At 66.7% G+C, this 57,671-nt stretch carries 47 protein-coding genes and 2 pseudogenes (1 of these 49 running past the window's edge); 27 read left to right on the top strand and 22 right to left on the bottom strand.

The window, feature by feature from the left end:
* Together DM816_RS02680 and DM816_RS02675 are read left to right on the top strand one after the other, a co-directional pair.
* On the top strand, positions 1-461 hold the 3' portion of the coding sequence (locus tag DM816_RS02680; protein WP_117208433.1) for a PaaX family transcriptional regulator C-terminal domain-containing protein. The gene continues 361 nt to the left of window position 1, outside the view; 461 of the gene's 822 nt are visible here — the last part of the coding sequence; its start codon lies beyond the left edge, outside the window; the stop codon is at positions 459-461.
* A 386-nt stretch (positions 462-847) separates the two neighbouring features.
* Positions 848-2,209 (top strand): GH39 family glycosyl hydrolase, encoded by a 1,362-nt coding sequence (locus DM816_RS02675; protein WP_162907028.1) that lies wholly within the window; start codon positions 848-850, stop codon positions 2,207-2,209.
* Between the two features lie 201 nt (positions 2,210-2,410).
* On the opposite strand, the gene DM816_RS02670 is transcribed toward DM816_RS02675, so the two are convergent.
* A complete protein-coding gene (locus DM816_RS02670) occupies positions 2,411-3,439 on the bottom strand; it encodes a LacI family DNA-binding transcriptional regulator (RefSeq protein WP_117208431.1) in 1,029 nt (342 codons plus the stop codon).
* A 202-nt stretch (positions 3,440-3,641) separates the two neighbouring features.
* Between DM816_RS02670 and DM816_RS02665 the strand changes: the two genes are divergently transcribed.
* The 6 genes from DM816_RS02665 (at position 3,642) to DM816_RS02640 (ending at position 11,511) form a co-directional block, all read left to right on the top strand.
* Complete coding sequence (locus DM816_RS02665) at positions 3,642-4,883, top strand: extracellular solute-binding protein (RefSeq protein WP_117208430.1); 1,242 nt, start codon at positions 3,642-3,644, stop codon at positions 4,881-4,883.
* A gap of 7 nt (positions 4,884-4,890) precedes the next feature.
* Complete coding sequence (locus tag DM816_RS02660) at positions 4,891-5,784, top strand: carbohydrate ABC transporter permease (RefSeq protein ID WP_117208429.1); 894 nt, start codon at positions 4,891-4,893, stop codon at positions 5,782-5,784.
* Positions 5,781-6,599: a carbohydrate ABC transporter permease gene (locus tag DM816_RS02655; protein ID WP_117208428.1), complete on the top strand. Its 819-nt coding sequence runs from the start codon at positions 5,781-5,783 to the stop codon at positions 6,597-6,599. Before DM816_RS02660 ends, DM816_RS02655 begins: the two co-directional genes overlap by 4 nt.
* A 40-nt stretch (positions 6,600-6,639) precedes the next feature.
* Positions 6,640-8,403: an amylo-alpha-1,6-glucosidase gene (locus DM816_RS02650; RefSeq protein WP_117208427.1), complete on the top strand. Its 1,764-nt coding sequence runs from the start codon at positions 6,640-6,642 to the stop codon at positions 8,401-8,403.
* Positions 8,404-8,685: 282 nt separating this feature from the next.
* On the top strand, positions 8,686-10,521 hold the full coding sequence (locus DM816_RS02645; RefSeq protein ID WP_246001463.1) for an RICIN domain-containing protein: 1,836 nt from the start codon (positions 8,686-8,688) through the stop codon (positions 10,519-10,521).
* Between the two features lie 687 nt (positions 10,522-11,208).
* Positions 11,209-11,511, top strand: a complete 303-nt coding sequence (locus tag DM816_RS02640; protein ID WP_170318767.1) for a MerR family transcriptional regulator — start codon at positions 11,209-11,211, stop codon at positions 11,509-11,511.
* 68 nt (positions 11,512-11,579) lie between these two features.
* Here DM816_RS02640 and DM816_RS02635 read toward each other — a convergent pair.
* From DM816_RS02635 to DM816_RS02615, 5 genes and pseudogenes are all read right to left on the bottom strand, one after another.
* Positions 11,580-12,268, bottom strand: a pseudogene (locus DM816_RS02635) (flavin reductase family protein).
* Positions 12,269-12,346: 78 nt separating this feature from the next.
* Positions 12,347-13,432 (bottom strand): ABC transporter permease, encoded by a 1,086-nt coding sequence (locus tag DM816_RS02630; protein ID WP_117208425.1) that lies wholly within the window; start codon positions 13,430-13,432, stop codon positions 12,347-12,349.
* Complete coding sequence (locus tag DM816_RS02625; protein WP_117208424.1) at positions 13,432-14,313, bottom strand: ABC transporter ATP-binding protein; 882 nt, start codon at positions 14,311-14,313, stop codon at positions 13,432-13,434. Before DM816_RS02625 ends, DM816_RS02630 begins: the two co-directional genes overlap by 1 nt.
* 56 nt (positions 14,314-14,369) lie before the next feature.
* Positions 14,370-15,041, bottom strand: a complete 672-nt coding sequence (locus tag DM816_RS02620) for a response regulator (RefSeq protein ID WP_117208445.1) — start codon at positions 15,039-15,041, stop codon at positions 14,370-14,372.
* Positions 15,042-15,049: 8 nt separating this feature from the next.
* Positions 15,050-15,289 (bottom strand): annotated as a pseudogene (locus tag DM816_RS02615) (ATP-binding protein); the annotation flags it as partial.
* 50 nt (positions 15,290-15,339) lie between these two features.
* Between DM816_RS02615 and DM816_RS02610 the strand changes: the two are divergent.
* The gene (locus DM816_RS02610) at positions 15,340-15,648 is read left to right on the top strand and encodes a YdeI/OmpD-associated family protein (RefSeq protein ID WP_117208422.1); all 309 of its coding nucleotides are present in this window, start codon (positions 15,340-15,342) and stop codon (positions 15,646-15,648) included.
* Between the two features lie 265 nt (positions 15,649-15,913).
* Here DM816_RS02610 and DM816_RS02600 read toward each other — a convergent pair whose 3' ends face one another.
* The 3 genes from DM816_RS02600 to DM816_RS02590 form a co-directional block, all read right to left on the bottom strand.
* Entirely contained in the window at positions 15,914-17,506 is a 1,593-nt protein-coding gene (locus tag DM816_RS02600; protein ID WP_117208421.1) for an RICIN domain-containing protein, read from the bottom strand.
* A gap of 200 nt (positions 17,507-17,706) precedes the next feature.
* Positions 17,707-19,725: an NHL repeat-containing protein gene (locus DM816_RS02595; RefSeq protein ID WP_117208420.1), complete on the bottom strand. Its 2,019-nt coding sequence runs from the start codon at positions 19,723-19,725 to the stop codon at positions 17,707-17,709.
* A 72-nt stretch (positions 19,726-19,797) separates the two neighbouring features.
* Complete coding sequence (locus DM816_RS02590; RefSeq protein ID WP_162907027.1) at positions 19,798-20,874, bottom strand: hypothetical protein; 1,077 nt, start codon at positions 20,872-20,874, stop codon at positions 19,798-19,800.
* 78 nt (positions 20,875-20,952) lie between these two features.
* Here DM816_RS02590 and DM816_RS02585 point away from each other — a divergent pair, with 78 nt between their 5' ends.
* A complete protein-coding gene (locus tag DM816_RS02585) occupies positions 20,953-23,226 on the top strand; it encodes a ligand-binding sensor domain-containing protein (protein ID WP_211588517.1) in 2,274 nt (757 codons plus the stop codon).
* Here DM816_RS02585 and DM816_RS02580 read toward each other — a convergent pair.
* Both DM816_RS02580 and DM816_RS02575 read right to left on the bottom strand, forming a co-directional pair.
* Positions 23,198-24,385, bottom strand: coding sequence for a DegT/DnrJ/EryC1/StrS family aminotransferase (locus DM816_RS02580; protein ID WP_117208418.1), 1,188 nt, complete (start codon positions 24,383-24,385; stop codon positions 23,198-23,200). The genes DM816_RS02585 and DM816_RS02580 overlap by 29 nt on opposite strands.
* Positions 24,382-25,944 carry an amidohydrolase family protein gene (locus DM816_RS02575; RefSeq protein ID WP_162907026.1) on the bottom strand — a complete coding sequence of 521 codons (1,563 nt, stop codon included), beginning with the start codon at positions 25,942-25,944 and terminating at the stop codon, positions 24,382-24,384. Before DM816_RS02575 ends, DM816_RS02580 begins: the two co-directional genes overlap by 4 nt.
* A gap of 187 nt (positions 25,945-26,131) precedes the next feature.
* On the opposite strand from DM816_RS02575, the gene DM816_RS02570 reads away from it, so the two are divergent.
* From DM816_RS02570 to DM816_RS02560, 3 genes are read left to right on the top strand one after another with little or no spacing between them, the layout of a single operon-like run.
* Positions 26,132-27,373: an ABC transporter substrate-binding protein gene (locus tag DM816_RS02570; RefSeq protein WP_162907025.1), complete on the top strand. Its 1,242-nt coding sequence runs from the start codon at positions 26,132-26,134 to the stop codon at positions 27,371-27,373.
* A gap of 2 nt (positions 27,374-27,375) precedes the next feature.
* Complete coding sequence (locus DM816_RS02565) at positions 27,376-28,344, top strand: carbohydrate ABC transporter permease (protein ID WP_211588516.1); 969 nt, start codon at positions 27,376-27,378, stop codon at positions 28,342-28,344.
* On the top strand, positions 28,341-29,183 hold the full coding sequence (locus DM816_RS02560) for a carbohydrate ABC transporter permease (protein WP_117208415.1): 843 nt from the start codon (positions 28,341-28,343) through the stop codon (positions 29,181-29,183). Before DM816_RS02565 ends, DM816_RS02560 begins: the two co-directional genes overlap by 4 nt.
* A gap of 104 nt (positions 29,184-29,287) precedes the next feature.
* On the opposite strand, the gene DM816_RS02555 is transcribed toward DM816_RS02560, so the two are convergent.
* On the bottom strand, positions 29,288-29,593 hold the full coding sequence (locus DM816_RS02555; protein WP_117208414.1) for a hypothetical protein: 306 nt from the start codon (positions 29,591-29,593) through the stop codon (positions 29,288-29,290).
* 266 nt (positions 29,594-29,859) lie between these two features.
* On the opposite strand from DM816_RS02555, the gene DM816_RS02550 reads away from it, so the two are divergent.
* The 5 genes from DM816_RS02550 (at position 29,860) to fxsT (DM816_RS02530) (ending at position 36,514) form a co-directional block, all read left to right on the top strand.
* A complete protein-coding gene (locus DM816_RS02550) occupies positions 29,860-30,258 on the top strand; it encodes a hypothetical protein (RefSeq protein ID WP_117208413.1) in 399 nt (132 codons plus the stop codon).
* The gene (locus DM816_RS02545) at positions 30,255-30,641 is read left to right on the top strand and encodes a YciI family protein (RefSeq protein WP_117208412.1); all 387 of its coding nucleotides are present in this window, start codon (positions 30,255-30,257) and stop codon (positions 30,639-30,641) included. Before DM816_RS02550 ends, DM816_RS02545 begins: the two co-directional genes overlap by 4 nt.
* Positions 30,638-31,882, top strand: coding sequence for an RNA polymerase sigma factor (locus DM816_RS02540; RefSeq protein ID WP_117208411.1), 1,245 nt, complete (start codon positions 30,638-30,640; stop codon positions 31,880-31,882). Before DM816_RS02545 ends, DM816_RS02540 begins: the two co-directional genes overlap by 4 nt.
* A gap of 166 nt (positions 31,883-32,048) precedes the next feature.
* A complete protein-coding gene (locus DM816_RS02535; RefSeq protein ID WP_117208410.1) occupies positions 32,049-32,984 on the top strand; it encodes an aminoglycoside phosphotransferase family protein in 936 nt (311 codons plus the stop codon).
* A 275-nt stretch (positions 32,985-33,259) separates the two neighbouring features.
* A complete protein-coding gene (fxsT, locus tag DM816_RS02530) occupies positions 33,260-36,514 on the top strand; it encodes an FxSxx-COOH system tetratricopeptide repeat protein (protein WP_117208409.1) in 3,255 nt (1,084 codons plus the stop codon).
* 7 nt (positions 36,515-36,521) lie between these two features.
* On the opposite strand, the gene DM816_RS02525 is transcribed toward fxsT (DM816_RS02530), so the two are convergent.
* The 5 genes from DM816_RS02525 to DM816_RS02510 form a co-directional block, all read right to left on the bottom strand.
* Complete coding sequence (locus DM816_RS02525; RefSeq protein WP_117208408.1) at positions 36,522-37,823, bottom strand: HEXXH motif domain-containing protein; 1,302 nt, start codon at positions 37,821-37,823, stop codon at positions 36,522-36,524.
* Positions 37,820-38,986: an FxsB family cyclophane-forming radical SAM/SPASM peptide maturase gene (locus DM816_RS02520; RefSeq protein WP_246001468.1), complete on the bottom strand. Its 1,167-nt coding sequence runs from the start codon at positions 38,984-38,986 to the stop codon at positions 37,820-37,822. Before DM816_RS02520 ends, DM816_RS02525 begins: the two co-directional genes overlap by 4 nt.
* 83 nt (positions 38,987-39,069) lie before the next feature.
* Entirely contained in the window at positions 39,070-39,267 is a 198-nt protein-coding gene (locus tag DM816_RS42090) for a hypothetical protein (RefSeq protein WP_162907024.1), read from the bottom strand.
* A 167-nt stretch (positions 39,268-39,434) separates the two neighbouring features.
* On the bottom strand, positions 39,435-42,335 hold the full coding sequence (fxsT, locus tag DM816_RS02515; RefSeq protein WP_162907023.1) for an FxSxx-COOH system tetratricopeptide repeat protein: 2,901 nt from the start codon (positions 42,333-42,335) through the stop codon (positions 39,435-39,437).
* A gap of 193 nt (positions 42,336-42,528) precedes the next feature.
* A complete protein-coding gene (locus tag DM816_RS02510; protein WP_211588515.1) occupies positions 42,529-43,137 on the bottom strand; it encodes a TIR domain-containing protein in 609 nt (202 codons plus the stop codon).
* 325 nt (positions 43,138-43,462) lie between these two features.
* On the opposite strand from DM816_RS02510, the gene DM816_RS02505 reads away from it, so the two are divergent.
* Entirely contained in the window at positions 43,463-44,995 is a 1,533-nt protein-coding gene (locus DM816_RS02505; protein ID WP_117208405.1) for a macro domain-containing protein, read from the top strand.
* 51 nt (positions 44,996-45,046) lie between these two features.
* Here DM816_RS02505 and DM816_RS02500 read toward each other — a convergent pair whose 3' ends face one another.
* A complete protein-coding gene (locus tag DM816_RS02500) occupies positions 45,047-46,645 on the bottom strand; it encodes a copper resistance CopC/CopD family protein (RefSeq protein ID WP_117208404.1) in 1,599 nt (532 codons plus the stop codon).
* Positions 46,646-46,722: 77 nt separating this feature from the next.
* Entirely contained in the window at positions 46,723-47,424 is a 702-nt protein-coding gene (locus tag DM816_RS02495; RefSeq protein WP_117208403.1) for a lytic polysaccharide monooxygenase, read from the bottom strand.
* Between the two features lie 540 nt (positions 47,425-47,964).
* Between DM816_RS02495 and DM816_RS02490 the strand changes: the two genes are divergently transcribed.
* Together DM816_RS02490 and DM816_RS02485 are read left to right on the top strand one after the other, a co-directional pair.
* Positions 47,965-48,663: a hypothetical protein gene (locus tag DM816_RS02490; protein ID WP_117208402.1), complete on the top strand. Its 699-nt coding sequence runs from the start codon at positions 47,965-47,967 to the stop codon at positions 48,661-48,663.
* Between the two features lie 143 nt (positions 48,664-48,806).
* Complete coding sequence (locus DM816_RS02485) at positions 48,807-50,006, top strand: S8 family peptidase (protein ID WP_117208401.1); 1,200 nt, start codon at positions 48,807-48,809, stop codon at positions 50,004-50,006.
* Between the two features lie 58 nt (positions 50,007-50,064).
* Here the strand turns inward: DM816_RS02485 and DM816_RS42085 are convergent, their stop codons facing one another.
* On the bottom strand, positions 50,065-51,309 hold the full coding sequence (locus tag DM816_RS42085) for a mannosyltransferase family protein (protein WP_162907021.1): 1,245 nt from the start codon (positions 51,307-51,309) through the stop codon (positions 50,065-50,067).
* 45 nt (positions 51,310-51,354) lie between these two features.
* Here DM816_RS42085 and DM816_RS02480 point away from each other — a divergent pair, with 45 nt between their 5' ends.
* Positions 51,355-53,535: a leucine-rich repeat domain-containing protein gene (locus DM816_RS02480; RefSeq protein WP_162907020.1), complete on the top strand. Its 2,181-nt coding sequence runs from the start codon at positions 51,355-51,357 to the stop codon at positions 53,533-53,535.
* On the opposite strand, the gene DM816_RS02475 is transcribed toward DM816_RS02480, so the two are convergent.
* The gene (locus DM816_RS02475) at positions 53,515-54,117 is read right to left on the bottom strand and encodes a hypothetical protein (protein WP_211588514.1); all 603 of its coding nucleotides are present in this window, start codon (positions 54,115-54,117) and stop codon (positions 53,515-53,517) included. The genes DM816_RS02480 and DM816_RS02475 overlap by 21 nt on opposite strands.
* Positions 54,118-54,207: 90 nt before the next feature.
* On the opposite strand from DM816_RS02475, the gene DM816_RS42080 reads away from it, so the two are divergent.
* Complete coding sequence (locus DM816_RS42080) at positions 54,208-54,372, top strand: hypothetical protein (RefSeq protein ID WP_162907019.1); 165 nt, start codon at positions 54,208-54,210, stop codon at positions 54,370-54,372.
* A 121-nt stretch (positions 54,373-54,493) separates the two neighbouring features.
* Here DM816_RS42080 and DM816_RS02470 read toward each other — a convergent pair whose 3' ends face one another.
* Positions 54,494-55,162, bottom strand: a complete 669-nt coding sequence (locus tag DM816_RS02470; RefSeq protein ID WP_211588513.1) for a hypothetical protein — start codon at positions 55,160-55,162, stop codon at positions 54,494-54,496.
* Between the two features lie 37 nt (positions 55,163-55,199).
* Between DM816_RS02470 and DM816_RS02465 the strand changes: the two genes are divergently transcribed.
* The 4 genes from DM816_RS02465 to DM816_RS02450 form a co-directional block, all read left to right on the top strand.
* Complete coding sequence (locus DM816_RS02465) at positions 55,200-55,715, top strand: CGNR zinc finger domain-containing protein (protein ID WP_117208399.1); 516 nt, start codon at positions 55,200-55,202, stop codon at positions 55,713-55,715.
* Between the two features lie 112 nt (positions 55,716-55,827).
* Positions 55,828-56,277: a DoxX family protein gene (locus DM816_RS02460; protein ID WP_246001460.1), complete on the top strand. Its 450-nt coding sequence runs from the start codon at positions 55,828-55,830 to the stop codon at positions 56,275-56,277.
* Between the two features lie 155 nt (positions 56,278-56,432).
* Positions 56,433-57,140: a DUF4142 domain-containing protein gene (locus DM816_RS42075; RefSeq protein WP_162907018.1), complete on the top strand. Its 708-nt coding sequence runs from the start codon at positions 56,433-56,435 to the stop codon at positions 57,138-57,140.
* Between the two features lie 138 nt (positions 57,141-57,278).
* Positions 57,279-57,671, top strand: a 393-nt coding sequence (locus tag DM816_RS02450) for an ATP-binding protein (RefSeq protein WP_246001459.1), incomplete at its 3' end; no start/stop codon positions are given.

Here is a 57,671-nt window from a genome sequence, read left to right as displayed (position 1 = left end):
TGCAGGGCGGCCTCTACGTCACACCGAACGACTGGGACGACCTGATCGCGGTGCACCGGGATCGGCTCGGCATCGGTGCCGGTGTCACCACCCTCACCACCACCGACCTGTGCGTTGGCGGGGAACGCGACCCGCGACGGCTGGCCGCGGCGCTGTGGCCCCTGGGCGAGATCGCCGAACGTTACGTCCGCCTCGGCGAGCGCGCGCGGCAACTGCTCGAGTCGCACGCCGGGCTTGCCCGGATCGAGCTGCTGGCCGGAACGATCGAGGTCGCCGCACAGTTCACCGCCGCCATGGAGCCCGACCCGCTGCTCCCACCGGAACTGCTCCCTCGGCCCTGGCCGGGCACCGAGGCGCGAGCGCTGAGCGCGCGCTGCTTCGAGGCGCTGCGACAGCGGGACGGCGACGACGCGCCGAGCCGGTTATATGCCATCGACTCTCTCGGCCGGCACGCCGGGTGAAGGCGGTCACTCTGTCGTTGCGCCTTGGTCTTTCGCCCAACCGACCCTCAGCGGTGTTGATCTCTGAACCCGGCGGGTCGGTTACCGGAAGGCGTCGATGCTGACCCGGCGTGCACCTCATCTGGTACCGCTGGAGCGCCCACGCGTCCGCCGCGCACATGAGACTTTCGGGAAACCTCCCAGTGGACAAGGTATTGGTGGCTGTGAAGCACATTGTCAAGCAGTCTTCGGGCTGTTGACCCGAGGACTGATTGATCTTACGCTTGACGGCGGCGAACCGATTCGACACGTGATTGGCCACCGCCTGGTTCTTACTACGCTGGAACGGCCGCGTCGGTGGCGAGCCCGCAGATCCGTGCCCGTTCCGCGGACCGTCAGGAGCGTTCATGCCCCAACCCGATTCCCGGTCCCTGCCTCCGCCGGTGCTGGCGGCGGTCGACACGGTAACCGTCAACTTCGCGTCCGAGCTGGGTGCGCCGGTCTATCGCGCCTCGGGGATCCTCTACGGAATGACCGAGGACGGCGCTGGACCTGCCGACCACTTCTTCACCGACATCAGGTTCCGTTTCGGACGCGCCGGCGGTGCTCAGCTCGACAACCCCGGAGGCTGGACGGCGGATCGCTACCAGCGGCGCTGGGACTCGACCCTGGCGCAGTACCGGCGCGCGGCTGGCCTTGGTGGGACGTTCATCATCCTGCCGCACGACCTGTGGGGGGCGGACGGGACGACCAGCCCGCGTTTTCCCGGCGACAACGGCGACTGGACCGACTACGACAACTTCCTCGACCGTTTGATCTCCGACGTCCGGGTCTCGGACATGACCCCACAATGGGACCTCTGGAACGAGCCGGACCTCGACTCGTTCTGGCAGCGCAGCCAAGCTCAATACCTTGAGATGTGGCGGCGGACCTATGCCCGCATCCGCCTCGCATTCCCTGACGCGGTCATCGTCGGAGCCAGCACCAGCCGCTCGCCCAGTGCGGAAGACCCATGGTGGAACGGCTATCTCCACTACGTGAAGGCGAACAACGTCGTACCGGACATCGTCAGCTGGCATTCCCTCAACGACGACATCGTCTCCGTCGATCCCACCACTGCCCGGCAGGCGATGGATGCCTTGCTGTCGGGCAAAGGCATAGACGCCCGGCCATACCAGATCAATGAGTACGGCTGGCCGAGTCAGCAGAACCCCGCGAACTCCGGCTGGTACATCTCTCGGCTGGAGCGAAACGACATCGACGGCCTGCGCGCCAACTGGGCATCAGGATCGGACCTGCACAACGACATGGCCGCCATGCTGGCCCGTGAAGGCGGCCGGCACGTCGCGCTGGCGGACTGGTTCCTCTACCGCCACTACGCGGCGATGAGCGGCACCCGGGTGTCCGTCACGCCGGGCAACGCGGCCGATGGTTACGCCACCAAGGACGACGGCGTTGCCCACGTGCTGCTTGGAAACCGAGGCGTCACCGGCGACGTGACCGTCAGCTTGACCGGGCTCACCACCACACCGGTGGAGCAAAGCGGCCGTGTCCGGGCCGTTCTCTACCGCTTTCCCTACAACAACAAGGCGGCTATCCGGGGCCCGATCACGGTTTCCGACCAGGTGCTGCCAGTCAGCGGTGGTACCGCATCGGTGACCGTGCCGTGGACAGACCCCCACGACGGCTACGCGGTCACACTGCTACCACCCGACAAGCGCAAGTCGGCCGCCGGTGGCCTGTGGCCCAACACACCGGGCACTGCCTGAATGACGACGACCTGGGCTCAATGCGGGGCATGGCTGTCCGGCCTGGGACTGTAAAACCAACGGCTCCGGCTCCAATCCGGTGTAACCGATTGCGGCGGTGGCGAGCCGCCAAGGGTGATGCTCACATCGCGGTGTCCACCATGGCCAGTGGCGTATCAGCAGGAGGAGCGATCGAATCCACAGCCGGGTGAGGACCCGCATTCACCCATCGTGCCGTGTCATGCGTGGGGCCGGGCCGGTGCTGGAACGCAGTGCTATCGGCGGAGCCAGCAGGATGTGCCGTGGTGGCGTGCCCGGCGTCGCGATCTGTTCTTGGAGTAGCTCGACCGCGCGGGCGCCGATCTCATGCGCCGGCACGTCGGCCGCCGTCAACGGAGGGCGGAAGTATTCGGCCCAGTGCTGCGCGACAACACCGGTGATGGAGAAGTCGCGTGGCACGGTCATCCCATGCCGGGCCAGTGCCCGCTCGATCCCCGGCAGGGCCGCCTCGTTGATCGTGGCGATAGCGGTGACCTCCGGATGCCGGGCGCGAAGTTCATCGAAGCGCGCCTCTCCGGCGACGCGATCGTCGGCGCAACACACATCGACGCCGGTTAGGTTGCGCCGCTCGACCGCCTCCAGGAATCCGGCCAGAGCGCGGTGTCCCGGGCCGTATCCCGACGCGACCAGCTCTTCAGACCGGTTGATGAGCGCGATGTGGGTGTGCCCGAGGTCGGCAAGGTGGTCGACGCACCGGGTGATGAGGTTGCCGTAGTCCACATCGATCCACGACATGCTGTCAGGGTCCGCCGTGCGTCCAATCCCGACAAAGGGCAGCGCGGTCTGCCGCAAGCGCTCCACTCTGGCGTCTTCGAGCCTGATCTCCATGACGATCACGCCGTCGACCCGGCGCCCGGTCACCAGCCGCTCGAAGGACCGGTCGTGGTCACCGCCGCTGGGTGACAACAGCACATCGAGGTCGATCTGCGCGGCCGCCTCAACGACGCTGGCGACGAAGTCGAGCTGCATGTCGGTCAGCCGCTGGCTCGCCGGCGGGATGACCAGGCCCAGGGTCCGCGTGCGACCTTCTTTCAGCGCACGGGCGGCGGCATTGGGCCGGTATCCCGCTTCGGCGATCACCTTTTCGATGCGCCGCCGGGTCGACTCGGAAACGGCCCGCTTCCCGCTGAGGGCGTAAGAGACGGTGCTGCGCGAGACGCCGGCCCTGCGCGCGATCTCACCGATGTCCATGTGCCTCCGATACCTGGATCACGAATCGATTCGAGCCTTCCGTCTGAGCCAGCATACCTCAACCGTGCCGAAGCAAGTATTGACCGGTAGCCGACCCGGGCCTATTGTCGGTCGAACCGATTCGCGAATCGGTTCGACACGTGAGGCAAAGCATGAGGCAAATCTTCCGCCAATCTGTCCCGCACACGAAGGATGAGCAACGATGCGATCGTCCCTCACCAGGCTAAGCCTGATCTCACTGGCCGCCGCGGTGTTCGCCGGCGGCATGGCCGGATGCACGGCACAGGGCACCGGGAACGACTCACCGACCAACTACGCGATCTGGGATCCATATCCGCAGTTCGACGCCGGCTCGGCCTGGGTGGCGCTGCTGCAAAAGTGCGGCAAGGACGCCGGTGTGACAGTCACCCGGACAGGCTATGACACCACGGATTTGACCAACAAGGTACTGCTCGCGGCGCAGCAGGCAGTGGCACCGGACGTGCTCATCGTGGACAACCCTGTGATCTCGACCCTGGCCGAGGCGGGTGTGCTGACCGCGACGAGCGAGACCAAGATCGATACGGCCGCGGTGGAGCAAAACCTGCTTGACGCCGGCCAGATCGGTGGCAAGACCTACGGGGTTCCCATCGGCGCCAACACCCTGGCGCTGTACTACAACAAGAAGGTCTTGGCGGCCGCCGGCGTCGATATCGCGACCGTCAAGGACTGGGCGTCGCTGAATGCGGCGCTGGCCAAGGTGAAGGCGGCCGGGAAGAAGGGCATCACCTTCTCGGCGATCGGCACCGAGGAGGGCAGTTTCCAGTTCCTGCCGTGGTTCTGGGGTTCCGGCGCGAACCTGACCCAGTTGGACTCACCGGCCGCGGTGTCGGCGCTCTCCCTGTGGACCGACTGGCTCAAACAGGGGTACGCGCCCAACTCGGTCATCCAGAACACGCAAACCACGAGCTGGCAGGAGTTCGCCACCGGTGAGTACGCCTTCGCCGAGAACGGCACCTGGCAACTGGCCAACGCGAAGAAGACGGGTTTCGAGTACGGCATCATCCCGGTCCCCGCGATCAATGGCGGTACCGCTCCGGCGCCGACGGGTGGCGAATTCGTCAGCGTGCCGGTGCAGAAGGACACGGCGCGCTACAGCGTGTCGCAGAAACTGGTGTCCTGCATCGCTTCTTCCGAAAACTCGCTGGCGACGACCACGACGCTGTCGTACATAGCGCCGACCAAGCAGGTACAGGCCAAGCAGGTCACCGCGAATCCCGAACTGAAGGTATGGGTGGACGCGGTGGCCGCCGCCAAGGGGCGGACCGGTGACAACCTGGGCACCAAGTACCCGAAGATCTCGCAACAGCTATGGACGGCGGTACAGGCGGCGTTGAGCGGATCCCAGCCACCGCAAGCCGCATTGGCCGCCGCACAGAAAGCGGCCGCGGCCGCCACCAAGTAACGTCGCGATGAATGTCCAATCACGAGTGAAGTCGCAGTGGGCCGCATGGGGGTTTCTCGCCCCCATCGCGGTCTACTTGGTGGCCTTCTACGCGTACCCGCTGTACCGCAATGTCGACCTGAGCCTGCGCGAGTACACGGTCCGGTCGTTCGTCATGGGCGACGCGCCATTCATCGGCGCCGAAAACTATCGAGCGGTGCTGGCCGACCCCACATTTGTGCCGGCACTCACCCACACATTGGCATTCACGGCGCTCTCACTGCTGTTCCAGTTCACCGTCGGTCTGGCGCTGGCGCTGTTCTTCAACCAGCATTTCCGGCTCTCGCATACCCTGCGGGCGCTATTCCTGGTGCCGTGGCTGCTGCCGCTGATCGTCTCGGCGTCGACGTGGTCGTGGATGCTCAACAGCGAGTCCGGAATCGTCAACACCGCTCTCGGCATTGTCGGGGTGGGGCAGGTCAACTGGCTCACCTCGCCGGAATGGTCGCTCGTTTCGGTGACGATTGCCAATATCTGGATCGGCATTCCGTTCAACCTCGTCGTGCTCTACAGCGGACTGCAAACCATTCCGGACCACATCCACGAGGCCGCGGCCCTGGACGGCGCCGGCGGCTGGCAACACTTCTGGCACGTGACGTTGCCCCTGTTGCGACCGGTCTCGGCGATCACGCTGCTGCTCGGTTTGGTGTACACGCTGAAGGTCTTCGACATCATCTGGATCATGACCCGGGGTGGGCCGGTCGACTCGTCCACGACGCTTGCCATCTGGTCGTACCGGCTCGGCTTCGGTAACCCGTTGCCGCAGTTCGGCCCCGGAGCCGCGGTCGGCAACCTGTTGATCATCATGGCGCTCTTCTTCGGGCTGATCTACATCCGGGTACAGCGGAGGCAGCAGGCATGACCGCGAAGCGAACCTGGTGGAAGACCCTGATCGGGCTGATCGTGACCGCGGTCATGCTGTTCCCCGTCTACTGGATGGTCAACGTTTCCTTCACCCGGCCCGAGAACATGCGCAAGCAGCCGCCCGGCCTCTTCCCGTTGGACGGCACCCTGGATGGGTACCGCGCCGTGCTGGACCAGCAGCTGCCGTATCTGGCGACCAGCCTCGTCGTCGGACTGGGCACCGTCGCGCTGACCCTCGTGATCGCCGCTCCGGCGGGGTACGCGCTGGCGAAGCTGCAACCGAAAGGCGGTGCGGCGCTGAGCTTTCTGTTGCTCATCGCCCAGATGATCCCCGCCATCATCATGGCGATGGGCTACTACGCGGCGCTGCTCAACCTCGGCATGCTCAACACCCTCCCCGGGCTGATCGTCGCTGACACCACCATCGCAGTCCCGTTTGGAGTACTCATCTACACCGCCTTCATGAGTGGTATACCGAATGAATTGCTTCAGGCGGCGATCGCGGACGGCGCGGGCCGCCTGCGTACGTTCGTCTCGGTGGTGCTGCCGATCAGTCGCAACGCGACAGTGACGGTGGCGCTGTTCACCTTCCTGTGGGCGTGGTCGGATTTCATCTTTGCGAGCACGCTCGACAGCGGCGGTGCGCTGCGGCCGATCACGCTGGGCATCTATCACTACATCGGCAACAACAACCAGGAATGGAACGCCGTCATGGCCACCGCGGTCGTGGCGTCCATCCCCGCCACCGCACTGCTCATCATCGCCCAGCGCTTCGTCGCGGCGGGCGTCACCGCAGGCGCGGTCAAGGACTGAATCCCATAATCTCCAGGTACCAAGGAAGCCAACGATTTTGATGAACGCTGCCAGCGCAGGACCGGAGTTTTCCCTCCAGGAGATCCCATTCAGCCACCACGGCTCCTGGTTCAACTTCTCTCCCGTTATCGGCGAAAAGAAGTTCGCGGAGGACATCCACCTCGTCTCACATCAGAACGGCCTGCATCCGGTGCTGCGCCTGGTGCCCGCGGCGCGTACCGCTGTCACGGCGACCCCGGCACGGCTTCTGTGGCGTGGCGACGGTCGCGGCACCATCGAGCTGGCGTACGAGACGACGGATACGGTCCGGGTACGCGGAGTCGGCCTGGCCATGCGGATCGCCGCCGCCGAGCTCACATTGACACCGTTCAGCGGGCCGTATCTGTTTCGCGATCCCGTTGACGGGGCGCACATCTACACGCTTTACGAGACGGGCCGCCGGTACCGGATCACCGTCCTGTCTGGAGCGCCGGCCGAGGCGACCGGAGTCCAGCAGCTTGGCACGGCCCGGCGAGAGCTGGCGATCGGCCGTGACAGTGGCACGTGGGAGATCGCCATCGAGGAGTTCGCGACCGCGCGTGCGCCTTACCGGTACCAGAAAAATTTTGAAGAGGTCATTGCCCACGCACAGGCCGCTTTTGATAATTTCGTCGACGCGGTGGCGCCGTGGCGGGACGAGCACACACCAGCCGCCGAATTGGCCGCCTATGTGCTGTGGTCGGCGACCGTGCGGCCCGCCGGCTTCATCACCCGGCCGGCCGTTCTCATGTCCAAGCACTGGATGAACAAGGTGTGGAGCTGGGACCACTGCTTCAACGCCCTCGCCCTGGCCGACGGCGCCCCTGATTTGGCTTGGGACCAGTATCGGCTGGTCTTCGAGCACCAGGATCCCGCAGGGGCGTTGCCTGACTCCATCACCCACTCCGAGGTTCTCTACAACTTCGTCAAGCCGCCGATCCACGGCTGGGCACTGCGCGAGCTGCGCCAGCGCATCCCGAGCCTTCCGGATACCGAAATCGTTGCGGCGTACCGAAATCTGGCCGCATGGACCGGCTTCTGGCTCACCGAACGGCGGGTGCCGGGCAGCGCTTTGGCGCACTATCAGCACGGTAACGACAGCGGATGGGACAACGCGACCACTTTCGACACCGAGCGCGTGATCCAGACCCCGGACCTGGCTGCGTTCCTTGTCCTGCAGATGGTTGAACTGGCGGATCTGGCCCGGCGGCTCGGCGACCCGCAAGCCGCGGAAGGCTGGGCCCGGCAGGCCGGCGAACTGCGCACGGCACTGCTGGAGCAGCTGTGGATCGGCGACGGCTTCGTCGCGCGCTCCCCGGTGTCGGGTGATACCTGGTCCACCTCCAGCCTGCTGCATCTCATGCCGATCGTGCTCGGCGAGCAACTGCCAACCGAAATCAGTGGCGCCTTGGCCGCCCGCATTCGCCGGCATCTGACGCCACACGGCCTCGCCACCGAGCTGCCAACCTCTACGCACTACACGGCCGACGGGTACTGGCGCGGACCCATCTGGGCGCCGGCCACCGTACTGATCGAGGATGGTTTGCGCCGTGCCGGTCACGTCGAGCTCGCCAATGAGGTCAGCCAACGCTTCCGCGCGTTGTGCGAAAGGTCCGGCTTCGCGGAGAACTTCGACGCGTTGACCGGCATGGGCCTGCGCGACCGCGCCTACACCTGGACGGCCAGCGGCTATCTGCACCTCGCAGCGGCCGAACAGCGCCGCCGGGCGCAGATTCCCGTGGGCGATCGCGCACAGCAGGGGACCGCCGACGCCGCGGCGCGCTGACCCAAAACACGGCGCAAAGAGCGGGTCGTGGCGAACCGTCGGTAGCGAATCGATTCCGCTGCCAGGGCCGCCTGCTGTTCGCCGACACAAGATTGACATCTATCAGAATCAAATTTACGCTGTGCGAAACGATTCGACAGCGGAGCCGGGAGCGGCCGGGCACACCCCCAGCCGTAGGTGCCGATCCTGGCCGGTACACCCCGGTGTGACCGCTGATTCATAAGACGGTGAAGCGATCCCGGGCCCGCATCGCCGCGCGTACGCCCTCGAAAGGAGTCCACATTGGATCCGGCATCGAACATCCAGCACCGGCGAGAAAGGCTGCCGATCGCGCTGGCCTCAGTCGCCGCCCTGGTGGCCGCGTTCCTTCTCGCGCCGGCCCCGGCGGCGCAAGCCGCCGATGAGTCGATCAGCGTCAACTTCTCGGTCGCGGGAGGCTCTCCCACCTACCGTGCCTCCGGTTGGATCTACGGCATGACCGAGGACGGCTCGGGGCCGGCCGACCACTTCTTCACCGACGTGAAGTTCCGTTACATGCGCGCCGGCGGCGCTCAGCTGGACAGTCCGGGCGGCTGGGTGTCAGGCCGATACGACCGACGCTGGAACTCCACCCGTGCCCAGCTACTTCGCACCCGAGCGCTGGGCGGCGAGTTCATCATCCTGCCGCACGACCTGTGGGGAGCCGACGGTTACCCGATCTCCCGCTTCCCGGGCGACAACGGCAACTGGACCGACTACGACAACTTCCTCACCCGGCTCTTCAACGACGTCCGCGCGACCGGGGCGCCGGTCCAGTGGGACATCTGGAACGAGCCCAACATCACCCCGTTCTGGAACCGGTCACAGTCGCAGTACTTCGAGCTGTGGCGGCGCACATACCAGCGCATCCGCGCCGAGTTCCCGAGCCACCTGATCGTCGGGCCGAGTTGTGCCTGCGTACCCTCGACTAGCGGCTGGTGGCCCCAGTACCTCGATTTCATCAAATCGACCAACACGATTCCCGACATCATCAGCTGGCACAGCCTGCCCGGCGACCCGGTCGCCAATGTCGCGACCGCCAACACGACGCTCAACTCGCGCGGTATCCCCCACCCGCGCCCGTACCAGATCAACGAATATGGCGCGAGCAACGAGCAGAACCCCGGCGACGGCTCGTGGTACATCGCCCGGCTGGAACGGGCCGGCGCCGACGGGTTGCGCGCCAACTGGGCCAGTGCCGGCAATCTCCACAACGACCTGGGCAACCTGCTCACGCGCGTGTCCGGCCAGCACCAACCCAAGGGCGAATGGTGGGTCTACCACTTCTACGGCTCACAGACCGGCGCCATCGCGCAGGTCACGCCGAGCGCCAACTACGACGCGTTCGCCACGAAGGACTCCGGCAATGCCAAAATCCTGGTGGGAGGCGGCCGTACCACCGGAAACATCGCCGTCAACCTGCAACGCCTGGACACCACCAGCGGCATCGTCGTGAACAACCAGGTGCGAGTGGTCGCACAGCGCATCCCCCACAACGGCGGCGGCGCGGTGAGCGGACCTGTGACCATTCAGGACACGGTCGTGACGCTGTCCAACAACGCCGCGACGGTCAACCTGCCGCACTCCAACATCGACGACTCCTTCACCATCACCCTGCTCCCGCCGTCGGGTGGTGGCGGCGGCTTCGCGTCCGCCGCGATCGCGCAGCACTCCCAGCTGTGCCTGCACAACCCGAACGCGAGCACCGCCGACGGAACCCAGCAGCAGCAGAACACCTGCAATGGCGGCAACCAGCAGCTGTGGGACTTCCGTCCGGTCGCCGGAGTCGCCGACGCCTACACCGCCGTCAACCGGCAAAGCGGTAAATGCTTGGACGTCAACGGCGCATCCACCGCCGACGGCGCCGCGATCATCCAATGGAGTTGCCATGGGGGTACCAATCAGCAGCTCACCCTCCGGAAGGTGACGTACGCCGGCAACGACCCGCGCGACTATCAGCTCGTCGTCCGGCACAGCGGCAAGTGCGTGGATGTCAACGCCATATCCACCGCACCGGGGGCGCTGGTCCACCAGTGGACCTGCCGTCCGGTCACCCAAAGCAGCCCACTGAACCAGACCTGGCGGCTGTCGGGCCGCTAGGCGGCAAGCGATCTGTGGTGGTGTCGAAGATCCTCGCACCACCACAGATCGCCGGCGACCGGCGCGACGCGGCCTTGCGAGGCTGGACACGGCAGTCCAACAAATCTATGACGAACGTGCTAGACATTCTCGGCAGCATCGGCTAATGTTCCTGGTGTTGAGCAATGAGATCGGCAACAGACGCTGACGAGCGCCCCCGCCAGTGGGGCGCATGAGCAAGACAAGGCCCGGGTGCTCTGTCAGGGCCCGGTGGGCAAGTTGAGTCGGCACGGCGTTTCAGTGCCGACCGCAAGGCAAGGGGTCCGCTGGACGTGGATGGGCCGGAAAGCAAGTGGTGGGGCCCATGCCACCGGCGGACAGTAAGACCGGTAACGCTGAAAGGTAAGTGAAGACAGAGGAAAGGGAGGGTCGGACACCGTTTGATCGCCCGCTCGGCTGGTGTGGTTAAAGGCTTGAGCGGACACCGCAGGTTCCATCGTTACGAAAGGTGGTCTCCGGTCACGAATATGCGATCTTCGCGCTACCGCATCCGTCACTGCGACGGCGGTCGCGAAACTACACAACCGGTGTTCTCACCGGTCATGGTGTGATGACCTACAACCCTTGGGCCCCGGTGCTGATTCAAGCACCGGGGCCCTCGATGACATCCACAGCCCACATGGACGGAGTTGCACTTGGAAGGTGACGATGGGCCAAACCGACGACAGGTTTGATGACGATGACTACCCGGCTTACACCATGGGCGCGGCGGCCGAGATGATCGGCGTTACCCCCGACTTCCTGCGCCGGCTCGACCAGGCCAAGCTGTTCACCCCGCTACGCTCGCCTGGTGGGCACCGCCGCTACTCGCGCTACCAGCTTCGCCTGGCCGCCCGAGCCCGTGAACTGGTAGACCAGGGCACCCCGTTGGAGGCCGCCTGCCGGATCATCGTCCTGGAAGACCAGCTCGAAGAAGCGTTGCGCCACAACGAGCAGCACCGCTCCGGCTGACCGCAAACTGACCCGGCGGCGATGTGGCGGGTGCCATAACGCGGGCGCGGCTTTGCGTCAGTGCGTGGTCATGCGGCCAACACCTCACCGCGGGTGTCGGAAAGATGCGGTGTCTCCGATCGGAAGTTGTGGCCCAACTGCCGACCCAGCCCAAAGTAGTGGCGGAAGTTGTAAATCAGCGGACCCCATTGCTGTGGGTCAATGTAGTCGGTGCCGGGCCGACGATGCCCGGATCGGCATGCACGGTCACCACGCCCACTTGCACGATGACAAACTCACCGCTTGCGTCGAGTGCCATGTGCTCGACGCGGGCCTCCAGTTGCAGGGGACACTCGGCAACGCGCGGGGGCCGTACCCGCAGCGACTCCACCGCGGTCAGCCCGGCTGCGCCGAACTTGTCACGCTCGTGCCGGTACGCCGGGCGTTTGTGTTCTGGTACCGGGTCGGAACCGGTCAGATCGGCGATAGCCTCGACGGCCGGCCAGAGCCGTGGGTCAGGAAGATTGATCACAAGTTCGGGTCGTTTGCGCAAGTTGTTTGCGGTGTGCCCTTCCGGGCCCAAGCCCAGGACAACGGTTTGACCCAGCGCCCAGGCGGAGGACATTGGTGCGAGGTTGGCGCTGGCGTCGTCGTTCTCGGTGGACAGCAGAACGACGGGGGTGCCGAAGTAGAGGATCTTCGGATTGATGATCATGTTAGTGACGCTAACCGGGCGATAGTTCGGTGAACGCCGAAAAGTGGATGGGTCCCGGCGCATGCCGACGATCGCCGAACTCCCGGTCTGGCTGAAGCCGGCCAAGCGCCGCGACGCGATCCTCAAACTGTTCGTGCGTTCTCAGGCCAGTGGGGTTTCGGCTCCGGTCCAGGCACGGCGCAGGCGGACACGGGCGCCGGTTTGCAGCAGTGATCCGGTGTAGAGCCGCGTGGCCACCATCACCGTGGCGGTCAATGTGGCGGCGAGGATGGCCAGGGATACGAACGGTTCCCATAGTTGGGGCTCGCCGGCGAACATGCGCACCGGCATCGCCACCGCGGAGGAGAACGGCATGTACGACAGGATGGTCATAACCAGGTCGTTCTCCTGGAAGAAGGTCACCCCGAGGTAGGGGACCATGACGAGGATCGTGATCACTGTTGAGCTCGAGGTGAGGTCCTCCGCCCGGCTGACCAATGCGCCGGCGACCGCCCACATGGAGGCCAGCAGCACGTACCCGAGCATGAAGAACGGCACGAACCAGCCCAGTGCGGGGCCGATCAGGGTCAGTAGGATGCCCAGGTCACCCACGCGCAGCGCGATGGGTGTGAGCAGGGCCAGCACTCCGACCTGTCCGAACACCAGCAGGCAGTAGGCGGCGATTTTTCCGGTCAGCAGGGCGCGGACCGGGACCGTGGCGACGAGGATTTCCACGATCCGGGTTTGCTTCTCTGTCATCACGCTTTGGGCGATGGCGACGCCGGATATCGCGAAGATGAAGAATATCAACGCGAAACCGAACGAGGCCAGGTAGAGGACCTGGTCGCTGACGGCGTCGGGGGCCAGCAGATCCACCGGCGGGGCCGCCGCGAGGGCGGCCATGACTTGGTACGGAGTCTGCGTCATCGCGATGATCCGCAGCCCGGTGGTGGATGCCGGGTCGTCTACCACCGCCGCGTCCACCTCACCGTCGCGGACCAGCGTTTGCGCCTGTGCAACGTCGGTGGCCGGGCGGGGTTGCAGGTCGGTGGCGGCCACGGTCCGTTCCGCTTGCCGGCCGACGACGGCCACTGTCGGTGCCGGATCGTCGCCGGCCAGGCCCGGTACGATCGCCGCTGCGAAGAGCCCGACCACGAAGAATCCGAAGGTGATCCACAGGCCCTTACCCCGTACCTGGACAAGGATTTCCCGATGCGCGACCAGGCGGGTCGCTTGCCAGAACGACATCAGATGACCTCCCGGAAGATCTCAGCCAAGGACGGGACGACGGCGCCGAAGGTACGGACCGGGCCGCGCTGGACCGCCTGTTGAAGCACACGTTGGGCCTGTTCGGTCTCTGCCACGTCGAACACGACCCGAGCACCGTCGAGTTCGGCCACCTTCACGCCGGGCACGTCGCGGACCCAGCCGGCGTCTCCGTCCACCACGAGTTCGAAGCGGGGTGTGGAAAACCGGGCCTGCAGCGACTTTCGGTCGCCGCTGGCGGCGGTGACACCGCCAGAGATGATCACGAGATCGTCGCAGAGCCGTTCGACAAGCTCCAGTTGGTGGCTGGAGAACAGCACCGGCACGCCCCGGGCGGCCTGCGCCCGCAGGACGCCGAGCACCGTCTCGATTGCCAGCGGGTCGAGACCCGAGAAGGGTTCGTCGAGGATCAGCAGGTCCGGCTCGTGGACGAGCGCCGCGCAGACCTGCACCCGCTGCTGGTTGCCCAGAGACAGGCGTTCGACGGGATCGTCGGCCCGGCCGGTCAACTCAAGGCGGTCCAGCAGGGCGGCGGTGTTGCGCCGTGCGGTCGCGTGATCCAGCCCGTGCAACCGGCCGAGATAGATGACCTGTTCGGCGACCTTCATCTTCGGGTACAGGCCGCGTTCCTCGGGCATGTAGCCGAAACGCTGGCGTACCTGCTGGGTAACCGGCCCGCCCTGCCAGGTGACCGTCCCCTCGTCGGCGGCGAGCACGCCCAGGATGATCCTCATGGTGGTGGTCTTGCCGGAACCGTTGGCGCCCACGAACCCTGTGATGCGTCCCGCGGCCGCGTCGAACGACACGGCGTCGAGCACCTTGGTGCCTTGGAAGCTGCGGCTGATCGACCGTACCTGCAACATGCCGCAAGGCTAGGCAGACGGCCGCGTGCCCGGCGTCCGGCGCGGGAACGATCGGTTCATCCTCCGCGTGAAGGAGGCGCGACGACGCCGTTTTCGTATGCGTACACGACGGCCTGGGTCCGGTCGCGCAGCCCCAGTTTCGCCAGCACCCGGGACACATGGGTCTTGACGGTGGTTTCGCCGACATGGAGCTGTTCGGCGATCTCGGCATTGGTCGCCCCTCTTGCCAGCGCGACAAGGACCTCATATTCGCGCTCGGTCAGCTCTGTGGGCCGGTGTGGCCGGGGGAGCGGCTGGGGAGCGCTGAACCGTTCGATGACCCGCCGGGTGACCTCAGGTGAGAGCAGCGCGTCCCCGCGCGCCACCACGCGTACCGCGTCGATCAGGTCCTCCGGGCGAGCGTTCTTGAGCAGAAACCCGCTGGCCCCGGCCTTCAACGCCTCGAAGAGGTAGTCGTCGCGATCAAAGGTCGTCAGGATCACCACCCTGACCGGCCAGTCAGAATCCGGGGCGCGGGCGAGGATCCGCCGGGTGGCGTCCAGACCGTCCACATCGGGCATTTGCACGTCCATCAGCACCACATCAGGGCGCAGCGCCGCCACCAGGTCGATCGCCTCGGCGCCGTTGCGGGCCTCGCCGACCACGTCGATGCCGTCCTCGCTCCCGAGGATGACACGGAACCCGGCGCGGACCAGGTCCTGATCGTCCACCAGGACGACCCTGATCATCTCGCCGCTCAAGAGGAGACCGCCGCAGCCGGCCGTTCCGTGAGCGGGAAACGTGCCCGCACCTGAAATCCACCGTCACGGCGGGGTCCGGCGTGGAGGTCGCCGGCGTGCACGGCCACGCGCTCGCGCATCCCGACCAGCCCCAGACCCGCCCCGGGCGCCGAGCCTGCGCCGCGACCGTCGTCGTTGATCTCCACTTCCAGGCTGTGTTCCAGATAGCGGATCCGCACCTCGGCCGTGCTCGCCGAGCACCTCGCTGTAGGCGGCTGGTGGGCGGTCGTGGCGTAAAGTCAGGCGCATGGTTCAGGAGGAAGTCTCCGGCGGTGTGGTACACGACGTGCCGGACGATTTGCGGGGAGTCCTCGCCTCTGACCCGAAGGCACTGGCGGCGTGGGAAGACCTTACGCCGCTGGCGCGCAATGAATGGATCTGCTGGACCATCAGCGTGAAAAAGCCGGAGACAAGAAGAGAGCACGTCGAACGGGTGTCCGCGGAGCTGAAGGAAGGCAAGCGCCGACCATGTTGCTGGATCGGCTGCATTCACCGCACGGATAAGCCCATCAGCCCCTCGGTGCAATATGTGCTCAGCAGAAAATCGAGGAAATGATGCCGCCGAGGCTACTCGGCGGCTGATTTGTTCAGCTCCACGGCTTCGCGGACAAGCCTCTTCAGCCCCGGCCCGTCGATAGCGTCACCCTCATGGAAGTCGATGGCGCGATCCGTTTTTGCTGTTGAGCCGGGAATTGAACATCTTCTCTCCCCTCCAGGTCTCTTTTCCAACCGCGAGGCGAGGGAAACGCGTGCAACAGTGACAGGAAGGGCCGGGCGCGCCATCCTCGCGATGGCGCGCCCGGATTCTGGACTGATTGCGGTCAGGCGATGCGGTTGCTCGTCCAGCGCTGGGTCGGCTCGCTTGTGGAGCACGCGGCGAGCACGAGCCTCGTCCCGCCGCCGGTGCCGGCCCCCGCGGCCTGGACGCACAGGTTCGCGGCGATGGAGCGAATCTGGTACGTCACACCGGAGATGGTGCTGAAGGCCCACTGCTGCGCGGCCGCACCCGTGCACGGCGACTGCACCACGTCGGTGCCTGGGGCCGTGCCGCCGTTCAGCGGTGTCAGGCACTTGAGGCTGTGCTGGCTGCGGATCGTGTAGCCGCTGCCCGACGTCGTGAGCCTCCACTGCTGGTTGTGCAGGCCGTTGGCGGGCCATTGCACGATGTTGGCGTTGTCGTTCTCGCTGAACGAATACAGGTCCATCGCCAGCTTCGGTCCGGACGGGTCGGTCACGTCGTTGGTGAGCATCAGCACGGCGCCGTTCTCCGCCTGTCCTGCCGGAGCCGTGCTGCTGTTGGTCGTGACGGTCAGCGGCTGCGACACCGGTGAGGTCCGGACGGTCCCGTTGACGGTGATGCGATGGCGGACGGTGTACGTGGCCGAGGTGTTCGTGGTCAGGCCGGTCAGGCGCACGGTTGTCTGCCAACCGGGCACCGTCGCGACAACGGTGCCGTTGCGCAGCAACTGGTAGTCCATGGTGTACCCACCGCCGATCGGCAGCATGCTCGGAAGGAAGCTGAACGCGATCGAGGTGCCCTCGACATCGGTGGCGCGCAGAACCTGCGGCGCGAGCGGCGGGATCGTCGTCAACGGCGACACGCTGGAACCGGCCTGCAGGTAGAGGCTGTGCAGTGCGGCGTTGAAGTGCGTGGGCAGATACGACCCTTGCGGGTTGACGGCGAAGTAGTCGTCGCGGCCGCAGTCGAGCATGCGCACCGCCAGAGGATCGGGACACGCCACGGTGGCCGTGTCCTGGCAGAGCGTCTCGTTGCCGTCGTTGCAGTGGCTGCCGTCGACCCAGTGCGGCGCCCCCGGCAGCACGCCACCGAGCGCGTGCGCGAGCTCGTGCGTCACCGTGTGCCCGGTGAAGCATGACGGCTGGAAGGTGATCCACCACGTCTTGCTGTTGTGCAGATTGGACGTGCTCGGTGTGCTGTCGTTGTTGACGCCGTCGTTAACGGTGCCCGCGCAGCTGAGGCGATGGTTCTCCGACAGGATCACGTATGTGCGCCCGGGGAGGTTGTAGCCCATGGCCTTCAGCGTGTCGAGAAACCCGCCGCCGTTGGTGGACCCGGCCGGCACCTGCACGGAGTTGATGACGAGCTGGCATCCGGTGGAGGTGGTCAGGTACTTCAGCCAGCGCTGCGCGCCGTCGCGCCGGGCGCTGTCGTTGATGTTCTGCTGCGCGACCCAGGCCGCCGCGCGCATCACCGGCTCCCGCTCCGCTAGGCGGCTCGTGCCGGGTTCGTACGTGTAGAGCACCTGTACGCGGTTGCCGCTCGTTCCGTTGTCGACACACTGCAGCGGCGGTGGACTCGCCGTGCCGCCCGGCACGGCTGTGGCCTGCGTTGCCGGTAAGCCCAGCAACGCCGCCGTGAGCGCGACAGCGATCGCGCCGTGTGTGATCCGCATTGGGTTCCTCCCAGGTCCGGTTGGACGGCGTCTGCCACCCGCACGTCTCGGTCGTGTGTCCCGGCCACGTCGCCGGGACAGCACACCAAAGCCAGCATGGGTGAGCGCACTTCCATCCGGCTTCCACGCCGCTTCCGTGACGCTTTCGCAGTCATCGATCCCGCGACCGGTTGTCGAGCGGAGAAGGACCTGTTGTCGCTTCAGCAGATGCGGTACGTGAAGAAGTTCTGGTCACGGGAGAGGTAGAGGTGGCCGTCCGGGCCCTTCACCATGATGGAGGTCGGGCGGACGATCTGGCTCAGCGTCATGGTGTCGCGGGCGATGCGGTAGGTGCGGCCCTGCACCTTGCCATAGAGCGTGCCATCGGCGGCGAGCTCCAGGTAGGTGTCCACCCAGACGTGGTCGACGCGGTCCCATGGATAAGAGGCGAATTTCTGGTACCGCAGCGTGGCCCCGGTCGCCGGGTCCAGTTCGAACAGTGCGTCGACCGTCAGTCCCCACAGCTTTCCGTCGGGCGCGAAGGCGATCGCGCCGAGCGCGAGATCACCCGGTACCGGCGCGGTCTGCCACAGCACGCGATCCGCCGCGATGTCGTAGGCGAAGGCCACGGCGGCGTCGTCCTGTGGTTGGTTGGTGCCACCCCACGTCGACGTGGTGCCGTAGACGACGCCGTCGCGGTATGCCAGGCCGACGACACTGTGGCCGGGCACGATGTCGCGTCTGACGCGGGTCTCGCCGGTGGCCGGGTGGTACAGGCCGAGTGCGCCGCCCACGGCGCCTGCCTGCGGCACGGTGCCGAACGCGACGTACTCACCGGCCGAGGCCCAGGCGAACGGCCGGCTCTGCTCCTGCGAGCCCAGCTCGAACAGCAGCCGCGGGTTGCTGCCGCGCTGCCAAGGCACGCTCGGATCGTATTCGTACACGCGCGCGTTCGGGTACACGCCGAGGTACATCTTGCCGCCGTGCGCGATCATGCCCTCGATCTGGCCGATCCCCTTGCGCCCCACGGTGTTTCCACTGGCGGGGTCAAAGGTGGCGAGACCGCCGCTGAAGAACCCGCCCGCGTAGACGAGCCCGTCCGGCCCGGCGGCCAGGGAGCGGATCGCCACGGCTTGCGCGGTCAGCGTGGTCTCGATGCGGCGGCCGGTGCCTTCGTGCGGGCGGTAGTGCCACATCCCGCCTCCGGAGGCGGTGCCGACGAGGGTCTGGCCGCGGGCACCGGGGACGTGGATCCAGCCGAGGGGTCGCGGCGCGCCGTCGCCCAGGTCGGTGAAACCCGTGCCGCGCAACGATCCTGTCTGCAGGTCGTAGGCGGTCAGCTCACCCTGCCGCACGAGGTGGATGTCGTTGCCGTGCCGGCCCCCGCCGATCGTGAGGCTGTCCACTTCGGACACCGGAGTGCTCCACCGCCGATCCGCGAGGTGGTATGTGGCGAACCACCCCTCGCCGGCCGTGTTCTGGAAACGGACCAGCAAGCGATCGCCCACCACGTCGACGTCGTAGGCGTATCCGGACGTGCCGACACCGCCGGGCGGCGCGATCCGCTCGCGCACGTTTCCCGCCGGGTCGAGGACGGCCACGGCCATCGTCATCGAGCCGATGCCCGCATACACCGTGCCGTCCTCACCGATGGCGAGGTCGCGCACGAACTGCTCGCCGGGGATGGGCGTGCCGAGGTCGGTGGTGACGCCCGTCGCCGGATCGTGGCGGAACACATGGCCGTGGTACGAGGTGCCGCCCCACACGCTTCCGTCCGGAGCAGCGGCCACCGTCCAGATGAAGGTGTCGCCCGGAATGGGTACCCCCAAATCTTTGACTTGCTGTGTGGCCGGATCGTAGCTGTAGAGCCGGCCCGCCGAGTAGCTGCCGACATAGACGCGATGGTCGGCGGCCACGGTGACCGCCCAGGAGCCAAGCGCGCCAGGCAATCCGGCCTCGTGCAGCAGCTCGCCGGTCACGGCGTCGCGCACGCCGAGCACGGCCCGGGTAGCGCTTGAGGTGACCGAGTAGACGCGCGGACCGGACGGGTGGTCGGCGTCCAGCGCCGTGCCCGCGGTCGTGGTTTCGCTGAGCGGCAGCGTGCCGAGGGCTTGGAAACCGCATCCGGTGGGCGGTGCGGCCGTGGTGGTGGTGGTCGGGGCGGCCTGGGCCGCGGGCACGGCGCCCACGGACACCGCGAGCGCCGTCCCCACAATCAGCCGGAGCGTTTTGCCGAGCATGCGACCTCCCGGTTAGGAATATGGTCCTGACCGTAATACGGAGGACGCGTGCCCGGCAACCCCGTCGGCTCGTTACCTGAAGTCACTCAGCCGGAAGACGGAGATCATGTCGCGGTCGCGGTATTCGCTGGTGTCTCGGGGATAGAACGATGCCTCGACGCCGACCCAGCCGCGGAAAGCCCCGGTGTCGTCGATGATTTGCAGCATCGGCTTGACGTGGGAATTGCCGGTGTAGCAGAACCGGCCCTGCTCCATCGCCAGGCAGGTGCACCAGTGCCACAGCGAATCGCGCCTGTCGTAGCTTGACATCTTGCTGATGTAGTACTGGATGGAGGTGACGTTTGGGCCCGTGCCGCCGCCGTATTCGGGGCAACCGCCGTCGTTCTGGCAGGCCCGAGACGACGACGGTTGCACATATGTGATGCAGTGCGTCGTGACGTCACAGGTGCGAAACGAGGTGTGCTGGAAGACCCCGTCAGAGTAGGCGACGTTGTCCTTGGACCAACCGTACTGATCCAGCTGGAGGGTGCCCGGGAAGGCGACAACCGAACTCATCGCGCGCCGCGTGGTCAGCGCGGCATTGCTTCCGTACCCATATCCATAAAGGGCTTTGGTGTTGTACTTGAAGTCCAATCTGGACAACAGCCCGCCCGCATCCTTGCGGACATACCACTCGTCCGTCCACGCTCCACTGACCTGCCAGCTGATGCTCACGACCTGGGTCGGCACGCCACCCACCGTCTGCGTTGACGTGGTAAACGTGCCGGTGCGGGTCTCCGGCGCGGTGCTGGTGAAGCCGCCCGCGGTGAGGATTTCGCACGTGCGCACGCGGCTGGTCGACGAGCCCGACGTGGTCGAGCACGAGCTGTCCGGGGTGGTGCCCGTGCCGACCCGCGAGACGGGGCTGGTCTGCGACCACAACCACATCCGGGCGGTCACCGTGCCGGTGGTTTTGAACTCATAGGTGCCGAGCCGGACCCAGTTGCCCCGGAAGTTGTCGGCGAGGTGCCCCATGGCAACGACATAGTTGGCCTTGTCGCCCGGAAGTGTTGCGGCGGACGCGGATCCGGGCACGAAGACCGCTCCGGCCGTGACCGCGAGGGCGGCAGCGACGACCCCGCGGATCACCGCTACATAGCGTGATGACATTTCTCCCCTCCTTGACGCCTGCTGTTCGTGCTCTCTAGCTTTAAGGACCGGACCGAAATCTACAAGGGAGGAATATCGATGAAAAGCAGGTGGCTGGCGGCCACCACGACCGCGGCACTCGCGGCCACCGTCCTCGTGGCGGCCGGCGGTGGCGCCGGATCGGCGAACGAGGGCGAGCGCATCTCGTCGCTTGGCGTGCCTTTACAGGATGTTCTGCTCGTCGGCGGCACAGTGGCCCCCGGACCGGGCGGCCGGACCGTGCTCTGGAGCGCCTCTTCCGGCGCCCCCGCACACCTCAACGCCGTCGACCCGGCGACGGGCGAAGCGATCGCGCGCCTGGACCTGCCCGGCGCCGGCGGCTCGTGGGCCGTGGACTCCGCGCCCGACGGCAGCGTCTATGTCGGAACCTACGGCGGCAGCAAGCTGTTCCGCTGGACCGCCGCCACGGGGGTGGTGGACCTCGGCAAGCCGATCGCCTCCGAGACCTTCGTGTGGGATGTGGCAACGGACGAGCAGTCCATTGTGTACGGTGGCACGTCGCCCAACGGCAAACTGTTCTCCTACAACCCCGGCACGGGCCAGTACCGCGACTACGGCCAACTGTCACCCGGGCACCAATACGTCCGCAGCCTCGCGGTCTACCAGGGCAAGATCTACGCTGGTACCAACCCGCCCGCCAAGATGTTCGAGGTCGACATCGCCACTGGCGCCAAGCGGCAGCTGCCCGACCCGCCGGGCCGCGATGTCACCGCGGACTGGGTGTATGACGTGGACATCGTCGGCGACCACCTCTACGTGCGCTATGGCACCGCCTTCCCCAACCCGCTATTCGTCTACGACCTCGTCACCGGCCAGTGGATCGACCGCATCGACAACGTGCACGGGCTGGAGGTTCCGCCGGCCGACGAGCAGGGCCGCGTGTACCTGATCCGGTCCGGCGAGCTGATCCGCTACGACCCCGGGGACGGCAGCGAGACCGGCACCGGCATGCCGTTCATCGGCCGCGTCGCCAATTCTCGTGGCATCGGCTGGGCCGAGCTCGGCCTGCCCGACTATCCGGGCCGCAGCATCGTGGGGCTGCTGTGGCGGGGCATGATGTTCCGCTACAACCCCACCACGGGGGCGCGTTCGTTCGTGCCGACCACCATTGCCGGCGAACCGATCGACATCACCGCGCTGGCCGAAGGCCCGGACGGGCGCGTCTACGCCGGCGGGTTCCTCAACGGCGGGTTCGCCGCGGTCCACCCCGACACCGGCCGCACCGAGGAGTTCCACACCTTCTCGCAGAGCGAGGACATGCTCGGCCACGGCGGCCGGCTCTACATCGGGGCGTACCCTGACGCCCGCGTCTACTCCTACGATCCGACCAAGCCGTGGAACAGCAGCGAGTACTCACCAAGCCCCGAACCGGTGCCGGACCAGAACCCGTTGCGCCTGTTCGACCTCAAGCCCGAGCTGCAGATCCGGCCGCGGGCGCTGGTCGGCGCGGGCAACCTGCTCGCCGTCGGGACAATGCCGGACCTCGGGCACCTCGGCGGGGTACTGGCCATATGGGACACGACGACCGGCGCCCTGATCTCGAAGACGCGCCACGTCGTCACCGATCAGAGCATCGTGTCGCTGGCCTACCGGGACGGCGTGATCTACGGCGGTACGTCCATCTACAGTGGACAGAGCGCGACGTTGCCGACGCAGCCGGAGGCGAAGGTGTTCGCGTGGTCGGTCGCCGAAGGGCGCAAACTCTGGGAGATGGTGCCCGCGCCCGGAAAGCCGACCATCCCCGCGCTCACGTTCGACGGGCAGGGCAGGCTGTGGGGCATCGCGGGCGGCGAGGTGTTCGCCGTCGACACCGCCAGCCGGCAGGTGACCGTCCGGCACACCTACAGCGGCAGCACGAGCGGCTCGGGGCAACTGGCCTACAACGCCGTCGACGAGATGCTCTACGGCGTGCTGACCGGCAATGAGGTGTTCCGCCTCGACCTTGCCAGCGGGCAAAAGCATGTCCTGCGCTCCGGAGCGGCCACGCATCTGGCCGTGCACAGCAATGGAGACGTGTACTTCAGCAGCGGCAGCCAATTGTTCCGCTACGACCTGCCGGCCGGCCCGTGCCCGCACCCCGACCCGTCGGCGACCGTGACGATCCGTGATGTCGACAGCGGGGTACCGAACAGGGCCACCGCGAATGGCTGCACCGTCGACGACTTGATCAAGGACGAGGCCGATTGGCCGCACCGGGGCGGGCTGACCGCTCATGTGGCCGTCGTTTCCACCCGCCTCGCCCGCGACGGCGTCATCACGTGGCCTGAGGCCACGCGTCTCGTGGTCACCGCGGCCAGGTACGAAGCGCAGTGAGCACTTTGGACAGTGCGGCCACGACATCGGCTGCCTCGGCAGGGTCGGCCATCATGATTTGCTGACGGAGCCAGAACACTTGGCGAGACGCCTCGGCGGCGTGCGGGTACGGCTCGACCCGCGCGCCGCTCTTTCGCACGGCGGCCAGTTCTCCCAAAGGCGGATAACCATTGTCAAGTGGTACCCCTTCAGCGCTCGCAGCCTCGACGACGAAGCCCGCCTCGTCTGTCGTGAGTGGACGGTCGAACCGAATCATCAGCAGATGGCGCGAATCGCGGGTCGTGCCGGGCGGCTGCGGCACCACGGAAGCGCCGATATCCGCCTCCTCAAGCAGGGCCGTCACCCGCGCGGCGAACGCCTCGCGCCGGTCGATCTCGGTGTCGAGCCGGTCGAGCCACGGCAGCAGCAGCGCCGCCTGCAGCTCGGTGAGCCGCAGGTTCCAGCCGACCTCGGGATGCTCGTACCATGCCCCGCCGATGCGCCGCCCGACGTTGCACAGCGACCAGAGCCGTTGGTACACCTCGGGGTCACGGCACACGACGAGCCCGCCCTCGCCCGCGGTCATGGCCTTGCTCGACTGGAAACTGAACGTGCCGGCGTCGCCAAGTCCGCCGACCGACCTGCCGTCGTAGAGCGCGCCATGCGCCTGCGCGCAGTCCTCGACCACCGCGAGGCCGTGCTCGTGGGCCAGCCGCAGCAGCGCGGTCATGTCGGCCGGACTGCCCGCCAGGTGTACCGGCATGAGCGCCGTGGTGCGGGGCGTGATCGCGGCCTCGACCGCAGCAGGGTCGAGGTGCAGGTGGGAAGGGTCGACATCCACGACCACCGGCACGGCGCCGGCGAGCACCACGGAGGTGGCGCACGCGACGAACGTGTATGCGGGCACGATGACCTCGTCGCCCGGCCGCACACCGAGCGCTTTGAGCGCAACGAAAAGCGCGAGCGTGCCGTTGCCGAGCGCGACCGCATGCGGCGTGCCGCACAACGCGGCGAACCGTTCGGCGAGCCGGCCGCAGTGCGGTCCCTGGGTGGCGCCCCATCGCCCGCTCTGCGCGACCTCCAGCAGCAGTCGCCGCTGGGCATCGTCGAGCGGCGGCGGCCACGCTGGCCACGGCTCACCGCGCACGGGTGTGCCGCCGTGCAGCGCCAGATCGGTCATGCCTTTCCTCCAATGTGGAGCAGTCGCGCGAGATTGCCGCCGAGCACGGCGGCGCGGTCCGGCTCGGTGAGCCGTGCGCCCATCACCCGGCCGAGGCCGTGCCGTAGGTCCAGGAAGCACGCGTCGGAGCCGTAGATGACCCGATCCGCACCGGCGAGCTTGACGAGCCGGGTGATCCAGCCCGCGGTCATCCGGGAGCCGCACGTCTCCAGGCACACATTGGGGACGTCGGCGACCAGGCGGGCGGCGCGGGCGAACCCGTGCGCCCACAACCCGGCATGCCCCATGAGCAGGGGCACCTCCGCATGGCGCCGGCCCACCTCGGCGAACAGCACCGGATCCGACCACGGCGAGCCCGTCTGGCCGTGCGCCAGGACGGGCGCTCGATGCTCGGCGGCAAGCTCGAACACCGGCGCATACGCGGGATCGTCCAGGGCACACTGATGCACGTCGGGATGCAGCTTGATGCCCCACACGTGCGGCTGCGCCAACTGCTCGCGCAGCGCGTCCACTTGGGACGGACGTTGCGGGTTGGCGACCAGCCAGACGCCGAGCCGGCCCGGGTGCTCCCGGGCGGCTTCGAGCGCGCGCCGGTTGCCCTCGGCCGGATCAGCCCCGACCGCGAGCAGGTGCGAGACGCCGATGGCGGTCACGCCGGCCCGCTCCGCGGTGGCGACCAGCCCCGCCGCGGTCGAGTCCGGGATGAAGAAGTCGTGCCAGCCGCCGATGTGCCCGTGCGCGTCGAGCACCGGGCCGGGTGGCCGCGCGGTCCAGGGCGGCGGCGGATCGTCCGGTGTGGACGGGCTTGCGACCATGGCTGCGAGTGAACCCGACGCGATCCGCGCGCGGTCGGAGGCAGACAGGTTGAGCTGGTCGAGCTGGAACCGAGGCCCGGCGTCGTCGAGCAGCGGCGCCCCGGTGCCGAACACGAGCCGGTGGGCGCCCCAGCGGGCCGCGATCCACTCGACCGCGCCCGACGTGTTCAGCGAGCCCGTCTCCAGCCGCACGCTCGGCGCGACATCGAGCAGCTCGCCCAGCTCGCGCAGCCGCCGGAACCCGCCACCCAGCACCAGCAGCGGCAGTGAGGGATGCGCCGAGGCGACGGTCCGGAGTGCGGCCGGGGTGGTGTCTTCCAGATCGACCGCGACGGCCAGACCGAGCGTGGCGAGGCGATCGAGCCAGCGGGCCGCGACCGGGCCGGTAAGGTCGAACCGGTGCCGAGACGGTGCGAGCCGGACCATCGCGACGCCGCGGGCGGGCAGGGTGTCGAGATCGCCCACTGTGGATGGAACCGCGGCGCCGCCGATCGCGGGGATCACGACGGGCACCGGGCGCAGCCGTTGCACGCCCGCGACGGCGGCAAACAACGCGTCGTTGGCCTCGGCAGGGTCGCCGAACAGGGCATAGGAATGGGTGACGTAGGCCGTGTCGATGGCGAGCCGGTCGAGTTCGGCGAGCAGTCCGGCTACGGTAGCGGACGGGACGTCGTCGGTAGGCACCGGCCCGAGCAGCCGGTGCGCGTCCGTGACCGTTACGCGCCCGCCTTCAATAACGGTCATGACCGAAAGATAGTGGCTGCGAACGTCGAGGTCAAGCACGGTCGTGCCCGGTGAGGTCGATGGTCACGTGTCGGCATCGGTGCCTTGACCTTGTTGGCGACTGACTCCTATATTTCGGTCAGGACCGGTATCTGGCCGGTGTTGGCGGCGAAGGTGCGCGTCGGTGATGGTGGAGGAAAGGATGCTGATGAGAAAGGTCATGGCATTAAGCCTCGCGGCGGCGCTGTCCGCGGCGCTCGCCGCCTGTGGCGGTGACGACGGTGAGCAGAGCGGCGGTGGCAACGTCACGCTGTGGATGTATCCGGTGATCTCCGACCAGGCGAAGAGCCAAGCCTTCTGGGCCAAGGTGGAGAAGGACTTCGAGGCCGCGAACGCGGGCATCGACGCGAAGATCGAGCTACAGCCGTGGGACGGCCGCCAGGAGAAGGTCACCACGGCACTTGCCGCGGGCAAGGGCTTCGACCTGGTGGTGCTGGGGCCCGACCAGATACCGCAGTATGTTCAGCAGGGCACCTTGGCACCCGTGGATGACGTGCTCGCCGACAAGTCGGCCTTTGGCAAGAGCGCGCTCGACGCGCTGTCGGTCAACGGCAAGCTCTACGGCGTGCCGATCTACCACACCGCCACGCTGCCGGTTTACAACAGGGCGGCCTTGGCAAAGGCGGGCATCACCGACGTGCCCGACACCTGGGCCGAGATCAAGGACGCGGCGCCCAAGCTCGCCGCCTCCGGGGTCTCCGTGCTCAACTACGCGGGCGCTCCCAACGAGACGCTGAACCTCACGTTCTATCCGTTGCTGTGGCAAAACGGCGGCTCGGTCTTCGGCTCCGACGGCAAGTCGGTGGCGTTCAACCAGCCGGCGGGCGTGCAGGCGCTGCAGTTCCTGCTCGACCTCGCGGCGGTCGGCGGGCTGCAGCAGGGCGCGGCCACGAGCACCTCGTCCCTCGAAGGCAGCGCGTTCACCCAGGGCAAGGCGGCCGTCCTGCCCACGGTGCAACTCAGCCAACTGTCGCAGATCGAAAAGGCGATCGGCGCGGAGAACGTCGTCGTGGGCCAGCCCATCGAGGGCAAGCGCAGGGTGTCGTTCGGCCTTCCCGGCGGCGTCGTGCTGGGCAAGCACGCGGCGGGCAACGCGGCTGCCAAGAAGCTGGCGGCATACCTGGCCACGCCCGAGGTGATGGCGGGCCTGGCCAAGGAGTCCGGATTCTTCCCGACCCGCTCCGATGTCCAGGTGCCCGACGCCTCCGAGAACGCCAAGAAGTTCGCCGCCGCCATCGACAAGCTGTACCCGGGTGACACCCATCCCAAGGCGCGCCAGGTGATGTCGGTCCTGGCACCGCACATCCAGGCCGCGCTGCAGGGCAAGAAGTCGGCGCAGCAGGCGCTCGACGACGCGGCCAAAGAGGCCAACGCCCTGCTGGGCGGTTGAGCGTGGCGGAGACGTTGCCCGACACGGTGACGCAGAACGCTGACGGGAGGCCGGCGACGCCGCGCGGCCCCCGTCAGCGCCTCGGCGTCCGCGGCAAGGCGCCATGGCGCGAGCGGTTGCGTGAGCCGGCGGCCGGCCTGCTGTTCGTGCTGCCGATGCTGGTGCTGTTCGTGGTGTTCCGGTTCGTGCCGGCGTTCGGTGCGCTCGGCATGAGCTTCACCGACTACAAGATCAGCGGTGAGTTCGATTTCGTGGGCGTGGACAACTATGCCCGCCTCATGCGCGACCCGGTGTTCGCCGTCAGCCTCAAAGCCACGCTGCTTTACAGCGCCTTCTACGTGCCGTTCACCGTGCTGATCTCGATCGGCACCGCGCTGCTGCTCAACAGCGTCATCTGGGCCAGAGGGCTGTTCCGTGGGGCGCTGTTCCTGCCCTATGTCACCAGCTTCGTGCTGGCGGGCATCATCTGGCGCTGGGTGTACGAATTGGACGGTCTGGTCAACGGGCTGCTGGCAAAGGCCGACCTCGGGCCGGTCGACTTCCTCGGCGACACGACGCTGGTCCTGCCGTCGCTCGCGGCGGTGTCGGCGTGGAAGGGGTTCGGGTACTCGATGCTCATCCTGCTGGCCGGTCTCAAGGCGATCCCGACGTCCTATCTGGAAGCGGCGCGGGTGGACGGCGCCGGGCCGTGGCAGCGGTTGCGTCGCATCGTGCTGCCGCTGCTGCGCCCCTCGCTGTTCTTCGTCCTGGTCATCGAGACCATCGGCGCGTTCCAGGTGTTCGACACCATCTATGTGATGACCGGTGGCGGGCCGGTGCGGGCCAGCTACACGCTGGTGTTCGGCCTGTTCGACCAGGGCTTCCGGTTCTTCGACTTCGGCTACGCCGCGACGATGGGCGTGGTGCTGTTCGCCATCGTCCTCGTGGTGTCACTGATCCAGCGGTTCATCCTCGACCGGGAGAACACATGACCGCCCCTGCCGAAGCCGCGCTGCGGCGGCGTTTCACACTCGCGAACCTCTCGCTGACCGCGCTGCTCGCGATCGTCTCCGTGATCACGGTGACGCCGTTCGTGCTCATGTTCGTCGTCGCACTGACCCCGGAGGGCGCGCCGACACTGCCGGCGGCCCTGCCTGACCGGCTCACCTTCGACAACATCGAGCGCGTGTTCTCGGCCGCGGGGTTCACCCGCTGGACGATCAACTCGCTGGTCTACTCGGTCGTGTCCGTGGTGCTGATCCTGCTCACCGCCTCCATGGCCGGGTATGCGTTCGCCAAGAAGCGGTTTCCCGGCCGCGACACGCTGATGTGGTCGTTCCTGGCCACGCTCATGGTGCCGTTCCAGGCGATGCTCATCCCGTACTTCGTGCTCGTGTCCGAGATGGATGGGATAGACACGTTCTGGGGCATGATCGTGCCGACGCTGGCCAACTCACAGGCGGTCTTCCTGATGCGGCAGTTCATCCGCGACCTGCCCGCGGAGCTGTTCGACGCGGCAAAGGTGGACGGAGCGTCGGAGTGGCGCATCTACTGGCGGATCGTGCTGCCGCTGACCCGGCCGATCCTGGCGACGCTGGGCGTGTTCGTGTTCCTGTGGCACTGGAACGATTTCCTGTGGCCACTGGTGGTGGCGCAGAGCGACGACATGCGGACTCTCACGGTGGGCCTGGCGACGCTGCGCACCGAAACCGTACCGTTGGCGCAGATCATGGCCTCGGCGGCGATCTCGGTGCTGCCGTGCCTGGTGGTGTTCGGCGTGCTGCAGCGGTACCTGGTGAACAGCATCGCCACCACCGGCCTGCGCGGTTGAGCCGGATCGAGGCCGGCCCTCACAGCGACAGGAGATAAAGCGTCAAGGGTCGGCCGTTTGTCCCCGAGGTCAGGTTGCCGGCCCGTTCGGCGCGCCCGGCCGGCTCAAGCCCCTGCGGTGGTGTGGAGCACGATGTCGGTGTCGCTGCGTAGCGAAAGGACGGCGGCGATCTCACCGATGCGCCGGGCCCGCGCGAGCGCGCGGCGAGCCAGGGCTTCCGCCTCGGCGGCGCTGCGGCCCAGCCCGAAACCGATCCGCACCCGGTCGTGCCGGTCGGCGAGCCGGCGCAACATCGGCAGCGCGGTCAAGCCGGCGGTGGCCGTGTAGAGCGGTCTGCGGGTGGTGACGAGCAGGAAGGTGCCGCCGAGGGCCACGATCTCCTTGAGCAGCCCTTCGCCGCTGCCGGACATCTCGGGCCAGGCCAAGCACGATCTGCGCGTCCTCGTGCAGCAGCCGCCACCTCGTCGACGAGGTCGTGCGGCCCGACAACGCCGATCTCGATGGCCGGTGAATCCTCCGGGGCACGTGATCCGTACCTCCAGATTACGGTCCGGGCCGGTATTTCCTACTCTCTAGAAAAAAATCTTGGGAAGAATTTCCCGACCGGTGTCGAAAAGCCGGGCGCCACTCCGAGGTACCCGTGTCAGAACGCAAACCCAAGGAGAGGGAGCAAGCCATGAAGGAGTTCGACCGGCTGATCGGGACGTGGAAGCTGACCGGCGGCGCCCAGGGCACCGTCCGCTACGAGTGGATGGAGGGCGGCCACTTCCTGCTGCAGCACGTCGACGTGACCCAGGACGGCCACGCCGCGAAGGGGCTGGAGGTGATCGGCCACGAGAGGCCGCTGTTCGGCGAGCCCAGCGAGGAGGTCAAGTCGCGCTTCTACAGCACCGACGGCAGCACGCTGGACTACATTTACGAGATCGACGGCAACACGCTCACGATCTGGGGCGGCGAGAAGGGCTCGCCCGCCTATTGCACCACCGTGCTCAGCGAGGACGGCAACTCGCTGCACGCCAAGTGGGTGTGGCCGGGTGGCGGATACGAGACCGACGGCGTGAGGATGACGTCATGAAATACATCCTGCTGGCCTACACCAAGCAGTCCGACTGGGACAACGTCGATGTCACCAGCCCCGAGTTCATCGCCGCCTGCCAGTTCTACGAGGACCTCGGCAAGGAGCTGATCGAGTCGGGCGAGGCGGTGTCGACGGAGGGCCTCGGGCACCCGTCCCTGTCGCGCACCGTCCGTCCCGCCGAGGGCGGCCCGGTGGTCGTCGACGGCCCGTTCGCCGAGGCGAAAGAGGTGCTGGTGAGCTTCGGCATCGTGGACGTGGCCACGCACGACCGGGCGGTGGAGATCGCCAAGCGGATCGTCGCCAACGTGGGCGATACCGTCGAGGTGCGGCCCATCATGGATGGCGGCGGCGGCTTACCCGACGACACGGCGGGGCTGTGACGTTTCCACGGGATCTCGAGGGCCTGCTGCGTGAGAACGCGCCGCAGGTCCTCGCCGCGCTGGTGCGCCGCTACGGGCATTTCGACGCCGCCGAGGACGCCGTGCAGGAGGCGCTGCTCGCCGCTGCGACGCAGTGGCCCGCCGAAGGAGTGCCCGGCGAGCCGCGCACCTGGCTGATCCGGGTGGCCTCGCGCCGGCTCATCGACCAGTTGCGCAGCGACCAATCCCGGCGCGAGCGGGAGAACCGCGATTTCGCCGAGGCAATGCGCGTGGCTCCGGCGCGGATGAGCGTGCCCGGTGCGCAACAGGACGACTCACTGCTGCTTCTTTTCCTGTGCTGTCATCCCGTCCTGAGCCCCGCATCGCAGGTGGCGCTGACGCTTCGGGCGGTGGGCGGGCTGAGCACCACCGAGATCGCGCACGCGTTTCTTGTGCCCGAGGCGACGATCGGGCAGCGCATCACGCGGGCCAAGCGGCAGATCAAGGAGTCCGGAATCGGGTTCGCCGTACCGGATCCCGCCGACCATGCGGGACGGATCACCACCGTACTGCAGATTCTTTATTTGATTTTCAATGAGGGGTACGCCGCCACGGCAGGCACCGAGCTGCAACGGCTCGACCTGGCCGGGGAGGCGATCCGCCTCACCCGGATGTTGCACGGCGCGGTGCCGCAGGACGGTGAGGTCGCCGGGCTGCTGGCGCTGATGCTGCTCACGCACGCGCGGCGGGCGGTGCGCACCGACGCACAGGGCGTGCCCATCCCGCTCGCAGAGCAGGACCGGAGCCTTTGGGACGCAACGGAAATCGCCTCCGGAATCGAGCTTGTCACCGACGCGATGTCGCGCACCGAGCTCGGCCCCTACCAGCTACAGGCCGCGATCGCCGCTGTGCATGCCGAGGCTCCGAGCGCCGCCGAGACCGACTGGAAGCAGATCCTCGGCCTGTATGAGCTACTTGAACGATTCGCCCCTGGCCCGGTCACCACGCTCAACAAGGCGGTGGCCCTGGCGATGGTGCACGGCCCGCGGGCCGGCCTGCGCCTACTGTCCACGTTGGAGGGTGACAAGCAGCTCGCCGCACAACACCGCCTCGAAGCGGTACGCGGGCACCTGCTGGAGATGGCCGGCGACAATGAAGCCGCCCGCGCGGCGCTCCTGGGTGCGGCCCGGCGCACGACAAGCGCCGCAGAACAGCGTTACCTGCAACGCAAAGCCCAGCGTTTGAATTCGCCTGGCGGGTAACGGCAAACCCAGCGGAACACGTTGCCGTCAGGGAGCTAGGGCCCGTCCTGTCGAGCTTGTCGGCGTTAATCGCCTGGACGCGCAGCCGCTGCGCGGGTTTACTCAAGCGACGAGTTGTCGTCGTGGTCCACTGCCACTTCCGTCATGGTCAGGAAAGGACGCCTGCTTGAGCACCGCACCGGATCTCGGTCCCGCGCCCGAGCGCATCCCGGTCGACGTGGAGCAGGTGCGCCGGCTCGTCGCCGACCAGTTCCCCCAATGGGCCGACCTGCCGGTTCAGGCCGTGTCCGACAATGGCTGGGACAACTGGACCTTCCATCTCGGCGACCGAATGCTGGTGCGCTTGCCCAGCGCGTCCGAATACGCGTTGGCGGTGGGCAAGGAACACCGGTGGCTTCCGGTGCTCGCTGCCCATCTCCCGCTGCCCATCCCGGTGCCACTGGCCAAGGGCGAGCCGGGTGCGGGCTACGTTTTCCCGTGGTCGATCTACCAATGGCTCGACGGCGAACCGGCCGGCGTGGACCGGATCGCCGACCCCGTCCGATTTGCAGGCGACCTGGCAGGGTTCCTAAAGGCGTTGCAGAAGGTCGATACCGCTGACGGTCCCCGCCCGGGAAAGCACAACTGGTTCCGGGGCGGCACACTGCGCACCTACGATGGGCTGTTGCAGCAGGCGCTCGCGGCACTAGCCGGTCACGTCGATGTCGACCTGGCGCGCGAGATCTGGACGACCGCGTTGGACGCGCGCTGGGATGGCGTGGAACGCTGGTTCCACGGTGACGTCGCTCAGGGAAATCTCCTGCTCAACGATGGGCAGCTGGCGGCCGTCATCGACTTTGGGACATGCGGTGTCGGTGATCCGGCGTGTGACCTGGCGATCGCGTGGACATTGCTGACCGCCGACGGCCGGCGTGTGTTCCGGGAGCGACTGTCCGTCGGCGAGGCGACCTGGGCGCGCGGATGCGGTTGGGCCCTGTGGAAGACGCTCGTCACCTGTGCCTATTCCCTGGGCGATGCCGACGAGGCGGACGCGAACGCGCTGCGCGTGCTCGACGAGATCTTTTCCGAGTGCGTGGGCGGGCCCGGTCAAGCGCGCCGATAGCACGAGGCCGGTAGAACGGTCGAGGCGAACGCGAGCCTGTAGGTGCATTGCCCATAAGGCTCTGCACGGGCCTTCCTCCTCGCCAGGCAATCTAATTGATAAGCCCAGTCTACCTAATCAATGAATAGATAAAACATGCTCACACAACACCGCCGCGATCAAAGTGAAGTCGATGATGGACTCATTCAAAATCGGCATCGAGAGGCGATTTGTTTGGGCAACGCGTCCGATAGTATCGGCCTACCGATTCTGCGTATCTGGGAAATGAGTCCCCAATGTCAGACGTCGTTGATGCTCGTGGGAATGTCGATCTGATCGTCGATGCGCTCCTGGAGGTGCCGGAGCTGTCCGATTCCGGTGCGCGGGAGGCGTTGGCCGGCGAGTTGAGGTCCGTCCTGCATCGGCCTTTTGACTCGCCGCGGCCCCCTGATAGCCGCGACGATCTGGTGTCACTAACGAAATCTTGCATGGCATATTCCGGTGGCCTGCGCACGCTGGCGGCACTTTTGCGGCGGCGCTACCCGGGCGAAGCAAGCTCGCGTGTCGCGGTGCTCGTGGATGATCTGGTGGGCGCCTCCGTGCTGTCGCCAGCTGACCGGGAGTCATTGAGCGTCCATCTCACGGCCATAGGCATCGTGCAAGTCGCCGATGCGCTGGGCGAGCTGGTCGGTGCCGACGAGTTGCGTTCGTTGCAGAGCTGGAAGGATATTCCGGCGGCGATCCGTGTGATGGAACGTTTGCCGCTCCCAGGGGACGGCATTTCGCAACTATTGAAATTCACTAGCCGGCTGGCTTCCGTCGTGGGTGAGCCAAGATCGGTGGAGCTGCGTCAGTGGATCAACATGGTGGCCGGCGGTCTCGGTGCGGACGTCACGACCCTCGCTGTCCTTGGCGCCAAAGGCGAACATGGCGATGCCGGACGTCGGCAGTCACACGTCCCGTCGGACGAACGCACGGCCACCTTGACCGGAGAGAACCAACCGCCACACATCGGAGTCATCTGGGGCGGCGGTGTGCCGATCCGCAACCGGAATTTCATCGGCCGAGTGGCGCTTCTCAACCGGCTCAGTGAGGCCCTGCGAAGCAGCTCCAAAGCCTCCGTATTGCCGCAGACACTGCAAGGCATGGGCGGCGTGGGCAAGACCCAGTTGGTCGTCGAGTATGTCTACCGCAATATCGATGAGTATGACTTGGTGTGGTGGATACCCGCTGAGCACACCTCAAGCGTGCTCACGTCGCTGTCGCAACTCGCGGAGCGACTTGGGCTGACCACCACTGTCGAGGATCCACAGCAGACCGCGCGGACAGTGCTCGACGCCCTGTCGAGCAGCGACTTGGCCTGGCTACTGGTCTACGACAACGCCGACGACCTGGGCTCGCTCGATCAATTCATACCGTCAACCGGCGGCCACGTCGTGCTCACCTCGCGCAACCAAGAGTGGGCGACCGTCGGCCAGGCCATTGAAGTGGATGTCTTTGAACGCCACGAGAGTGTGGAACTGTTGCAGAGGCGCACACAGGACGACAATACTGGGAACTTCCGCATCACCATCGGCGAGGCGGACGAACTGGCGGACAAACTCGGCGACCTGCCGCTAGCCCTGGAACAGGCCGCTGCGTGGCACTTGGCCACGGCGATGCCGATAAACGAATACCTCACCCTTCTCGACACTCATATCAAGGATCTGCTGTCTGAGGGCAAGCCGCCAGGCTACCCGGTGACCGTGGCGGCATTTGTCAACCTCGCCATACAGGAACTGCGTTCGACTGCCCCGGCAACTGCTCAGCTGTTCGAACTTTTCGCCTATTTGGGCGGCCAGCCGATTGCAGTCTCGCTCCTGCGCGACGGTAAGAACGCTGATGTCTCTGAGCCGTTGCGCGAGATGCTGGGTGCCGCCATCCCGGTTAACCGCGCCATCCGGACGCTGAGCCGTTATGGTCTGGCAAAGGTCGATCCGACGCAGCGGATTCAGGTACACCGGCTTGTGCAACGCGTCCTGCGGGACAGCCTGCCCACCGATTTGGCGGCGCAGGCGATGAAGAATGTTCAAGTCATACTGGCCGCGGCCAATCCGGGTGACCCGGATGAGCAAGGGGAACTGCACCGGCAACGTGAACTGGGTCCGCACATCGAACCGGCTGATCTGATCCACGCCGAGAGCATGGCTGCACGGCAGACTGTCCTGGACCACACGCGTTATCTGTATCTCGTGGGTGACTACGAGAACAGTCGACGGCTCGCGCTGCAGGCTGCGGAAGCCTGGGAGCAGGACATGTCAAGCACCCGGCTGGGGCCCGACGGGGACCTGACACTGGTGGCACGTGCACGCGCGGCCAACGCCATGCGGACCCTTGGCGACAGTGGACCCGCCGCTCTGCTGGCCCGCGATACGTACGATCGGCTGCGGCGCAACCCGGACCTCGGGCCCCAGCATGAAATCACGCTGATCACGGGTAACCAGATCGGGCACGATCTGCGGATCCAGGGCCGTTATCAGGAGGCACTCGACTTCGACCAGGAGTTGCTCGCGTTGCACCGCGAAGTGTTCGGGCCAACCGAGGTATATACGCTGCGCGCGCAAAGCAACCTGGCAGTCGACCAGCGCATGGTCGGCAATTTCGCCGAGGCGCTTCGGTTGGATCGAGACGTCGCCGCGCACTGGGAAACTGTTGGTGCGGGCGACCACCGCGCGCTGTCCGCATACATCAACATGGCTCGCAGCTACTACGGTATGGGTGCCTACCAGGCGGGCCTGGACGTGCTGGAGCGGTGGCGCTCTCCGTTGTTGGAGCTTGTGGGCCCGAGGCACAGCCAGGTGCTCCTGGCCGGGCGCACGCACGCCATCTTACTGCGAAAGGCCGGCAGGCTATCCGAGGCCGCCGAGATCATTCAAGAGAATCAGGAGCGGGTGCACAACCGGTTCGGACTCGTGCACGAGTTTTCGGTAGCCATCAACGTCAGCTACGCCAATGTGTTGCGAGAGTTGGGCGAGCTCGACGAGGCGATGCGCCAGTTGGCCGATACTCTGCCACTGTATGAAGAAAATTTCGGCTCTTCTCATCCACTCACTCTTGTGGCGCTGGTCAACCAGGCGATCCTCTTTCGCGCGTGCCAGCAACCGGACCGTGCCCGCGAGCTGGACCAGCATTGCTATCGGGAGTTGACCCGGGTGCTCGCGCCGGATCATCCGTACACGGTCTGCGCTGGTGCGTCCCTCGCGACCGATTACGCACTCGCCGGCGAACATGAGGCTGCCGCGGAGCTCTCAAGGCAAATGCTGGAACTCAGCACTCACCTGGCGGGTCACGGGCATGAGGCGCGTGGCGGCGCCAGGCATCCCTACGCCCTGATGCGAGCGATCAATCTGGCGCACGACCTCCGGGCGATAGGCGACCAGCAGGGATCGGATGCGCTCTTCGCAGAGTCGATCGCGGGTTTGCGGGAGGCCCTCGGCGAGGATCATCCTCAGATCACCGCGATAGAACAGGGTCAGCGCACCGAGGGTGACATCGAGTCGACGCCGACATAACCTGCCATTACGGTCGGTTGCGCTCAAGCCACTGCCGTCGCGTCTGCTCCAGCGCGCGTTCGGCGGCTTGAGCGGTCGCGATGGGAACCGGCGAAGCCAACAACGTGTCGGTGGCGTGGCGCAGACGGGTGGCTAGTCGCCCGCCTGCCGTCGTGAGCGCGCCGGATTGCTCGATCGCGGCTAGTCCGCTGTCGACCTGCAGCCGTGCCTCGGCGAAGCGTTGCTCGGCCAACTCGGTCATGCCATCGACCGCACGCAGCGCCCGCCAGGTGTCCGCCACGCCGACGAACGCGTACACCCCTTGAAGCAGTCCGGCCAACGGCCGGGGATCCGTTCGCCAGGGAGCGAAGTATCGGCGGGTGTCCTGCGGGTCGCTAAGCGACGTCAGGTCGAGTATTGCGCTCAGCTTTGAGTGCTGGAACTCATGTACCAGTGTCACCGCGAAGTCCGCTGCGGATTGCGGCCGGGTCAATCCGAACACACCGAACGCGTGCCGGATCGTGGCACTCCGCGAGGTGTGCCTATCCTTCTGCTGGAGTGGTACGAGGGTCCGCAGGCCCGCGGCAAGCTCCGCGGCTCGCTCCGGTAAATGCTCGGCAAGCAGCTGCCAAGCCTCGGCAAACAAGCGGCGCCATAGGTCCACCTCCGCGGCAGCCAGCCGGGGGGCCGGCGGTGCATGGTGACCGTGCCGATACGGATCCAGGTCGTCGAGACTCAGGGCGATTGAATGTCTCGGTGCCGCGCCGGCTAGAGACCGCACCGGCAGCCACACCGAGCTTTCGACCTCGGGCTCGTGCGGTAGGTGAATTACCGTATCGCCGGCGTAGACAGTGAGGCGACCGTCGCCGGCAACCAACCGCGCCGCATCCGCCGTCGGGGGAGCGACGACCACACCCAGACCTGGTATCGCGATCTGGTTGTCCCGGATCGGGGCACTGGCCTCGCCGTCGACACCGGCCGCAGCGCAGGCGACCATGGTTACGGCGCCTAGATGACGGAAATCCGCCTCGGAGGCCTGTCCCCGGCTGCCCGCCTGAGCAGTGATCGCACTCCACGCCCCGACCAGCGGCGCACCGAACGTTTCCGCGAATCTGTCCGGGCCCTCGGTGCGGGCCCGATCGAGTGCATCGGCAATGGCGTCGCGTTCGGAAGCGGGGCCGGGCCACTGCTCCAGAAGATATCTGGCAAGCAGCAGATGCTTGCTGAGTTGTGCGGAACGCAGCTCGTCGATGGCCGCCGGACCGCCGCCGCCTTCGGCAAGCTTATCGAGTGTTTCCGGTCCGAGAATGTGGTATGTCGTCGTTGTCATCGTGCTTCCACGACCTCGGTCTCCCGTTGCCGAATCTCCGCCGCGACACGGTCGCGAATGTGCCCGATCAAAATCCGCATGTCCTCGCAGTACACCGATGGATTGCGGAAGCCGGAACCAGGTCGGTATCTGTGCACATAATGGCCGGCACCACAGACCTGGTGGACTGGGCACTGTAGGCAGTGCGCCGACAGAGCGGCCCGGCCGATCTGCCGCGCGACAATGCCATGATCTTCCAGGGCCGCGTCAAGGTCGTCGTGCAGAATGTTCAGGCCGGTCGCGCACGCCCCGTCATACGCCGACTTCAGCGAATCCACCTGCTCGATCGCCCCATCTGACTCGACGACGACCATGGCCGATGGACTGAGCCCGACCTGCTCGGATTGCCCGCCGCCTCCGAGCAGCAGCGTGATGATGTCCTCGAACAACCGAACACTGATCGCGTCGGACTCGTCATACCACCGATCGAACACCCTGACCAGCCAGTCGGCGTATGGCGTGGTCGTGCCGGCTGGACGCCTCGGTGGACGCTCCCAGTTGGCGTGTGGCAGCAGAAAGTCAATCATCGGCGGTTCGAAGGCACGCAGCTGCTCGTAGCACGCGATTGGATCGGTTTCGGGCGCGACCGTGCACAGGAGTCCCCCGTAGATGGACCGGTTCTCCGGCCGGCGAAGCAGATCAATCGCGTCCCGGACAGCGGCGAAGCTGCCCCGGCCGTTCGGTCCGACCCTGTGCCGGTCGTGGTCTGCCTCGACCCCGTCGACACTGACTCCGACCATGATCCGATGCTGCCGCAGTGAGCCTATTACCTTCTCGTTGAGCAGAACTCCGTTGGTCTGCAGGCCGATGTGCACCTTGCACCCGGCGGGCATTTCGGCGCGCAACTCGCTCGCCAGCAGGCCGAGGCGGGACACACCGTACAGCAGCGGCTCTCCACCATGCAGGATCACTCTGACACCGCTGAGCCGATGTCGCCGGACATGACGGCCGAGACTTGCCACTGCAGCGCGCCAAACTTCGTCAGGCATCACCGCCGGGCGGTCGCGCCAAGTCTGATCGGCCTGCGTGTACACGAAGCAGTAATCGCACGCGAGATTGCAGCGCTGATGAACCTTGAGTATGAGATCGTGGATCGGCGTTGGGTGCCAACCATCGGCCCGCAAGCGTGCCAGGTCGAGCTCGCGGTATGGCCATGCGGCGGCCTCCCGCTGCGCCGCTCGAACGACCTCGGTGGAGACCCTGTCGATCACGAAGCTAAGTTCTGGAAGGCGTAGTTTTGGAAGGCTGAGATCACGCCGTCGGGGTCATCAAGACTTCGGATCAACCGATTGGTGCACCGCGCCAGTGCCGTGTCGCCGTTTGCGAGCAGCTCCACCATCGGCCGCCGAGTTACGTCGAGCAACGGCGGCCAGGTCGGATTGTCTGTCGTTGACGCGTTTTCCATGGTTGACCCCCACTCGGAAGGCATGAGCCGAGGCCACAAACCGGTCACGCCACCGAGGCGCCTAGGCCCCGGCACCATGCTCTGTCGTTTGAGGAGATCCTATTTCGCATCAGCAGCAAATACACTCTGGTCAGCGTCAGGAACGCGCGGAAGAGCGTCAAGTTTCGTCACGTGGAGGGGGGCTCGATGTCGCACTCAATCCGGAGACCACTGTCAACCTCAGTCAACATCCGATGGTCTGGGCCCAGTGAATTCCGAATGCCCGCCAGCACCCTGTCTACCAGCTGCGCGACGCCCTCCGGCTCGCCGGTGGCAATCCGGTCGAGGGCAAGGTTGGCTCCCGCCGCCAACGCGACCGGATGGCTCTCGCCGCGGAACCGCTTGGCGAGTTCATACGCGTTCTCCGATAGGCGTCGGGCACCTACGTCGTCGCCTAGCTGCGAGTGATCCGTCGCAAGATTGACCAGTGCTGTGATGGTGAACGGATGCTGGGCCCCGACCGTGTTACGCAGCGCCTCAGTGGTCAGACTGTCGGCCTGAGCAGCCCGGTGGCGCTCGCCCTGGGCACGGAGGATGACGGCCAGGTTCACCTCCGCGGCGAGAGTGAGCGGATTGCGCCGCCCCAACGTCCGCCTGTATGCACCCAACGCGTCCGTGGCGTGCACGTATGCCTCTTCGTTCTGCCCGCACTGTCGAAGCGCGTTGGCATAGCTCATCGCAGCGGCCAAGGTGTATTCGTGATCGGAGCCCAATGAGACGACACTGTCGTGATAGTGGTTTCGGAGCGACTCCAGCGCCTCTGCCTCTGCACCGAGCGCGCGACGGACAAGCGCGGCCGTGCGGGCGGCCAGGAGCATTGCGCGGTCGGTGAAGCCCGGCATGCGGGTTTGGGCGGGCAGATATGTCTGCAACACATCAAGCGCCTCGTGGTAGAGGCCGAGCCCGTACAAATCTTCGGCAAGCGCGTTCATGGACAGCAAGGTCACACTATGCTCCATCCCGAGCGTCTGGTGATGGAGGTCCAGCAACACCTTGTCCACAACCCGCGCCGCCTCGAAGTCGCCAACAAGCCGTAGGCTCACGGCGTGATTGTGTTGGCTGACCGCAGTGCGCCGGTCTGTCTGGCCATATAGGCCGACGTGCCGGCGGGAATTCTCTTCGGCTATTTGCAGCGCCCGCTGGTACTCCCCCGCGATTCGCAGGTCCGCGGCCAGGCCCGCGGCCATCGCGATCGTGTGCGCGTGTTCACTGCCATACCGCGGATCGTCCAGTAACCGTCTCATTCCGTCTTCGGTGACTTCCCGAGCGCGCCGGTACTGACCAAGCGCCCGGAGCGCGTTAGCCCACTCACGGGTGGCCAGCAGAGCAAACTCATTGTTCTGGCCGTGGGAGTTATCAGGCCGCTGCCACGTCTTGACCGCCGTTTCGGCCAGGTCGCACGCATCCCGATAGTCGCCGAAGAGGAAGCGGTACCGTATCTGGTGATAGACCGCCCGCCGAGCGGCGTCCACGGTGGACTCTACGAGGCCGGACGGCAACACGTGCGCGGCCATTTCACGGTGCATGTCAAAACTTGCCAAGTTGTCCGGCCAGCCCGGGTTGGCGGCCGCCAGGATCGCGTGCACGTTGTGTCGGCCCCGTTCCAGTGCCTCCGATGACAGGGCATCGCTTAGCGCGAGGCGCATCAGAGGCTGTATTTCTATCCGCTGGGTCTCGCCGTTCAGGCGGGCCAACCCGAACCGGTTGATATCGGCTATCACGCTGCGGAGCTGGATCGGATCGCGCAAGGCACGTGCCAGCGGTGGTGACATGTCGCCGGTCCGGCCGGCACGCAGCAGCACGATGGACACCGGTTCCGTGCCGAACCAGGCGAACAACTCGATGGTCAGCACGGCTACTGGATTGGCCGCTGCGAGCTGAGCGAGAGCGAGCCGCAACGCTGCGGAGACCGTAAGAGGATAGTGAGTCGGTGGCACGGCCGACAGGAGACCGGGAACCGGCTCCGTCAGCTGGGCCAGCAGCTCTTGCCAGGGTTGTGCGGTCGCCTCGTGTAGCGCGGCGACCTGCTCGAGGGCGAGCGGAAGCAGGCCGGTTGCTTCAATCAACCGATTGGCTTCTTGATCAGACAGCTGATTGCCGCGGCTGCGAAGGAACTGGATGGCCTCCGTCTGGTCAAACTCCGGTACCTCAAGACCGACAGTCGCCGGATCATGCGCCCACTGCGGGTCGCGGCTGGTCACGACCACATGGCCGCCGACCGCTGGGATAAGTTGCCGGATCTCCGTGTCCTTGGCCCCGTCGAACACGAGAAGGTAGTGCAAGAGGCCCGACTCCAGCCGCCGGATCACGCCAGTGACTGTCTGTTCGGCACTGCTGTGCATCGGCACCGGCAGCCGGTCGGCGAGGCCCACGAGCGATGCGCGCGCCTGCTGAGCGCTGTCCGCCGACACCCACCAAATGATCGCGTAAGTACCTGCGTATCGATGGATGTATTCCCGGGCAAGCTGTGTCTTTCCGGCGCCGCCCAGCCCGTACAGCACCAGAGGGGCATGGCGGTTGGCTTGCAATCGGTCCCGCATGCCGACCAGGAGGGGCTCGCGGCCGGTGAAAAAGGGATTGCGATCCGGCAATCCACTGACGATCTTGCTGTCAGAAATGACCGGACGCTCCACATTGATGCTTGACGGGACCTTGCTGACGTTTGGCGGGATCTTCAGCTCCTGCGGCGCGACGGGCGACGCCAGATTTGACTTTGATCCGGCCGCCAGCCACAACTGTTGCAGCCTCTGGATCAGGTGGCGGACATCATAATCCCGGGTCGACAGTTCGGCGAGCGTCAAGACTATGGAGTGGACCTTCGCCCAGTTCGGCACGGAGGCCCCGCGCAGCACCGCGCTGACTGTTTCGTGCGACACCGTCTCTGGCAGATCACGATTCCGGCGGATCGCAAGACTGATGACGCGAGCTCCCGGCCGGCCAGCGGTGTCGTATAAGGCATGTAGGGCCTCAAAGAACTCACGCCGTGGCCCGGGTGGCAGCCGATCACTATTTGGCAGAACGATCGCCACTCAGCACGCTCCGAACCGTGCCAACTATCGTCAAGTTATGTCAGGCACCAAGCATCGCACGCCTCAGTTGAACAAACAACCATCAATGACATGCTGTTGCCGGAGAGATCCTAACCTACTAACAACGACTTAGTGGTCACGCCTGGCGTGGGCTGAAGAATGCAATGCGCTTGTCGGTCTTCGCCACCCGCGATCATCGGTGGACACGGCCCAGGCGGTACAGGCCGCCGATCCAACCCGACCGGACTGGGCGACGATCATGCGCCACCAGACTGGCGAACCGCCGGCCGTCGCGCCAATCGGAGCCGCCGTCATCGACGTCGCACCCCGCCAGCCGTAGCCGCTGGACCAGCTTGCCAAGCGCCACTTCACCGGTGTCGAGGCGAATGACGTTCAGCCCGCCGAGATCGGCCACCGGGCGCAAATGCCCGACCTCTACGACGATCGTCTGCTCGGGACAACTGGCCAGCGCCATGCCCAGTTCGACGAGCACGTTCGGTCGAGGCTGCATCATCGGTGATACTTCCTGGACCGGCTCGCGTGGTTCTCGTAGCGAGGGGTGAAGCTGGACCATGTCGTCCGGGCTTAGAAGGACGACGATGGCCTGCGCGTGCTTCAGGGCTGTCAGAATCACCGTCAAGAGGGAAGGCGCGGTCTGTCCGGTCGCCGCAACGATCGTCTCCCATTCCAGCGGCCGCAGGTCAAGCGCGCGGAGAAAATCGAAGAATTCCTCACGCAACTGCTCGTCCCGCCCGTGCACCACGAACACATCTCGCGCCGAACGCGGCTCGGTCGGCTCCACAGGCCGGGAAATCTGCAGGGGCAGCTGTCGGGTATGTGGGATGGAGTGAAGTTCTTGGTTGGATATCATGGAAGCAGCATGGACCACGAACCCGCGATGGGGGCTACGTTCTGGTAGGGGTCTATGTAAGGTAACGTCCGGAATCTCCAAGGGGCCCATACCGGCTGGGTGTACTCACTCCGGGCGTCGATGAAGTAACGCAGAGGTCTCTGTCAAGTGTGCCATGGGCGTGCGAATGCCTGTTTGATCTGTGCATCGCCACAGCTCTTCGAGCGTTGTTGGGTCAGCAACCGAACCACATTCGGAAAGTGACACAATTGAATCTATGATGGCCGCGGGAGTCGAGCCGATCGTGGTGGTGTTGACCGCACTGGATCTGGAGTATCAGGCCGTGCTGGCGCACCTGTCCGATCCGGCCGAGGTTGCCCACCCCGCCGGCACTCTGTTTGAGGTGGGGCGGTTGCCAGGCAGTCCGGGGTTCGTCGCGCTCGCGGTCACCACGGTGGGCAACAACGCCACGGCCACATTGGCCGAACGGGCCATCGCCCTGTTTCAGCCTGAGGCCGTGTTTTTCATCGGTGTCGCCGGCGCCCTGCACGACAACCTGAATATCGGCGATGTCGTTGTCGCGACACGGGTTTACGCGTTGCACGGTGGCCGCGTCGATGGCGTGTCGCTGCACGCCCGGCCGCAGGCGTGGAACGCGCCGCACGAGCTCGACCAACGAGCCCGCGCGATCAACCGCGCCCGCTCCTGGACGCGTCTGTTGCCGCCGTCGACTACCGTTCCGACCGTCTGGTTCGCGCCGATCGCCGCCGGGGAGGTAGTGCTCGACTCACGTAGCACGCCAATGTGGCAATGGCTGCGTGAGCACTTCAACGACGCCGTCGCGATCGAAATGGAGGGTGCCGGTGTGGCCCTGGCCGGGCATCTCAACCGGTCCGTGCCGGTCTTGGTGGTGCGCGGCATCAGTGATCTGGCCGACGGCCAGAAGGCTTGGGCCGACAGGGGCGGCGCTCAGCCGATGGCAGCCTCGCACGCTGCCGCGTTCGGGCTTGCTGTTGCGGCGGCCGTGCTGGACCGGGACGGCAGTGCCGAGCCGGTGCAGCTTGGGCACATCGCGCCGCTTCCGATTGACACCGGTCGGCCTAATCGGATGATCGCAACGGCGCGGGAAGTGGTGGCGGCCGACCAGCAGGTCCTGCTCGTCCATACGCTCACTGGCCTGCGAGTCCACGTCGCCATCGTCGCGGGCGACCTGTTCTCGTGGCCGCAGGAGGATCTGGTCATCGGCTTCACCGATACCTTTGACACCTCCACAGAAGACGACATCATCATCGCCAGCGACAGCGCCCAGGGTCAGCTGCTTGCCCGTATCTACCGCCACGATGTCGAACGGCTGGACCGTGACCTGGACCGTTCGCTTGCCGAGGTGGAGCCTCTCCTGTACGAGCGCAGGGCAGACAAGCCGCTGGGAAAGCTCGTCCGTTATCCGGTGGGCACGGTGGCGGTCCTGCGCGAGGGACGGCGGTCCATCTTCTGCCTCGCCTACAGCAGGATGGGCAACAATCTGGTTGCTCAATCATCGTTGTCATGGGTGCAGCACAGCCTGGACCGGCTGTGGCAAGCGGTCCATCGCCATGGGCAGTTCTCCGATGTGAACATGCCCCTGGTGGGTTCCTCGCGATCGCGCATCAGGGAAGCAGATCATCAAGACCTTTTGGTGTCCACCATGAAGTCGTTTGTGGACGCGTCACGGGCCTTTCCGGTCTGTCGCACCCTGCGCATCGTGCTGCACCCCCATCACGTGCATAAAGTCGATATCGCCGCCGTTGGAGAAATGCTGAAACGTTGGTGAGATGCTGCTGCGATGGTGCTATCGCCTTGCGGGAAGCATCGCCGCGGCCGGTCATTTGATCGGTACCGTCACGGTCACCGTGTCCTGGTCGACCTCGGTGGTCCGGGCGGTGACGCGGAGGAGCCAGTCGCCTGGGGTGGGCATGGTGACCGGGCCGATGACGTGGCTGTCGGCGATGCGTTGGATCGGCACGGTGATGGGCTCGACACCGGCGCTGGGCAGGGCGGCGGTCACCTTCCACTCCAGCACCGTCAACGGCCGGTCGTCGAGGGTGTAGGCGTACAGGTGGATCGTGTTGGCACCGAGCTTGCCCGGGTCAACCGCCATTCTGAGCCGGAACAGCCTGGAGTCCAGCGTCGTGTTGAACGCCTCCTCGGGGGCCGGAAGCTGTTCGGCGGCAGGCATCCGCGCAATGGCCTCGGCTGTGCGCGCGGGCGTGGTCTGGGTCAGGGTCGCGGTGAGGCCGAGCACGACGGCGGCGATGGCCAGTTCTACCCGAACCATTGGCCCGATTGAGATTCGCCCCTGGGTGACGACGCGCCGGGCGAGCATTGCCGCGCCGATCACCAATGCCACCAGGGCAATTTTGATCAGAAGGTACCGACCGTACGGGGTTTGGTAAAGCGCGGTCACCGTGCCCACCTCGATGAAAGCCGAGACGACGCCGCCGAGCAGCACTGCTGACACGGTGATGCCGGCCCAGCGCGACCACACCGGCAGGATGTCGCACAACTCGTCATCGTTGGCCCGGCGCAGCAGGAACAGGGCGAGCATGGCGAGTCCGCCCAGCCACAGTGAAACGCCCGCCAGGTGAAGCGCATCGGCCACCACCGACACCGGCGGGACCGGTGAGCCCACCGGGTGCCCGGTCAGCGGCCAGGTGACGGCGCCGATCGCCGCCACGCCCAGCACCAGCGCACGCGCGACGGTGCCTCCGCCACCGTTGATTAACGGCCGCAACAGGATCGCGCCGACCACGAGCGTGGCGAGCCGAATCAGCAGGGCGATGCCGAACGGGCTGGCCACCACGTCGCGCCAACTCAGCCCGGTGTAGGGCACCTGCAACGCCAGCGCGGCGATGGTGGACGCGGCGACGAGGCCAAGCCCGAGCCACAGCAAGCGTTTTGGCCCGCGCCGGTCCAGCCGTGCGGGCCACAGCCGGGTGAGGACGAACGCGGCGCCGCCCAGCAGCACGAGCCCGGCGTAGCCGACGTATTTGGCCAGCATGATGAGCCTGCTGACGGCCGGGTCGTCCTCGGGTTCGGGTGCGACGGCGGGCACGGGCGACGTGGACTGCTCGACGTAATGGAACGTGAACCCGCCCGGTACCGGATGGGAGTCGGCCGAGATCACCCGGAAGCTCACCAGATAGGTGCCGTAGAGGAGGTTTTCGTTCATCGGGATGCGCAGCTCCGTGCCCTCGGCCTGCGGCGTGCCCCTGTCCCACCGCTGCCCGTCCGGTCCGATGATCCGGATTCTGTCGACCACCGGTGTGACGGGTTCGCTAAAGGTCAGATCGATCTGCGTGGGTTGATACTGCACGATCGTGCCCTGCGCGGGGTTGCTGGCGATGAGCGCGGCGTGTGCGTGCGCGGGCGCCGGGGGGAGCACGACAAGCGCGCAGATGACGAGAGGCAGGAGCTTGCGCATAGCCGTCCTATATGGCTCACAGGGCACGCCGGTCGCCACGATGGCGGACCGGCGTGCTCGCGTCGGGTACCGGAAAATCAGGTGATGTTCACGTCGCTGCAGAAGTAGTACGACTGATCGAAGTGGCTCGCCTGCCAGATGGTGTAGACGATGTGACGGCCGCTGCGGCTGCCCGCGTTGACGCTGATGTTGAGCGCGACCCCGGCGTGTGGCGAGTTGGTCTGCTGCCACGTCGATGCCGGCCGGTTGCCGACCTGGGCAACCAGCTCAAGGTTGTTCCAGCCCAGGGCCTGGGTGGTGGGGTTGAAGCCCTGCCGGGTGATGTACACCCGGACATAGTCGGCGCCATGGCTCGCCTGGTCGAACAGCCGCATGGTGAAGCTGCGGCCGACGTTCTTCGCGGTCCAGTTGCCGACCGTGTCCAGCGAGGCGAACCGGCCACCCTGGGTGCGTCCGCCGCTGCAGAGCTGGCCGTTGGGGATGGCACCCTGGTGGTTGCCCGCGACACCCTCACGGAACAGGCTCATCCAGTTCCACATGGTGTCGGCGTTGGCCCGGAAGGCCTGCCAGCACATCGGGTCCTGGGTCTGCATCGCCGGGTCCAGGTGGCGGGTGCCCCAGCGCTGCCAGCAACCGAAGTTGCGCGACGCCGCATCGGTCGTGCTTCCGTGGGCCGAAGCGATGCCGGGCAGGCCGCCGACCGCCAACGCCAGTGTGGCGGCCACGATGGCCAGCGCTCGGACGGCCGAAAGCCGCGAGCGTCTTGCCGTGGGGAACATTTTTTACCTCCACTGATGGGAAAACAGGTGGTAGCCGCGTCGAGGCGGCCCGGCAGCGCCAGGCTCTCGGTTGCCCCACGCATGCGGTTGCGGCATGGTGGTGGACATGCACGGCCACTCGAAGGGACGTGAGCACGGCGGCAGCACAGCAAGGTCGTCGGGTGCTGGAAACGAACGAAAAGCGCGGCTCTTCATGAGCCGACGCGCAGACTGCCTGCCCCTGGACAGTCGGACCCTTGCTGGCGTTGCACCGTGCCGGTGGCTCCCGAGACGTACCAAATAGATTAATTTATCTCTAAGAATACTTCAAGCCCCTGGGAATGATCGCGTCAAAAGTTGCGGAATCGGCGCGGACCGGCCATTATGGCCGTCGATCCTGATATATCGGCGATGTGTGACGGCGTTCGGTGTACGGCGAGGAGGCTGGCGGTCGTGGGCGAGAGGTCTGCTCGTTCCGCCGATCGGGCTGGCGGGCATCGACTGGAACCGCAGCGCGGGGGCCGGCACGCGAGACATCACGAACGCCCGTCCGACGACTCTGTGCGGGAACAGGAATATCTGGAGCCGCACGACTACCTGTCCAATGACGACTACCAGTACTTTCGCGAGAAGGACCACTCGTGGGATGCCCCGACCGGCTCGTGGGAGACCGAGTTCGATGAGGGCGGCGGCCGGATCCCGCGCAGCCATCGCCTGGAGCCCGCGACGCGCGGATGGGCGGGCAGGCGGCGCTGGCTGTTGCTGATCGCGGTGGGCGGGCTGGCCGTGGGGACGCTGCTGTGCGTCATGCCGTTCATGTGGGGATCGGACCCCGCGCCGCAAGGAGCGCTGCCGGCGCCGCTGCCTGCCATGTCACCGGAGATCAGCGAGGAGCCGCTGATTCTCCCGGATTTGCCGCTGCCGTCGGTGACGTCTGCTTCCCCGACACCGCGCAGTCCGTCCGCGGCGCCGTCCACGACGGCCAGTGTGTCGCCGACACCGACGCCGACCCGTAGCCCGGACCCGGTCCTGCTCGGACCGTCGAGCGGTGGCGGGGTGGAGAACATGGTCCAGCGGTACTGCGACCGGCACAGCGGCGGCTCGGCGGATGCGCTCAGCGACGGGCGCTGGCGATGCGTCCGGCTCCTCTCCTCGTCCGCTGTGGACCTGAACGTCGCCTGCCGTGACTCGTATGGCACGGGCGCATACGCGCGTTCGACGAGGGCCGGCGACCCGTATGCCTGGCGGTGCTATCGCTGACCGGCCGCGCTCGGTGCAGTCGAACATCGGACTCTTCGCGGTGATATCCACATAGGTGAATCCGTGAGTAAGATCTGGGTCAACCGTTCAGTCCGTCCTCCCCAGACCCCCGGGGAGGACGGCGGAGGAAAAGGAGTCGGGGAATGACATTCCCGCACACGTACCGGTTGGCCGCACTGGGCATCGCCGCGGCCGCGGCTGTGGCCAGCGCGATGATCGGGAGCCCGGTGTCGGCCGCATACGCCACCGGCGAGATCCTGCGCACCGCGGACGCCATACCGGGCAGCTACATCGTCGTGCTCAAAGACAGCGCCGTGGGCGGCCGGGTCGGCACCCAGCAGACCGCGGTCGCCGCGGTGGCCAAGACCCTGGCCGGACGGTACGGCGCGACGGTGCGCCATACCTATGGCGACGCGCTCAACGGCTTCTCGGCCGAACTGTCCGAAAAGGACGCCAAGCGCCTCGCGGCCGACCCGTCGGTCGCCTACGTCGAACAGGACGGCATCGCGAAGATCGACGTCACGCAGAACAACCCGCCGTGGGGCCTGGACCGCATCGACCAGCGCGCACTGCCGTTGAGCACCACCTACACGTATGTCAGCACGGGCACCAACGTCACCGCGTACATCATCGACACCGGCCTGCGGATCAGCCACACCGACTTCGGCGGCCGGGCCGTCCACGGCTACGACGCCGTCGACGGCGCGCTGCCCGCCGACGACTGCAACGGCCACGGCACCCACGTCGGCGGCACGACCGGCGGCCGGACCTACGGTGTGGCCAAGAACGTCCGCCTGGTCGGCGTGCGCGTCCTCAACTGCGCCGGCAGCGGTAGCTGGTCGGGCGTCATCGCCGGGATCAACTGGGTGACGTCGAACCACCAGGCCGGGCAGCCGGCCGTGGCGAACATGAGCCTCGGCGGCGGCCTGAACACCTCGGTCAACAACGCCGTCACGAACTCCATCGCCGACGGCGTCACCTACGCGGTGGCCGCGGGCAACTCCAACGCCAACGCCTGCAACTACTCCCCGGCCTCCACGCCCAACGCGATCACGGTCGGCGCGACCCAGAGCAACGACGCCCGCGCGTCCTTCTCCAACTTCGGCTCGTGCGTTGACATCTGGGCTCCCGGGGTCGGCGTGCTGTCGGCCTGGTACACCAGCAACACCGCCACCGCCTCGCTGAGTGGCACCTCGATGGCATCCCCGCACGTGGCCGGGGCGGCCGCGCGCGTGCTGCAGAACAACCCCGGCTGGACCCCGCTGCAGGTGCGTAACTACCTGGTCAGCACCGCCACGCCGGTTGCGGTCGGACCGCTGCTCTACATGGCGCCGACGAGCTGACCCCTGTCTGCACGCACCCGGCCCCGAGCGGAACCCACCGCCCGGGGCCGGGCCGTGATCAGGCCACGAACTGGTCGTGGACGAACGTGACCACCATGGCTCCCTGCAACATCAGGGCGATGCCCAGGTAGCCGCGGTCGAAGAAGCGGTCGCGCCCCATCCGGGCAAGCACCATGAACGCCACCGTGCATTCCAGGATGTACCGCCACATCGAGCTCAGTGGATAGTGCGAGTGGATGGGATTGGACAGTGGCATGAGGATGATGGCCGCCGCGAACACCACGAGATAGGCGTGGTCCTTGCCCAGCTTCCACGGGCCGACCAGCGCGAGGACCAGCAGGGCCAGGAAGCCCAGGGCCGCCGTCAGGTTGATGATGTTGCGGATGGTCGTCGGCCCGAAGAACGGATCCGTGCGGCCGATCAAGTCGATCACCTCGGTCACCGTGATCCACGGTGCCTTGAAGCCGTACCGGAACCAGGCCTTCTGCGACTCCATGAAGTGCAGCGGATCGCCGAGCACGCGCCAGCAGTAGAACATGAACACGCCCAGCCCGGCGGGCACCAGCCCGAGCCCCAGCACATTGAGCCGGATGCCGCGCCAGCCGCGCTGGCGAAGGTATTCGTACACGAAAGCGAGGGCCAACATGACGCCGGCCATCCGGGTGGCGCCCGCGAAACCGGCGAACAGGCCCGCCATCCACCAGTGCCCGCGGCGCATGCAGTACAGCGACGCCACCGCGAGGGCGATGAAAAGCGATTCGTTGTACGCGGCGATCAGGTAGAACCCAGTGGGGAAGGCCAACAGGTAGTAGGCGACCCGCTGGGCGTGCGCGGGGCCGAGCATCTCCGCGGTCAGCCGGTGCACCAGCACCAGCGCGGCCAGGCAGCACAGGATGGACACGATCAGCGCCGCCTCGAACGTGCCGCCCGGCAACACGGGGTTCATGACGCGGATGAGCATCGGATAGAGCGGGAAGAACGCGGTGGAGCGCTGGTCGTATTCGTAGCCCGAATCGGCGATGATCACATACCACACCGTGTCCCAGCGATGCCACGCCGCGACGAGCCGGTCCACGGACTCCGGCGGGGGCCCGGCCTTGCTGGCCAGCTCCTCGAACGGCAACCAGGACACAGCGGTGACCAGTGTGTACGCCGCCAGCCCGGTGAGCCATACCCAATATCCGGCCAGCAGCGATGCCAGCCAGGCGCGCCGAGTGTCGGCCTTGCGCACCGGCTCCGGTGGCACCTGCGCGGCCTTCTCCCCGGCCGCGTCGGATTCACTGGTCTGTATGAGCTCGGACATGGTCAGCAATATAGCGGTGCGCGGGTGGCCGTATTCTCTGCCGTTATGACCGCCATCACCGAGCCTTCTTCCGGGTACCGAATAATCGACGCTGAACAGGCCGAGGAGCGCTTTGCCGTCTCCGGCGACGTCGAGTACCCCTACCAGGAATTCGCGGAGGGACAGGAGATCCGGCTGTACGAGGGCGGCCTGCACGTGGCGGGCGACTTCGCCGCCGAGTCCGCGGGCGACTGGGTACGGTACAACGTGATCGTCGACGGGGATCTGACCGTCGACGGCGACCTCGACTGGTGGGATTGGAGCAGCGGCAACTTCGTGCTCGTCACGGGCACCCTGCGCGCCCGCAACGTGTTCCTGCGCGGCTGCCCGACCCTCGTCGTGCGGGGCGACCTGCTGGTCGACAACGGCGTGCAGGGCCATCATGGCGACGACGGCGGTTTTCTGGAGGTGCGCGGCGCGACCCGAGCGAAGATCATCGTGAGCACGCTGTACTTCAACCTGACGTTCGCGCAGCAGCCGGACGCGGTGGTGGTCGGCGATCCGTACCGGACGAACTGCCCGGTCGACTTCACCGACGAGGAGCTGGACGAGGTGATCCTGCCCGAGCTGTTGGGCAGGGATGGCCGCGCCGACGAGGACAAAGTGGAGGATGCGCTGCGGGAGGGGCGGCCGATTCTGCGCCCCACGGCTACGCCTGCGCATCTGGCTACCTTGTCCAAACTGGACGCGCTGCTTGAGAGTGCGGTTGAGGTTACCGAGTTGGACCTTGCGGACTGCCGGCTGCGGGAGTTTCCCGAGCAGTTGTTCGCGTTTCCCCACCTGCGCAAGCTGTCGCTGTCTCGCAACACCGAGCTTGCGGGCATTCCCGAGCGGGTGGCGGAGATGGTTGCGCTGGAGGAGCTCGACCTGTCCGGCATCAGCCTGAAGGAGCTGACCCCGGCGGTGGGGCAGCTGAAAAACCTTCGCGTGCTTGACATCTCCGGCAACCGGTTCCAAGCGCTGCCCGACGAGCTCGGTGATCTGCCGGTGCTGGAAGTGTTGCGGGCCGGCGATCTGGAGTGCCCTGTCCCGGATGCGCTGTCGCGGTTGTCCACATTGGTCGATCTGGACCTGTACCGGCTGCACTGCCCGGGTGGCTTCCCGATGGTGGTCACGCGACTGCCGCGGCTGCGCAAACTTGACCTGACGCTGGCGGTCCTCGGCGAGGTGCCCGATGAACTGCTTGCGCTCACACAGCTGGAGGAGTTGCATCTCGATGCCGCCCTCGGCCATGTCGAGCGGTTGCCTGATCTGGCGAAGCTGCCGCGGCTGCGAGTGTTGCGAATGGACGGTCGCAGCGGCAACGCCGGCCGCTATCCGAGCAACTCGCTTTTGGACGGTGTGTGGAGCATTGCCACGCTTGAAGAGTTGGGCATCGACCGGTGGGGTGAGGAAGACGGCCGGCCCGCGTTGACCGCGTTGCCAGACGAGGCGTTCGCGGCCATGTCCGACCTGCGCCGGCTGGACCTGTCGTTCAACGAGCTGACTACACTGCCCGAGTCGTTCTACAGTCTGGCAGGGTTGGAGTTTGCCGACCTGCGTTACACCAAGCTCGACTCGTCCACATTGGATCGGTTGCAAGAGGTGTTTCCGGAGGTGCGCATCGACCTGCGCAATGTGGACACTCGCACCGGTGAGGTCGACCATCCGACGTGGCAGGCCGTGCACGAGCTCGTGAAGCGGGGAAGCAGTGCCGACCCGGAGGAGGCCATCGCCCGCTTCGAGGAGGCGATCGCGCTTTGCCGGCCCGGCGCGCGGTTCTCGGACTATGACCAGCTGTATGCCCACTACGGGCTGGTCGTCGCGCTTGAGCAGACCGACATGACCGAAAAGCTGATGCGGTACGCGGAGGAGGCGCTCGCGCTGGTGCCGCCACCTGGCATGGTGTGGCACTACACCGACGAGGGCGCGTTCCAGCAGGAGGTCACGCGGCGGGCGGGCAACGCGCTCGCGTGGCATCTGATGAAGAGCGGCGAGTTGGACAAGGCACTGTCCACTGTGGAGCGTGCGTTGGCGTTCGCGTCCGAGCCGGATTACGACTACATCCGCGACACGAAGGTGCGCATCCTGCTCGCGATGGGCCGTGACGATGAGGCCTATCGCATCGTGGAGCAGGTGTTGGCGCGCACGCCCGATTTCGAGGACTTCGCGGATCTGAAAGAACGGCTAGGAGTCCTCGACGAGTAGGCAACCCGCACGGCCGTCGGCGGACAGGAACGCGAATGCGACGGGGGCGGCGCCGAGGTTGAGATAAAACGGGGTCCAGTTGGTGGCGAGGCGCAGCAACGGGCGCCACGGCGCACCATCGCCCGGCAGGTCGTGCTGCACGGTCTCCCCGCCGATTACGTCATCGTCCTCGTCTGCGCCATCGTCGCTGCGGATGAGTTCGACGGTGTATTCGGCGGGGGAGCCGTCCTTGTGGTAGAGCGTCGGGCCTTCGGTAAGCGGCGCGGTCGGGCCGTCGTAGGTGCCGCCTGGCTGGACTATCACGGCGTTTTCGCCGCCGTCGGGCAAAATGACGTCCGGGTCGAAGTCGTCGGCGTCGCGGCCGTGGTCTGCGTGCGTGACGAAGATGTAGGCGAGCCGGGCCGGACTATCGCCGGCCAGTTCGGGGTCCAGGGCGATCTGGCACACGAAGCGCATCGGCGTGCCCCAGCTCGCGCTGAGCGGCCACTGCGGCTCGGTGAGCCAGCTGGGCTGACCGCCGAACTTCGTGACCGGCTCGGTCGTGGGAGCCTCCGCCCGTTGATAATCAGCGATCCGCCACACCGGCGACAGTGTACATACGTTGCGGGACGTATTACCGAATACGGTGGCTGCGGGACGACGCGTGGTGGGTGGCGGCGCGAACGTGAAGGCATGCAAAAGAGGATGCTGATCGGCTGTCTTGTGGCAGGCGCCGTGCTGACCTTTGGCGCGGCTGCGGCCGCGGCTGCCGCGCGGGATACGGACCCGGGGCGGGCGCCGGTGTACTCGCATGAGTTCGCCGAGGAGTCCGAGCGCGTGGTGGCCGACCTGGGCTGATCCAGACGCCGTATCGCTCTCGTGGCCTACCAGGCCGCCGGCTCGTCAGGCGGCTCATGCACGTGACCCGGCAGACCCTCCCCGCTTGCCAGGCGCGCAGGACCAGACGATCTCGTGGTGGCTAGCGCAGGAACGGGACGTTGAGGTCGGTGCCCACGAGGGCGGCGGTTTGACGGAGGGTGTCGCGCTCGGGGCCCTCGGGCAGCTCGCCGGCGAGGGTGGCTGCGGCAGCGCCGACCTGCGGGCGGGCGCCGAGGGCGGCGCGCAGGTGGAGGGATCGGCGCAGGAGGTCGATGGCCTCGTCGCGCCGGCCGGCGTCGAGCAGGTGGCCACCGAGGTGACGCACCACATAGGACTCCAGCATGGGATCGCCCTCGCAGAGTTTATGCGCCGCCTCGAAGTGGGCGAGAGCCGTGGCCGGGTCGTGCATCACATTGTCGGCGAAGATGCCGAGCTTGAAGTTTGCCCACCCGCTCAGTGCCGGGTCGTCGAGGGCCGCGCGAAAGCCGGACTCGATCACCTGCGGGTCGTCGGGCCGTGCACCTCGGTTGAACAGCACGCGGGCGTATGCGAGGGCCGCGCTCAGGTAGCGCGCCCGGACCGACGCCGGGTCGAGCGCGGCGATGGCGGCCTCGGCCGCGTCGTGGTCGCCCACGCTCCAGAAGTGCCAGTCGACCAGAATCTGGGCGCGCAGCTCGGGATCGGCGTCGCCGAGCAGGTCGAGTGCTGCCGCCCACTCACCCGCCCGATGCAGTGCACGAACCATTGGGTAGGCGTCGTTTGTTATCATGGGGCCTACGTTATGCGGGACGGATGTAGGTGGTCAAGTGGATTACGTGGACTACTTGGGGAACGTGACCCGGTTCGCGGTCGAGCTCGTGAACTCCGGCGGCGCCGACGACCTCTCCCAGGACGGGCGCGAAATGCTCGAACAGCACCACGTCGCCCGCCCGGCCGCGGGCGCGCTGGCCCCGTTGCTGCGGCTCATCGATCACGCGCTCGCCCAGGTAGTCGACGCACAGCCGCCCACCGCGGTCGATGAGCTGCTCAAGCGGTACCCCCCAAGGATGCATCTGTCCACACACGACGGCGCGGGGATTCCGCACATTCACTTTGCCCACGACGGCAGCGAGCCGGTCGGCTGGATCGGCCGAACGGTGGCCGCGACGCTGGCGCACGTTGCCACCGGCGACCCGGGGCTGACCCTCGGGCGGTGCGCCGCAAGCGGTTGCGCCCGCTACTTTGTCGACCAGTCGCGCAACCGGACGCGCCGCTTCTGCTCCAACACTTGCGCCAGTCGTACCACGGTGGCCGCCTACCGCGCCCGCGCGAAAGAAGGCTAACTGTGCTCACATAGTGGTACAGGAATATTCGCGCCTTCCGATAGGCGCGATTCGCGATCTACAATGCATCCATGCCCTTCCATATAGTGGGAAAGTCGAAAGGATGCACACTGTGTCAGGTAATCGTTTCGCCGAGGTGACCACGGCGCTGTTCCGGGTGGTACTGGGACTGCTGTTCGCCTTGCACGGAGTTTCGTCACTGTTCGGAGTCTTCGGGGGCAACCGCGGATCGGGTCGCGCGATCGAGTTCGCGGCCTGGCCGGGGTGGTGGGCAGCGGCGATTCAGCTCGCCGGCGGTCTGCTGGTGCTTGCGGGCTTGGGCACCCGCATGGCAGCGCTGCTGTGCTCGGGCTCGATGGCGTACGCCTACTTCGTCGTGCACCAGCCCATCGCCCTGCTCCCGCTCAACAACGGCGGTGAGCTGGCGGCGCTGTTCTGCTGGTCGTTCCTGCTGATCGCCGCGCTCGGGCCGGGGCGCTGGTCCCTGGACGCGTTGCTGGCCGGCAAGTCCGCACCCCGGGCTCACTCCAGCCGGACGGCCGAATCCCCCGCCTCCTCCTGATCAGCGCACTCCAGCCCAGCACGCGACGAAGCGAAGCGCAGTGCGGCGGTCCCCGGGCGGGCCGCCGTCCCGCACCCAGCGTAGTCGATGTTTGACGGACAGTGTGTGGGGAATGAGACGGCCGACGAAAACAGCAATTTACGGGGGTACCAGTCATGAGAGTAGCGACCGTCTTGATCTCCGCGTTGGCCGCAGTCGTGCTGTCGGCCGCGCCGAGCGCGGCACAGCCGTCGCCGGACGAGCCGACGATGCCGAGCCCGGCCGAGCAGATGCCGAGCCCGATCATCCCGGAGGAGTCCCCGGCGCTTTCGCCGAGCCCCGGAGGAGGTTCGCCGAGCCCTGGCGGTTCGCCCAGTCCTGGCCGCTCGCCGAGTCCCGGAGGTTCGCCGAGTCCCGGCGGAGGACAGCTGTCCGCAATGGACCGCGAGTACCTGACCGAGGCGCACCAGGGCAACCTGGCCGAAATCGCGGCGGGCAGGCTGGCGCAGGAAAAGGGCACCTCGGACACGGTCAAGCAGTTGGGCGCCAAGATGGTCGAGGACCACACCAAGCTCGACGACGCCCTGCAGCAGGTGGCCCAGCAGCTCGGGGTGGACCTGCCCAGCGGGACCGGCAACGAGCGGGCGGCGGCCGCCGCGATCCTGGACGTCACGCCGGCCGGCCAGCACTGGGACCAGATTTGGGTCGGTACCCAGATCGCCTCGCATGAGGACAGCAAGGACAACGCCGAGGACGAGTCCGCCCACGGTACCGACGCAGATGTCAAGCAGCTTGCCGCCGACGCAATCCCGGTGATCACCTCGCACCTGGACGAGCTGTTCAACGCGGCTCCGCAGGTGGGCCTCAACGTCCAGCGCAACTAGCGCGACCAGCCGCCGACAACGAGCGGCACCCCGCCAACGGGTGCCGCTTCATCGCTTTTGCCCAGAAGGCCCCACCGGTAAGGTGCGGTAAAGGTTTGGCAACTGACGAGTAGACAATGGACATTCGGCCCGCGCAGCGTGAAAAATCGCTTCATTGAACGATCACGCGGCTTTTCCGGTGCGGGCCTGCTCCCGGCTCTTTCCGCCCCGGCGTTCGTCGGGCGGCAACGCGAGCTGGCCGCGCTGCACCACGCCCTGACCCGGCCGCCGTTCGTGGTGCTGCTCGAAGGGGAGGCGGGCATCGGCAAGAGCCGGCTGCTGCGCGAGTTCCTCGCATCGGCGCACGCCCGCGCCCTGATGGGCGTGTGCCCGCCGCTGCGCGAGCCGTACACGCTCGGGCCCGTGGTCGACGCGGTCCGCGAGTTCGCCGACCGGCCGTCCGGGCCACGGCTGAGCGGCCTGGCCGGTGCGCTGCGCCCGCTGTTCCCGGAGTGGGCGGCCGACCTGCCGCCCGCGCCCGAGCCGCTGCCC

Origin of the sequence: Allorhizocola rhizosphaerae (genome assembly GCF_003426775.1) — a bacterium.
Lineage (GTDB): Bacteria > Actinomycetota > Actinomycetes > Mycobacteriales > Micromonosporaceae > Allorhizocola > Allorhizocola rhizosphaerae.
The sequence above is the reverse complement of the archived record's forward strand: the minus strand, read 5'-3'. Positions and strand labels throughout refer to the sequence as shown.

Coding starts and splice junctions, on each gene's coding strand:
- DM816_RS02480 (WP_162907020.1), top strand. CDS start 51,355: ATGACCGCCATCACCGAGCCTTCTTCCGGGTACCGAATAATCGACGCT.
- DM816_RS02485 (WP_117208401.1), top strand. CDS start 48,807: ATGACATTCCCGCACACGTACCGGTTGGCCGCACTGGGCATCGCCGCG.
- DM816_RS02670 (WP_117208431.1), bottom strand. CDS start 3,439: ATGGACATCGGTGAGATCGCGCGCAGGGCCGGCGTCTCGCGCAGCACC.
- DM816_RS42075 (WP_162907018.1), top strand. CDS start 56,433: ATGAGAGTAGCGACCGTCTTGATCTCCGCGTTGGCCGCAGTCGTGCTG.
- DM816_RS42080 (WP_162907019.1), top strand. CDS start 54,208: ATGCAAAAGAGGATGCTGATCGGCTGTCTTGTGGCAGGCGCCGTGCTG.
- DM816_RS02665 (WP_117208430.1), top strand. CDS start 3,642: ATGCGATCGTCCCTCACCAGGCTAAGCCTGATCTCACTGGCCGCCGCG.
- DM816_RS02500 (WP_117208404.1), bottom strand. CDS start 46,645: ATGCGCAAGCTCCTGCCTCTCGTCATCTGCGCGCTTGTCGTGCTCCCC.
- DM816_RS02555 (WP_117208414.1), bottom strand. CDS start 29,593: ATGTCCGGCAGCGGCGAAGGGCTGCTCAAGGAGATCGTGGCCCTCGGC.
- DM816_RS42085 (WP_162907021.1), bottom strand. CDS start 51,309: ATGTCCGAGCTCATACAGACCAGTGAATCCGACGCGGCCGGGGAGAAG.
- DM816_RS02580 (WP_117208418.1), bottom strand. CDS start 24,385: ATGACCGATCTGGCGCTGCACGGCGGCACACCCGTGCGCGGTGAGCCG.
- DM816_RS02545 (WP_117208412.1), top strand. CDS start 30,255: ATGAAATACATCCTGCTGGCCTACACCAAGCAGTCCGACTGGGACAAC.
- DM816_RS02620 (WP_117208445.1), bottom strand. CDS start 15,041: ATGATCAGGGTCGTCCTGGTGGACGATCAGGACCTGGTCCGCGCCGGG.
- DM816_RS02650 (WP_117208427.1), top strand. CDS start 6,640: ATGAACGCTGCCAGCGCAGGACCGGAGTTTTCCCTCCAGGAGATCCCA.
- DM816_RS02610 (WP_117208422.1), top strand. CDS start 15,340: ATGGTTCAGGAGGAAGTCTCCGGCGGTGTGGTACACGACGTGCCGGAC.
- DM816_RS02640 (WP_170318767.1), top strand. CDS start 11,209: ATGGGCCAAACCGACGACAGGTTTGATGACGATGACTACCCGGCTTAC.
- DM816_RS42090 (WP_162907024.1), bottom strand. CDS start 39,267: ATGGAAAACGCGTCAACGACAGACAATCCGACCTGGCCGCCGTTGCTC.
- DM816_RS02630 (WP_117208425.1), bottom strand. CDS start 13,432: ATGTCGTTCTGGCAAGCGACCCGCCTGGTCGCGCATCGGGAAATCCTT.
- DM816_RS02675 (WP_162907028.1), top strand. CDS start 848: ATGCCCCAACCCGATTCCCGGTCCCTGCCTCCGCCGGTGCTGGCGGCG.
- DM816_RS02525 (WP_117208408.1), bottom strand. CDS start 37,823: ATGACAACGACGACATACCACATTCTCGGACCGGAAACACTCGATAAG.
- DM816_RS02625 (WP_117208424.1), bottom strand. CDS start 14,313: ATGTTGCAGGTACGGTCGATCAGCCGCAGCTTCCAAGGCACCAAGGTG.
- DM816_RS02585 (WP_211588517.1), top strand. CDS start 20,953: ATGAAAAGCAGGTGGCTGGCGGCCACCACGACCGCGGCACTCGCGGCC.
- DM816_RS02595 (WP_117208420.1), bottom strand. CDS start 19,725: ATGCTCGGCAAAACGCTCCGGCTGATTGTGGGGACGGCGCTCGCGGTG.
- DM816_RS02570 (WP_162907025.1), top strand. CDS start 26,132: ATGAGAAAGGTCATGGCATTAAGCCTCGCGGCGGCGCTGTCCGCGGCG.
- DM816_RS02470 (WP_211588513.1), bottom strand. CDS start 55,162: ATGATAACAAACGACGCCTACCCAATGGTTCGTGCACTGCATCGGGCG.
- DM816_RS02660 (WP_117208429.1), top strand. CDS start 4,891: ATGAATGTCCAATCACGAGTGAAGTCGCAGTGGGCCGCATGGGGGTTT.
- DM816_RS02600 (WP_117208421.1), bottom strand. CDS start 17,506: ATGCGGATCACACACGGCGCGATCGCTGTCGCGCTCACGGCGGCGTTG.
- DM816_RS02590 (WP_162907027.1), bottom strand. CDS start 20,874: ATGTCATCACGCTATGTAGCGGTGATCCGCGGGGTCGTCGCTGCCGCC.
- DM816_RS02575 (WP_162907026.1), bottom strand. CDS start 25,944: ATGACCGTTATTGAAGGCGGGCGCGTAACGGTCACGGACGCGCACCGG.
- DM816_RS02655 (WP_117208428.1), top strand. CDS start 5,781: ATGACCGCGAAGCGAACCTGGTGGAAGACCCTGATCGGGCTGATCGTG.
- DM816_RS02495 (WP_117208403.1), bottom strand. CDS start 47,424: ATGTTCCCCACGGCAAGACGCTCGCGGCTTTCGGCCGTCCGAGCGCTG.
- fxsT (WP_117208409.1), top strand. CDS start 33,260: ATGTCAGACGTCGTTGATGCTCGTGGGAATGTCGATCTGATCGTCGAT.
- DM816_RS02550 (WP_117208413.1), top strand. CDS start 29,860: ATGAAGGAGTTCGACCGGCTGATCGGGACGTGGAAGCTGACCGGCGGC.
- DM816_RS02560 (WP_117208415.1), top strand. CDS start 28,341: ATGACCGCCCCTGCCGAAGCCGCGCTGCGGCGGCGTTTCACACTCGCG.
- DM816_RS02505 (WP_117208405.1), top strand. CDS start 43,463: ATGATGGCCGCGGGAGTCGAGCCGATCGTGGTGGTGTTGACCGCACTG.